At 63.6% G+C, this 54,437-nt stretch carries 64 protein-coding genes and 1 pseudogene (2 of these 65 running past the window's edge); 29 read left to right on the top strand and 36 right to left on the bottom strand.

From position 1 onward, the window contains the following. Nucleotides 1-1,054, top strand: the 3' portion of a protein-coding gene (locus RBH26_RS12555) for a M24 family metallopeptidase (RefSeq protein WP_306758669.1). It extends 50 nt beyond the left edge of the window; 1,054 of the gene's 1,104 nt are visible here — the last part of the coding sequence; its start codon lies beyond the left edge, outside the window; it ends in the stop codon at nt 1,052-1,054. Between the two features lie 169 nt (nt 1,055-1,223). Here RBH26_RS12555 and RBH26_RS12550 read toward each other — a convergent pair whose 3' ends face one another. After that, nucleotides 1,224-1,898 (bottom strand): helix-turn-helix domain-containing protein, encoded by a 675-nt coding sequence (locus tag RBH26_RS12550; protein ID WP_306758668.1) that lies wholly within the window; start codon nt 1,896-1,898, stop codon nt 1,224-1,226. Between the two features lie 136 nt (nt 1,899-2,034). On the opposite strand from RBH26_RS12550, the gene RBH26_RS12545 reads away from it, so the two are divergent. Further along, nucleotides 2,035-2,178: a hypothetical protein gene (locus RBH26_RS12545; RefSeq protein WP_306758666.1), complete on the top strand. Its 144-nt coding sequence runs from the start codon at nt 2,035-2,037 to the stop codon at nt 2,176-2,178. 109 nt (nt 2,179-2,287) lie between these two features. Here RBH26_RS12545 and RBH26_RS12540 read toward each other — a convergent pair whose 3' ends face one another. The 6 genes and pseudogenes from RBH26_RS12540 to RBH26_RS12515 form a co-directional block, all read right to left on the bottom strand. Further along, nucleotides 2,288-2,785, bottom strand: a complete 498-nt coding sequence (locus RBH26_RS12540) for a DUF5799 family protein (protein ID WP_306758664.1) — start codon at nt 2,783-2,785, stop codon at nt 2,288-2,290. A 113-nt stretch (nt 2,786-2,898) separates the two neighbouring features. Beyond that, nucleotides 2,899-3,399 carry a gamma carbonic anhydrase family protein gene (locus tag RBH26_RS12535; RefSeq protein WP_306758729.1) on the bottom strand — a complete coding sequence of 167 codons (501 nt, stop codon included), beginning with the start codon at nt 3,397-3,399 and terminating at the stop codon, nt 2,899-2,901. Nucleotides 3,400-3,679: 280 nt separating this feature from the next. Next, nucleotides 3,680-3,940 (bottom strand): annotated as a pseudogene (locus tag RBH26_RS12530) (DUF3006 family protein); the annotation flags it as partial. Between the two features lie 19 nt (nt 3,941-3,959). Continuing rightward, a complete protein-coding gene (locus tag RBH26_RS12525) occupies nt 3,960-4,355 on the bottom strand; it encodes an OsmC family protein (RefSeq protein ID WP_306758663.1) in 396 nt (131 codons plus the stop codon). Nucleotides 4,356-4,515: 160 nt separating this feature from the next. Further along, a complete protein-coding gene (locus tag RBH26_RS12520; RefSeq protein WP_306758662.1) occupies nt 4,516-4,689 on the bottom strand; it encodes a hypothetical protein in 174 nt (57 codons plus the stop codon). A gap of 333 nt (nt 4,690-5,022) precedes the next feature. Further along, nucleotides 5,023-5,736 (bottom strand): metal-dependent hydrolase, encoded by a 714-nt coding sequence (locus RBH26_RS12515; RefSeq protein ID WP_306758660.1) that lies wholly within the window; start codon nt 5,734-5,736, stop codon nt 5,023-5,025. Between the two features lie 304 nt (nt 5,737-6,040). On the opposite strand from RBH26_RS12515, the gene RBH26_RS12510 reads away from it, so the two are divergent. The 7 genes from RBH26_RS12510 to RBH26_RS12480 all read left to right on the top strand — a co-directional run bounded on the left by RBH26_RS12510 (nt 6,041) and on the right by RBH26_RS12480 (nt 12,781). Beyond that, a complete protein-coding gene (locus tag RBH26_RS12510; protein WP_306758659.1) occupies nt 6,041-6,304 on the top strand; it encodes a hypothetical protein in 264 nt (87 codons plus the stop codon). Nucleotides 6,305-6,372: 68 nt separating this feature from the next. Beyond that, nucleotides 6,373-8,532, top strand: coding sequence for an OB-fold nucleic acid binding domain-containing protein (locus RBH26_RS12505; protein ID WP_306758658.1), 2,160 nt, complete (start codon nt 6,373-6,375; stop codon nt 8,530-8,532). Nucleotides 8,533-8,799: 267 nt separating this feature from the next. Continuing rightward, a complete protein-coding gene (locus RBH26_RS12500; protein ID WP_306758657.1) occupies nt 8,800-9,015 on the top strand; it encodes a hypothetical protein in 216 nt (71 codons plus the stop codon). Between the two features lie 202 nt (nt 9,016-9,217). Continuing rightward, nucleotides 9,218-9,574, top strand: coding sequence for a hypothetical protein (locus RBH26_RS12495; RefSeq protein WP_306758656.1), 357 nt, complete (start codon nt 9,218-9,220; stop codon nt 9,572-9,574). Between the two features lie 122 nt (nt 9,575-9,696). After that, entirely contained in the window at nt 9,697-11,364 is a 1,668-nt protein-coding gene (locus RBH26_RS12490) for a tRNA uridine(34) 5-carboxymethylaminomethyl modification radical SAM/GNAT enzyme Elp3 (RefSeq protein WP_306758655.1), read from the top strand. A 460-nt stretch (nt 11,365-11,824) separates the two neighbouring features. Further along, nucleotides 11,825-12,484 carry a thiaminase II gene (tenA, locus tag RBH26_RS12485; protein ID WP_306758654.1) on the top strand — a complete coding sequence of 220 codons (660 nt, stop codon included), beginning with the start codon at nt 11,825-11,827 and terminating at the stop codon, nt 12,482-12,484. Between the two features lie 159 nt (nt 12,485-12,643). Continuing rightward, nucleotides 12,644-12,781, top strand: a complete 138-nt coding sequence (locus tag RBH26_RS12480) for a hypothetical protein (protein WP_306758653.1) — start codon at nt 12,644-12,646, stop codon at nt 12,779-12,781. Nucleotides 12,782-12,827: 46 nt separating this feature from the next. Here the strand turns inward: RBH26_RS12480 and RBH26_RS12475 are convergent, their stop codons facing one another. Continuing rightward, nucleotides 12,828-13,802: an alpha/beta hydrolase gene (locus RBH26_RS12475; protein WP_306758652.1), complete on the bottom strand. Its 975-nt coding sequence runs from the start codon at nt 13,800-13,802 to the stop codon at nt 12,828-12,830. A gap of 122 nt (nt 13,803-13,924) precedes the next feature. On the opposite strand from RBH26_RS12475, the gene pyrE reads away from it, so the two are divergent. From pyrE to RBH26_RS12455, 4 genes are read left to right on the top strand one after another with little or no spacing between them, the layout of a single operon-like run. Further along, nucleotides 13,925-14,452, top strand: coding sequence for an orotate phosphoribosyltransferase (pyrE, locus tag RBH26_RS12470; protein WP_306758651.1), 528 nt, complete (start codon nt 13,925-13,927; stop codon nt 14,450-14,452). A 50-nt stretch (nt 14,453-14,502) separates the two neighbouring features. Further along, nucleotides 14,503-15,279, top strand: coding sequence for a pyrroline-5-carboxylate reductase (proC, locus tag RBH26_RS12465; RefSeq protein WP_306758649.1), 777 nt, complete (start codon nt 14,503-14,505; stop codon nt 15,277-15,279). Then, a complete protein-coding gene (gene proB / locus RBH26_RS12460) occupies nt 15,272-16,105 on the top strand; it encodes a glutamate 5-kinase (RefSeq protein WP_306758648.1) in 834 nt (277 codons plus the stop codon). Before proC ends, proB begins: the two co-directional genes overlap by 8 nt. Next, nucleotides 16,098-17,429, top strand: a complete 1,332-nt coding sequence (locus RBH26_RS12455) for a glutamate-5-semialdehyde dehydrogenase (protein ID WP_306758646.1) — start codon at nt 16,098-16,100, stop codon at nt 17,427-17,429. The genes proB and RBH26_RS12455 overlap by 8 nt, the downstream gene beginning before the upstream one ends. A 172-nt stretch (nt 17,430-17,601) precedes the next feature. On the opposite strand, the gene RBH26_RS12450 is transcribed toward RBH26_RS12455, so the two are convergent. Further along, the gene (locus tag RBH26_RS12450; RefSeq protein ID WP_306758645.1) at nt 17,602-18,288 is read right to left on the bottom strand and encodes a helix-turn-helix domain-containing protein; all 687 of its coding nucleotides are present in this window, start codon (nt 18,286-18,288) and stop codon (nt 17,602-17,604) included. A gap of 233 nt (nt 18,289-18,521) precedes the next feature. Here RBH26_RS12450 and RBH26_RS12445 point away from each other — a divergent pair, with 233 nt between their 5' ends. After that, the gene (locus RBH26_RS12445; protein ID WP_306758644.1) at nt 18,522-19,343 is read left to right on the top strand and encodes an alpha/beta hydrolase; all 822 of its coding nucleotides are present in this window, start codon (nt 18,522-18,524) and stop codon (nt 19,341-19,343) included. Between the two features lie 273 nt (nt 19,344-19,616). After that, nucleotides 19,617-21,566 carry a threonine--tRNA ligase gene (gene thrS, locus RBH26_RS12440; RefSeq protein WP_306758643.1) on the top strand — a complete coding sequence of 650 codons (1,950 nt, stop codon included), beginning with the start codon at nt 19,617-19,619 and terminating at the stop codon, nt 21,564-21,566. Between the two features lie 3 nt (nt 21,567-21,569). Here the strand turns inward: thrS and RBH26_RS12435 are convergent, their stop codons facing one another. Next, nucleotides 21,570-22,172: a PEMT/PEM2 methyltransferase family protein gene (locus tag RBH26_RS12435; protein WP_306758642.1), complete on the bottom strand. Its 603-nt coding sequence runs from the start codon at nt 22,170-22,172 to the stop codon at nt 21,570-21,572. A 147-nt stretch (nt 22,173-22,319) separates the two neighbouring features. Here RBH26_RS12435 and RBH26_RS12430 point away from each other — a divergent pair, with 147 nt between their 5' ends. The 3 genes from RBH26_RS12430 (at nt 22,320) to glmS (ending at nt 24,562) form a co-directional block, all read left to right on the top strand. Next, nucleotides 22,320-23,012 (top strand): helix-turn-helix domain-containing protein, encoded by a 693-nt coding sequence (locus RBH26_RS12430; protein WP_306758640.1) that lies wholly within the window; start codon nt 22,320-22,322, stop codon nt 23,010-23,012. Nucleotides 23,013-23,121: 109 nt separating this feature from the next. Then, on the top strand, nt 23,122-23,832 hold the full coding sequence (locus RBH26_RS12425) for a phosphoribosyltransferase family protein (protein WP_306758639.1): 711 nt from the start codon (nt 23,122-23,124) through the stop codon (nt 23,830-23,832). A 280-nt stretch (nt 23,833-24,112) separates the two neighbouring features. Continuing rightward, entirely contained in the window at nt 24,113-24,562 is a 450-nt protein-coding gene (gene glmS, locus RBH26_RS12420; protein WP_306758638.1) for a methylaspartate mutase subunit S, read from the top strand. A 118-nt stretch (nt 24,563-24,680) separates the two neighbouring features. On the opposite strand, the gene RBH26_RS12415 is transcribed toward glmS, so the two are convergent. The 4 genes from RBH26_RS12415 to RBH26_RS12400 form a co-directional block, all read right to left on the bottom strand. After that, entirely contained in the window at nt 24,681-25,115 is a 435-nt protein-coding gene (locus tag RBH26_RS12415; protein ID WP_306758637.1) for a universal stress protein, read from the bottom strand. Between the two features lie 174 nt (nt 25,116-25,289). Then, nucleotides 25,290-25,880 (bottom strand): 50S ribosomal protein L15e, encoded by a 591-nt coding sequence (locus RBH26_RS12410; RefSeq protein WP_306758636.1) that lies wholly within the window; start codon nt 25,878-25,880, stop codon nt 25,290-25,292. A gap of 213 nt (nt 25,881-26,093) precedes the next feature. Then, nucleotides 26,094-26,627, bottom strand: a complete 534-nt coding sequence (locus tag RBH26_RS12405) for a hypothetical protein (protein WP_306758635.1) — start codon at nt 26,625-26,627, stop codon at nt 26,094-26,096. Nucleotides 26,628-26,896: 269 nt separating this feature from the next. Continuing rightward, nucleotides 26,897-27,805 carry a serine/threonine-protein kinase RIO2 gene (locus tag RBH26_RS12400; RefSeq protein ID WP_306758633.1) on the bottom strand — a complete coding sequence of 303 codons (909 nt, stop codon included), beginning with the start codon at nt 27,803-27,805 and terminating at the stop codon, nt 26,897-26,899. A gap of 251 nt (nt 27,806-28,056) precedes the next feature. Here RBH26_RS12400 and RBH26_RS12395 point away from each other — a divergent pair, with 251 nt between their 5' ends. After that, the gene (locus tag RBH26_RS12395) at nt 28,057-28,893 is read left to right on the top strand and encodes a biotin/lipoate A/B protein ligase family protein (protein ID WP_306758631.1); all 837 of its coding nucleotides are present in this window, start codon (nt 28,057-28,059) and stop codon (nt 28,891-28,893) included. Between the two features lie 127 nt (nt 28,894-29,020). Here the strand turns inward: RBH26_RS12395 and RBH26_RS12390 are convergent, their stop codons facing one another. From RBH26_RS12390 to RBH26_RS12380, 3 genes are all read right to left on the bottom strand, one after another. After that, complete coding sequence (locus RBH26_RS12390; RefSeq protein WP_306758629.1) at nt 29,021-29,308, bottom strand: hypothetical protein; 288 nt, start codon at nt 29,306-29,308, stop codon at nt 29,021-29,023. Nucleotides 29,309-29,397: 89 nt separating this feature from the next. Then, the gene (locus RBH26_RS12385; RefSeq protein ID WP_306758628.1) at nt 29,398-30,072 is read right to left on the bottom strand and encodes a class I SAM-dependent methyltransferase; all 675 of its coding nucleotides are present in this window, start codon (nt 30,070-30,072) and stop codon (nt 29,398-29,400) included. A gap of 126 nt (nt 30,073-30,198) precedes the next feature. Further along, nucleotides 30,199-30,975 carry an NAD(P)H-hydrate dehydratase gene (locus RBH26_RS12380; RefSeq protein WP_306758627.1) on the bottom strand — a complete coding sequence of 259 codons (777 nt, stop codon included), beginning with the start codon at nt 30,973-30,975 and terminating at the stop codon, nt 30,199-30,201. A gap of 174 nt (nt 30,976-31,149) precedes the next feature. Here RBH26_RS12380 and RBH26_RS12375 point away from each other — a divergent pair, with 174 nt between their 5' ends. Then, on the top strand, nt 31,150-31,278 hold the full coding sequence (locus RBH26_RS12375) for a hypothetical protein (RefSeq protein WP_306758626.1): 129 nt from the start codon (nt 31,150-31,152) through the stop codon (nt 31,276-31,278). A gap of 54 nt (nt 31,279-31,332) precedes the next feature. On the opposite strand, the gene RBH26_RS12370 is transcribed toward RBH26_RS12375, so the two are convergent. The 6 genes from RBH26_RS12370 to RBH26_RS12345 all read right to left on the bottom strand — a co-directional run bounded on the left by RBH26_RS12370 (nt 31,333) and on the right by RBH26_RS12345 (nt 38,449). Beyond that, nucleotides 31,333-32,103, bottom strand: a complete 771-nt coding sequence (locus RBH26_RS12370) for a TraB/GumN family protein (protein ID WP_306758625.1) — start codon at nt 32,101-32,103, stop codon at nt 31,333-31,335. An 81-nt stretch (nt 32,104-32,184) separates the two neighbouring features. Further along, the gene (gdhB, locus tag RBH26_RS12365; RefSeq protein WP_306758624.1) at nt 32,185-33,501 is read right to left on the bottom strand and encodes a glutamate dehydrogenase GdhB; all 1,317 of its coding nucleotides are present in this window, start codon (nt 33,499-33,501) and stop codon (nt 32,185-32,187) included. A 17-nt stretch (nt 33,502-33,518) separates the two neighbouring features. Beyond that, a complete protein-coding gene (locus tag RBH26_RS12360; RefSeq protein ID WP_306758623.1) occupies nt 33,519-33,659 on the bottom strand; it encodes a rubrerythrin-like domain-containing protein in 141 nt (46 codons plus the stop codon). A gap of 91 nt (nt 33,660-33,750) precedes the next feature. Then, nucleotides 33,751-36,717, bottom strand: coding sequence for a bacterio-opsin activator domain-containing protein (locus RBH26_RS12355; RefSeq protein ID WP_306758622.1), 2,967 nt, complete (start codon nt 36,715-36,717; stop codon nt 33,751-33,753). A 218-nt stretch (nt 36,718-36,935) separates the two neighbouring features. Beyond that, nucleotides 36,936-37,343, bottom strand: a complete 408-nt coding sequence (gene msrB / locus RBH26_RS12350) for a peptide-methionine (R)-S-oxide reductase MsrB (protein ID WP_306758620.1) — start codon at nt 37,341-37,343, stop codon at nt 36,936-36,938. Nucleotides 37,344-37,876: 533 nt separating this feature from the next. After that, complete coding sequence (locus RBH26_RS12345; protein ID WP_306758619.1) at nt 37,877-38,449, bottom strand: HTH domain-containing protein; 573 nt, start codon at nt 38,447-38,449, stop codon at nt 37,877-37,879. A 316-nt stretch (nt 38,450-38,765) separates the two neighbouring features. Here RBH26_RS12345 and RBH26_RS12340 point away from each other — a divergent pair, with 316 nt between their 5' ends. The 4 genes from RBH26_RS12340 to RBH26_RS12325 all read left to right on the top strand — a co-directional run bounded on the left by RBH26_RS12340 (nt 38,766) and on the right by RBH26_RS12325 (nt 42,268). Further along, nucleotides 38,766-39,092, top strand: coding sequence for a hypothetical protein (locus tag RBH26_RS12340; RefSeq protein ID WP_306758618.1), 327 nt, complete (start codon nt 38,766-38,768; stop codon nt 39,090-39,092). 196 nt (nt 39,093-39,288) lie between these two features. Then, the gene (locus tag RBH26_RS12335) at nt 39,289-40,941 is read left to right on the top strand and encodes a bacterio-opsin activator domain-containing protein (protein WP_306758617.1); all 1,653 of its coding nucleotides are present in this window, start codon (nt 39,289-39,291) and stop codon (nt 40,939-40,941) included. A gap of 65 nt (nt 40,942-41,006) precedes the next feature. Beyond that, on the top strand, nt 41,007-41,957 hold the full coding sequence (locus RBH26_RS12330) for a phytoene/squalene synthase family protein (protein WP_306758616.1): 951 nt from the start codon (nt 41,007-41,009) through the stop codon (nt 41,955-41,957). Nucleotides 41,958-42,112: 155 nt separating this feature from the next. Then, the gene (locus tag RBH26_RS12325) at nt 42,113-42,268 is read left to right on the top strand and encodes a hypothetical protein (protein ID WP_306758615.1); all 156 of its coding nucleotides are present in this window, start codon (nt 42,113-42,115) and stop codon (nt 42,266-42,268) included. 74 nt (nt 42,269-42,342) lie between these two features. On the opposite strand, the gene cruF is transcribed toward RBH26_RS12325, so the two are convergent. From cruF to crtI, 3 genes are read right to left on the bottom strand one after another with little or no spacing between them, the layout of a single operon-like run. Next, nucleotides 42,343-43,203 carry a bisanhydrobacterioruberin hydratase gene (gene cruF, locus RBH26_RS12320; RefSeq protein ID WP_306758614.1) on the bottom strand — a complete coding sequence of 287 codons (861 nt, stop codon included), beginning with the start codon at nt 43,201-43,203 and terminating at the stop codon, nt 42,343-42,345. 1 nt (nt 43,204) lies between these two features. Continuing rightward, nucleotides 43,205-44,068 carry a prenyltransferase gene (locus RBH26_RS12315; protein WP_306758613.1) on the bottom strand — a complete coding sequence of 288 codons (864 nt, stop codon included), beginning with the start codon at nt 44,066-44,068 and terminating at the stop codon, nt 43,205-43,207. 13 nt (nt 44,069-44,081) lie between these two features. Then, on the bottom strand, nt 44,082-45,578 hold the full coding sequence (crtI, locus tag RBH26_RS12310) for a phytoene desaturase family protein (protein WP_306758612.1): 1,497 nt from the start codon (nt 45,576-45,578) through the stop codon (nt 44,082-44,084). A gap of 113 nt (nt 45,579-45,691) precedes the next feature. On the opposite strand from crtI, the gene RBH26_RS12305 reads away from it, so the two are divergent. Further along, entirely contained in the window at nt 45,692-46,396 is a 705-nt protein-coding gene (locus tag RBH26_RS12305) for an SDR family oxidoreductase (protein ID WP_306758611.1), read from the top strand. 65 nt (nt 46,397-46,461) lie between these two features. On the opposite strand, the gene RBH26_RS12300 is transcribed toward RBH26_RS12305, so the two are convergent. The 6 genes from RBH26_RS12300 to RBH26_RS12275 all read right to left on the bottom strand — a co-directional run bounded on the left by RBH26_RS12300 (nt 46,462) and on the right by RBH26_RS12275 (nt 49,413). Beyond that, on the bottom strand, nt 46,462-46,770 hold the full coding sequence (locus tag RBH26_RS12300) for a translation initiation factor eIF-1A (RefSeq protein WP_306758610.1): 309 nt from the start codon (nt 46,768-46,770) through the stop codon (nt 46,462-46,464). 104 nt (nt 46,771-46,874) lie between these two features. Beyond that, the gene (locus RBH26_RS12295; RefSeq protein ID WP_306758609.1) at nt 46,875-47,387 is read right to left on the bottom strand and encodes a hypothetical protein; all 513 of its coding nucleotides are present in this window, start codon (nt 47,385-47,387) and stop codon (nt 46,875-46,877) included. A gap of 85 nt (nt 47,388-47,472) precedes the next feature. After that, nucleotides 47,473-47,901: a plastocyanin/azurin family copper-binding protein gene (locus tag RBH26_RS12290; RefSeq protein ID WP_306758608.1), complete on the bottom strand. Its 429-nt coding sequence runs from the start codon at nt 47,899-47,901 to the stop codon at nt 47,473-47,475. Nucleotides 47,902-47,907: 6 nt separating this feature from the next. Further along, nucleotides 47,908-48,483 carry a hypothetical protein gene (locus RBH26_RS12285; protein ID WP_306758607.1) on the bottom strand — a complete coding sequence of 192 codons (576 nt, stop codon included), beginning with the start codon at nt 48,481-48,483 and terminating at the stop codon, nt 47,908-47,910. Nucleotides 48,484-48,625: 142 nt separating this feature from the next. Then, nucleotides 48,626-48,997 carry a helix-turn-helix domain-containing protein gene (locus tag RBH26_RS12280; protein WP_306758606.1) on the bottom strand — a complete coding sequence of 124 codons (372 nt, stop codon included), beginning with the start codon at nt 48,995-48,997 and terminating at the stop codon, nt 48,626-48,628. A gap of 137 nt (nt 48,998-49,134) precedes the next feature. Continuing rightward, a complete protein-coding gene (locus RBH26_RS12275) occupies nt 49,135-49,413 on the bottom strand; it encodes a hypothetical protein (RefSeq protein WP_306758605.1) in 279 nt (92 codons plus the stop codon). Between the two features lie 177 nt (nt 49,414-49,590). Here RBH26_RS12275 and RBH26_RS12270 point away from each other — a divergent pair, with 177 nt between their 5' ends. Next, entirely contained in the window at nt 49,591-49,839 is a 249-nt protein-coding gene (locus RBH26_RS12270) for a hypothetical protein (protein ID WP_306758604.1), read from the top strand. A 179-nt stretch (nt 49,840-50,018) separates the two neighbouring features. Here the strand turns inward: RBH26_RS12270 and RBH26_RS12265 are convergent, their stop codons facing one another. From RBH26_RS12265 to RBH26_RS12255, 3 genes are all read right to left on the bottom strand, one after another. After that, on the bottom strand, nt 50,019-50,468 hold the full coding sequence (locus RBH26_RS12265) for a CBS domain-containing protein (RefSeq protein WP_306758603.1): 450 nt from the start codon (nt 50,466-50,468) through the stop codon (nt 50,019-50,021). A gap of 167 nt (nt 50,469-50,635) precedes the next feature. After that, nucleotides 50,636-50,758: a rubrerythrin-like domain-containing protein gene (locus RBH26_RS12260; RefSeq protein ID WP_306758602.1), complete on the bottom strand. Its 123-nt coding sequence runs from the start codon at nt 50,756-50,758 to the stop codon at nt 50,636-50,638. Nucleotides 50,759-50,933: 175 nt separating this feature from the next. After that, nucleotides 50,934-51,428 carry a hypothetical protein gene (locus RBH26_RS12255; RefSeq protein ID WP_306758601.1) on the bottom strand — a complete coding sequence of 165 codons (495 nt, stop codon included), beginning with the start codon at nt 51,426-51,428 and terminating at the stop codon, nt 50,934-50,936. Nucleotides 51,429-51,625: 197 nt separating this feature from the next. On the opposite strand from RBH26_RS12255, the gene RBH26_RS12250 reads away from it, so the two are divergent. The 3 genes from RBH26_RS12250 (at nt 51,626) to RBH26_RS12240 (ending at nt 54,296) form a co-directional block, all read left to right on the top strand. Then, nucleotides 51,626-53,266, top strand: coding sequence for an AMP-binding protein (locus tag RBH26_RS12250; RefSeq protein ID WP_306758600.1), 1,641 nt, complete (start codon nt 51,626-51,628; stop codon nt 53,264-53,266). 83 nt (nt 53,267-53,349) lie between these two features. Then, entirely contained in the window at nt 53,350-53,775 is a 426-nt protein-coding gene (locus RBH26_RS12245; RefSeq protein ID WP_306758599.1) for a universal stress protein, read from the top strand. A gap of 74 nt (nt 53,776-53,849) precedes the next feature. Further along, a complete protein-coding gene (locus RBH26_RS12240) occupies nt 53,850-54,296 on the top strand; it encodes a universal stress protein (RefSeq protein ID WP_306758598.1) in 447 nt (148 codons plus the stop codon). A gap of 75 nt (nt 54,297-54,371) precedes the next feature. Here the strand turns inward: RBH26_RS12240 and RBH26_RS12235 are convergent, their stop codons facing one another. After that, nucleotides 54,372-54,437, bottom strand: the 3' portion of a protein-coding gene (locus RBH26_RS12235; protein ID WP_306758597.1) for a fused MFS/spermidine synthase. Its footprint extends 1,524 nt past the window's final position; the window shows 66 of its 1,590 coding nt (coding positions 1,525-1,590); its start codon lies beyond the right edge, outside the window; the stop codon is at nt 54,372-54,374.

Raw genomic sequence — 54,437 nt, 5'->3', positions numbered from 1 at the left:
TTCGGTCTGGTTCGCTCGACCGAACGCCTTCGCCTGGCTGACCGGTGGCAGCAACGTCGTCGACCGCGAGACCGACGCCGGCGTCGCCGCCATTGGCTACGACGGAACCGAGTTCCGGCTCGTGACGAACAACATCGAGGCCGAGCGGATCGTCGCCGAAGAACTGCCCGACATCGACCGTGACGACGTCACCCTCGAGGAGTTCCCGTGGCACGCGTCGTCACTCGGTGAGGCCATCGCGGCCTGCGTCGAAGACGACGAACGAGCCGCTGCCGACATCGACGTCCCCGGCCTCGAGCGGGTCGATCCGACGCCGCTGCGCCAGCCGTTGACCGACCAAGACCGGAACCAGTACCGGGAGTTGGGTCAAGAAACGGCTGCCGCCGTGGAGTCGGTCTGCCGGGAACTTCGCAGCGAGGACACCGAACACGAGGTCGCTTCGGCCCTGCGGGTCGCCCTCTCGGCACGGGACATCGAGGCGCCGGTCGTCCTCGTCGGCGGCGCCGAACGGGCTCAGCAGTACCGCCACTACACGCCGACTGACGCCGAACTCGGCGACTACGTGCTCGTCTCCGTGACGACTCAGCGGGCCGGCCTCCACGCGAGTTGTACCCGCGCTGTCGCCTTCGATCCGCCGTCGTGGCTCGAGGATCGACACGCCGGCGCGGCCCGTGTCGAGACGACGGCATTGGCTGCAACGCAGGCGGCAGCGACCGACGGCGGAACGGCTGGAGACGTCTTCACGGCGATTCAGGACGCCTACGAGACGCTCGGCTACGGAGGCGAGTGGGAACGGCACCACCAGGGCGGTGCCGCTGGCTTCGCGGGCCGGGAGTGGATCGCCACGCCGGATCACGAAGCATCGATCACGGCACCGATGGCCTACGCCTGGAACCCAACGGTAGAAGGCGCAAAAAGCGAAGACACGGTCCTCGTTACGGACGACGAGATCGACGTGCTGACCGAGACAGGCCGGTGGCCGACGACGACCGCGCGAGCCGTCGAGTACGATCTGGAACTCGAGCGACCGGCGGTGCTCGGTCTCGAAGATTGATTTCGGACCACTTGCGGACGACACCCTCGAGGCGGGAAGCAACGGGGCGACGCGGACGAGACGGGGTCGACGACTGAGACGGACTGCTGTCCCGATCTCCTGCCGGTCGCCAGGACGGGGTCGGCGATCGGCAGGCAGTGACGACAGGAGACCGTCTGACGGCTCCCGACTACCGATCGGCGTCGGATTCCGACTCTGGCTCCGGGTCGTCTTCGTCGACGAGTTCGACGTCGGCTTCCGCCTCGGAATCGGCTTCGTCGTCGGTCCCGGGTGCAGGCGGTTCGGTGTCGTCGACGGTGATCGTCACCGGCTCGGCCCCCGCCTCGAGGTCGGGTTCGGACTCGTCGTGGCGGTCGACGACGCGATCGAGCGTAAAGATCGTGTTCAGCTCCCGCTGGACCTGATCGACGACGCCGCCGACGAGTTCGCTTGGCTGGATCGCCGTGTACTCGTAGGGGTTGTTCCCGGCGCCGTCACTCGCACGCTTTTCGCGCAGGACCCGCTCCTCGTCGTGGAGCTCTGCGAGTGCCTCCCGGACCGTGCTCGGATAGAGCCCCGTCCCCTTGGCGACTTCCTCGGAGGTGCTGCCGGGATTTGCTAGCAGGTAAACGTAGATCTTCGCTCGCGTCTCCGTATCGAGGATCCACGAGAGCAGATCGACGATCCGCTGGTCGACCTCCTCGATCGCCGCCTTGCGGACGCCGTCGTCGTCTTGCGACGTCGTCTCACCTTCTTCGCCGATCGGCTCGAGATCCGTTCCCTCGAACGGGTCGTCGGTTTCCTCTCGGTTCCGCTCGCTGCCCGCGTCGTCGATTCGGTGCTCGTCGGTGTCGTCGGAAGCCATCTGTCCTCTTATCCGGCTCAAGGACAGCCACGGAAGTAAACCTTTGCGGGGACGAAACGTACGCTCTGGCTCGCGTGACCGACACTCGACCGTCGGGCCCGTGGCGTTTTTGCCCGTCGCAGTCGTATGCGTAGGTATGCCATCCGTTGAACTCGAGGAGGAAACCGTCGAACGACTCGATGCACTGCGCGTCGACGACGAATCCTACGACGAACTCATCAACGAACTCATCAACATCTACGAGACGAGCGAGTACACGCTCTTTCACGCCGGCGACTAGAAGTCGGTACCGGCGCAACCACGACCAGAGGAGACGGTTGCCCGGTAAATCGGTATATCAATTCGTACGATCCGTCCTCCGACAGGGCGAAGAGCCGCTGGACGCTGATCTACTCGGCACCGTCGTCTTCGGCGGCCGCCGCTTGCCGGACCGGTTCCCAGCGTCCTTCCGACTCGAGGTGTGACTGGAGTTCGTCGGCGTACTCCTGTGTGAGCTGCTCGGCCGCCTGGAGCTTCTCGGCGTGGTCGTCGTCGCCGTCGCCTCCACCGAGCCCGAGGGCGCCTTTGATCGAATCGAGGACGCCGCCACCGCTCGAGGAGCTGTCACTGCGTCCCTGGCCTTGTCCCTGTCCTGGGCCACCCATCCCGCCCATGCCGCCGGTCGGCATGTTCTCGAGTTCGGGGATGATCTGCTCGACCTGGTCGGTGTCGGCGACGATCCGTGCACGGTCGGGATCCTCGGGGTGTTCGATCTCGAACTCCGTCGCGGTCATGATCAGACTCCACTGCTGGCTGGAAAACTGTGAGGACTCGACGCGGGAGGTAAACTCCTGATCGACGGCCATTCGAGCGCCGACGATCCGGTCCGTCCACGGTCTCTCGCTCATAGGTGTCGGTTCGCACGGTGGCTGTATCAGCGTTTTCATCAGCCACCGGATCGACGCCGCCGAATCGCGCGACCGAGATCGTCTTCATCTCGGTGATCGACGATTCGGCAGTATCAGTCGAGTCGTTCCGACGTCTCGGCGTACTCTCGAGAGAGTGCCACGTATCGGTCGGCGGTCGACTCGAGATGTGGGTCGTCGATCTCGGTCTTGGGTTCGGCGGGGGCGCCGGCGACGAGCGTCGAGGGCGGAATCTCGGTGTCTTCGGTGACGACGCTGCCAGCCGCGACGACCGACCCCTCACCGACGTGAGCGCCATCTAAGACGACCGCGTTCATCCCGACCAGCCCGCGCTCGGCGACGGTCGCGTCGTGGACGATCGCGCTGTGGCCGACCGTCGAGTAGGGCTCGAGCTCGGCGTCCTCGTGGAGGACGGCGTTGTCCTGGACGTTTGCACCCTCTCCGACGACGATCCGGCCGTTATCGCCACGCAGCGTCGTGTTCGGCCAGACGCTCGCCTTCGCTTCGATGACGACATCTCCGATCACGACCGCTGCTTCGTCGACGTACGCCGACTCGGCAACCTGGGGTTCGATCCCGTCGAACGAACGTAACATGCCTGTCTGTGACTCGAGCAGTGCCATGAAGGTGGCCATCGACTGCCACCGTTGCTCGTGACCGAGCCCCATAGACGGACGATCGCGTTCGTCCTTTCGAGAGAGATACCAACATAGTTTGGCATCACAGCTATTTCACCGAGGGAGAAACCGACGTACTGCAGCGGCATCCATCCCACCGATGGCGTTCCGCCGCTGTGTCATCCCACGCATCCCGAACCACCACAGGGCCACCCCCTGACCTTCGTTCCACTCTCTTTCCGATCGACGCTCCGAGCAGTTACTCGTCCGAGAGCCGTTCCGAGAGGCGATCGAACCGCTCCTGTGCCCGCTCGCGTCGCTCCCGTTCGGTCTCGGGTCGATAGGTCACCTCGCCGAGCGTCTCGTCCTCGAGTTCGACGTCGAAGACGGCCCCCTCGTGGCGGCCCGCTTCCGGCAGCGATTCGACCTCGAGGACGCGCTCGTCGACGACCGAGCCGTCGGCCTCGAGCAGGAGGACGGCCGACTCGCCGTCGACGAGCCGACCGAGAACGGCGGTGTACTGGTCGGGCTACCGCGGCCTAGAAGGCGTCGCCCTCGAGGGACATGTCCGCGTGAAGCTCCGGCTTCAGGGCGTCGTGGACCTTACAGAGTTCGTTCGCGCGGTCGATGATCTCCTCGGCCGTGTCGTCGTCGACGTCGGCCTCGACGTGGATGTCGAAGGAGATCGACTCGAGTTTGTCGTCGTCGTTGAGTTCGCCCGTCGACTCGATCTCGATCGTGCCGAGATCGTCGGCCCCGCGTTGCTGTCCGCCGACGCGCAGCGCCGGCACGTAACAGGACGCATACGTCGCGAGCAGCGTCTCGAGCGTGTCCGGCGCCGCGTCGCCTTCCGCGTCGATAGTCGTCTCGAAGTCGCGAACCTCGTTCGTGGCGCTGAACCCCTCCTCGGAGACGGTGGTAACGTTTTTCGTCATCGCACTCGAGTCGTCCACAGCCGTCGCTGTAAACGTTACTGGTGTCTCGGTTCCGGTCGGATTCGGGTCCGTCCCCGATCGACCGCCGATCGACCGTACTGTCGGATAACGCTGTCAGCACCCGCTCGATCGCGTCGCAGTGTCCGTCGTTCCGGCAGTATCAGTAGACGCCGGCTTTCTGCAACAGCCCGGCGATCAGGCTTCCCAGACCGAAGACGGCGACGGCGGCGGCGAAATCCCAGATGATCGCGTACGAATCGTAGAAGTTCATCGCCCAGAGTCCGGCGAGAAGCCCGAACGCCCCGGCACCGATCAGCGAGACGGATCGTTCCATACGACCCGATTTCGGCCCCACGACAAAGAATCTCTCTTTCCAGGCCGACGAGCGTTCACAGTCGTCGGAGTCGTCGCGCTCGTCGCTCGAGAGCGGTTGGAAGAAAGATCGGAACGTCCGATTATACTACCGGACAAAAGTCAGTAAACACCCGATCGCACTCGAGACGCTGTCGCGGAACGCGACAGGCGTCGAGGCGCGATCGGTGTGTGCATCGTTTTGTCCGGAAGTATTAGTGACGGACCGACGCTAGTACCGTTCCACCCGTCGACTGCTGGGTGAAATCGATGGTCGTCGGCTGATTTCACCCAGCAGTGCAGGCGTGGACCGCCACTAGAGTTCGGAGGACTCGTCGCCCTCGAGTGTGACGACCTCGGCGTCGCTGCCCGTGTCGGCGACTGCCCTCTCGAAGTCCGCAGGGTCCTGCTCGATCGGTGGGAAGGTATCGTAGTGCTGGGGCAGGGCGACATCGACGTCGAGCCAGTCGACGGCGATGGCGGCCTGCTGGGGACCCATCGTGAAGTGATCGCCGATAGGAACGACGGCCGCGTCGGGGTTGAGATACTCGCCGATGACGTCACGCATCTCGGACATCAGCGACGTGTCGCCGGCGTTGTACAGCGTCGTCGACGACTCGTCGGTCGGCTCGCCGTCCGAGATGACGAAGCCGGCGGGCATACCGCCGCTCGCGTCGTTCTCGGTCATGATGCCGTTCGTGTGGTCGGCACGAACCATCGTGACGAGCGCATCGCCACACTCGACGGTACCACCCAGATTCATCCCCATCCCGCCGACGGCGTCCTCGTATCCGAACTCGGCCTCACAGTAGGAGACGAGTTCGGGCGTCGCAACCAGCGTCGCCCCGGAGAACTCGCCGGCGTGGGCGATGTGGTCGGCGTGGCCGTGAGTCAGCAACACGTAGTCCGGTTCGTCGACGTCCGACGGCTCGAGGTCCGTTTTCGGGTTGTCGAAGAACGGATCGATCAACAGCTCCGTCTCCCCTACGGTGACGTGCCACGTCGAGTGGCCGTGCCAGGTGACTTGCATTGCACGCGAACACTTGGTGTGAACACAACTTAAAAGTAGTCGAGCGCTCGTACGGAAGCGATGGTCATACCGTCGAACGACGGCCATACTGTCGGACAGCAGTCAGTGAGCAGTCGGTCGCGACGTCGCGGCCGTTATCCTCGAGTCGGCCACAGTCGCGCGACCGCTCGCCGAATCGTGCTGTCCGACAGTATCAGTAACCGCCCGGTCTGTTCCATGGCCCGAGCCGAAGGTGCACTGAAGACGACGTCCCGTCCTCGTGGCGATGCCGTGGCGTTTTCTATGCTGGGTTCGTACGGAGCGTATGCTCGCACTGACGCTCGAGGATTTCATGGTAGAGGTAAACGACGGATCGATCAAGAACGTCGGCCCGACGAACAAGTCCGCGGAGGTCAAGATGTTCGACGTCGAGACCGCCGAGGCACGGGAGTTCGGCGACAAGCGCGTCAAACTCGTCTTCGAGGACGAGGACGGCAGCGAGATCCAGGTTTCGCTGTTCCCGGACGACGTCCGGAAGCTCGTCGACGACATCGAGACCATGGAGGAGGAATCGCCCGTCTTCGAGTGAGACGGACGGAGCCGAGTCCGGCCGCATTTCGACAACCGTTTTAGGGCGAAACTGCTTGGTCCGAATAGATGGGTAACTGTATCATCTGTGGCACAGCTGTCGACGGTGCAATCTGCGAGAGTCACGAGGAGGACGTCGTCTTCGAGTTTCGTGGCAGCGCACCCTCGCAGCTCACCCCCGGTCGGTACTACCGCGGGGTCGTCGACGGCTACGCCGACTTCGGTGTCTTCGTTGACATCGGAGACCACGTAACCGGTCTGTTGCACAGAAGCGAACTCGACCAACGACTCGAGAGCCTCGACTGGGAGCCAGGCGACGAGGTCTTCGTCCAGGTACTCGACGTCCGAGACAACGGAAACGTCGATCTCGGCTGGTCGATCCGCCAGCGCGAACGCGAGTTCCGTGGCAAGCTGATCGACACGGGCGACACCGAGGTCCGTCCCGAGGACTTCGAGGCAGAAGCCGACGAGGACACCACCGAGAGCGAGGCCGAACCTGAAGGCGAAGACGAGCCCGAAGAGGAACCCGCAGCCGGCGAACTCCAGACGGCTGCCGACGAGGCCGGCCCGACCGACGACACCGCTGCGCCGAACGCAGCCGAGACGGTCACCTCCGGCAGCGGCTCCGTCGCGACCGAGACGCCCGCCGCGTCGCACGCGACCGACGACGCCGACGACGCCGAACCCGAAGACGAACCGGCGCTCAAGCGTACGACGGTCGAGTCTATCGACACCCAGGTCGGGACTGTCGTCCGTCTCGAGGGCGAGATCACCGGTGTCCGTCAGACCAGCGGTCCGACGGTGTTCGAACTGAGCGACGAGACCGGCAGCGTCGAGTGTGCTGCGTTCAAGGAAGCCGGCGTGCGGGCCTACCCCACTGTCGACGTCGGTGACGTCGTCGCCCTCGAGGGCGAAGTCGAGCGCCACAACGGCGACCTCCAGATCGAGACCGAGACGCTCGACGTACTCGAGGGTGAGGACCGTGAGACCGTTCGCAACCGCCTCGAGGACGCGATCGAACGCGAAGCCCGGCCAGCCGAGATCGACCTTCTGGCCGAACACGACCCCGTCACGGCCGTCGAGAGCGGAATCGCCGACGCCGCGACCGCGATCCGCCGGGCCGTCATGGAGGCCCGTCCGATCGTCGTCCGCCACGGTGCGACCGCCGACGGCTACGTCGCCGGTGCCGCTATCGAGCGGGCCGTCCTCCCACTGATCCGCGAGAAACACACCCAGGAGGATGCGGAGTATCACTACTTCGAACGACGTCCGCTCGACGGCCGCGTCTACGACATGGACGCCGCGACCAACGACGTCACCTCGATGCTCGAGGCCCGCGACCGCCACGGCGAGCAACTGCCGCTGGTCGTCGTCGTCGACGCCGGTTCGACGGTCGAATCCGTCGACGGCTACGACCTGCTCTCGCTGTACGACGCGAAGACGGTCGTCATCGACGACAGCCGAGCCGACGACGAGATCACCGACGCCGTCTCGGTCGCCGTCGCCCCGTCGCTCGCCGGCGCCGACGTCTCCAATCTGACGTCGACGGCACTGGCTTCGAACGTTGCCGCTCACGTCAACGACGACGTCCGTGCTGATCTCGAGCATCTCCCTGCAATCAGCTACTGGGAGCAGACGCCCGAGGCGTACCTCGAGCTCGCGACCGACGCCGGCTACGACGAGACCGCGATCTCGGAACGGCGGGAGGCCGTCGCCCTCGAGTCGTTCTACCAGTCCTACAAGGACAAACGCGAACTCGTCATCGACCTGCTATTCGGTAGCGAGGACGGGACGTCCCGCGACGGCGATCTCGCGGCCCACGTCTCCGAACAGTTCCGCGCGAAACTCGAGACCGAACTCGAGACGGCCCGGGAGAACCTCCAGATCGAACAGGTCGACGGGCTGACCGCTGCGGTCCTCGATACGGCGGCGTTTACCCACCGGTACAACTTCCCGACGACGACGCTGTTGCTCGACGCGCTCCACCGTCGCCAGCGTGACGACGCCGACGAACCGTTCGTCACGCTCGGTGTCGGTGACGACGAACTGCACGTCCGTGCGACCGAGCAGGTCGACGTCCGACAACTCGGCGACGAGATCGCTGCCGTCGCACCCGACGCCGGCGTTCGCGTCGTCGGCGGACAGGACGGCCACGTCGAGTTCCTGCCCGGCGAACGCGATGCCGTCCGCGAGGCCGCACTCGAGGCACTCGGCGACACGCTCGCGTAACGCGACAGTCTCTCCTCCGACCGTCGATACACCCCATAGCGACGCGTCCGTCGAATCTACGTCGATGGGGACCGAATCCACGGCTCCGGTCGATGCCGGCGATCCGCAGGCGAGTCACGGTGTGCCGGGATGTGTCTCCCCGACCCTCGAGAGGGGCGCTATAACGGCGATGTGGTTATATTCGGTCGTGACGTCCACTTCCCGTGGAGTCTGTAACACGCGGTTCTTGTGACCGTGAGCTACGCGTCGACTCCGCGCACCCACTGAATGCCACCAAATGACACGCCACCAGAAGCCGAAGCGACTACCGAATTCGAGCGCCAGTTGACCGATCTGATCGCGACCGCCTTCGCCCACGGGACGCCGATCGAACGGACGTGGGAGGTTACCGTCCCCGCGACCGGTGCGCCCAACTGGACGGTTCACGTCTCCAGAATGGAACCGGACGAAACGGCCTACCAACCCACGCTGCTCGAGGAGTGATATGCCACCGGACGGCGGCCACCATCTCTAGAGCGAGCGCGTCCGATCGCAAGCGCTTTTCCTCGAGACTGTCCGCGCACCCGATTAATTTCATGGGAAAGTTTATGAGTAGATGGCACATCCACTCGCCTGTACTCTGCCGAAGTCGCGATGAGATGCGGACGTTGCCAGGTGTCGCGTAGGCCGAGACGGACCCGTCGCTATGAAATCCGATGCACTAGACCCCGACGCAGGGACCGCCACTGAAGACGTATCGCCGACGACGATCTTCGGCGCCCTGTCGAACAAACGTCGACAACACGCGTTGCAGTATCTCGTCACCAAGCCGGGCGCCGTCGCACTCGGTGACGTCGCCGAGTACGTCACGATCGAGGAAGGCGACCCGACGCGTGACGCCTACGAGCGCGTTCTCACGGGTCTCTGTCACGCGCATCTACCCTACCTGACGGACGTCGGAATCGTGACCTACGACGTCGACCGCGAGACGGTGTCGCTGCGGGTTACACCCGAATCGCTCCACCCGTATCTGGAGTTGATCCGGCCGACGACCGACGAGTAGCCGTCCGTGATCGGTCGTCGTCTTTGTTCTCGATCGGTACACTCGAGTTTGCTCCCGACGGCCGTAGCTGTAGGGTCGCGACTCCGACACGCTTATTCGCGGTGACCGTCCAAATTCGTATAGTGAGTACCGAGACGCCCGACTCCGATCCGACCGAGACTGATGCGTTCGAGCAGGTCTGTGAGACGCTCATCGACCGGATCCTCGCGGGCGAGATCGAACGCGACGACGTCGAGAAGGCCAAACTCGAGGCCTGTTCGGAGTACTCGGCACCGAAAGTGCCGAAAAACTCCGAGCTGCTCGATTACGCGCCCCAGGAGCGCCGCGAGGAACTCGAGGAAGTTCTCCAGCGCAAACCCGTCCGGACGGCCTCGGGAGTCTCGCCGGTCGCGATCATGACCTCGCCCGAGCGATGTCCCCACGGGAAGTGTCTCTACTGTCCCGGCGGACCCGACTCGGAGTTTTCCTCCTCCCAGAGCTACACGGGCGAGGAACCCGCCGCCGCCCGCGGAGTCCAGAACGACTACGATCCCTACGGACAGGTGACCCTTCGTCTCGAGCAACTGCGCGAGATCGGTCACCCCGTCGACAAGGTCGAACTCATCCTAATGGGCGGGACGATGACCGCCCGCAGCCACGACTACCAGGAGTGGTTCGTCAAACGCGCTCTGGAGGCGATGAACGACTACGACGTCGACAAAGAACCCGAGCCGGCCGAGGACGAGAGTTTCGCACAGGACCCAGAGGAGTACGAGTGGAAGTACCTAGAGGACGTTATCGCCGAAAACGAGACTGCAGACGTCCGCAACATCGGGACGACCTTCGAGACCAAACCCGACTGGTGTGATCCCGAACAGATCGATCGAATGCTCGATCTGGGCGGAACGAAAGTCGAGGTCGGCGTCCAGACGACCTACGAGCGCATCAACCGCGAGATGCACCGCGGCCACGGCGTCCAGGAGTCGATGGAGGCAAACCAGCGCCTGCGAGATTCGGCGTTCAAGGTCGGCTTCCACATGATGCCGGGCCAGCCTGGGATGTCGAAGGAGATGTGTCTCGAGGACTTCCGGCGACTCTTCGAGGACGACGCCTGGAAGCCCGACTACCTGAAGATCTATCCGACGCTGATCGTCCGCGGGACGGCGACCTACGACTGGTGGCACAAAGGTGAGTTCGAACCGCTTGGCAACGAGGAAGCCGCCGAACTGATCGCCGAGATCAAGGACATGATTCCCCGCTACACGCGCCTCCAGCGCGTCCAGCGGGACATCCCGGCGGACTTCATCGACGCCGGCGTCTGGAAGTCGAACCTCCGACAGCTCGCCCGACAGCGGATGGACGACCACGATTGGTCGTGTGAGTGTATCCGCTGTCGCGAGGTCGGGATGAACGACGCCGAACCCGATGACGTCGAACTCGACGTCATGACCTACGACGCCTGTGGCGGCACCGAACACTTCATCTCCTTCGAGGACTTCGAACAGGACCTCCTGATCGGCTTCTGTCGGCTTCGGTTCCCGTCGGACCCGGTGCGACCGGAACTCGAGAACGCCGCACTCGTTCGCGAACTCCACGTCTACGGCTCGGAGGTCACGATGGGCGACGAAGGCGAGACCGACCAACACCAACACAAAGGCTACGGCCGTCGGCTGATGGAACGCGCCGAGGCTCTCGCCGCCGACGCCGGCTACGACAAACTCAGTGTCATCTCGGGCATCGGCGCCCGGGAGTACTACCGGCAGAAACTCGGCTACCACCAGGACGGACCCTACGTCAGCAAGCGCCTGTAGTACTCCAACCGACTCCCGATCACACCGGTCGACGTCGACCCTCGTTTTTTACAGCGTTCGTTTCCTCGAGTCTCGACGCTCGACTGCAAGATCCGTTTTCCCTCGAATGCGATCTTCGTGCCAGTCCTGGCTCCGGTAAAATAAGTAATTAGGTAAAAAATTTATAAGTCATCAGTATAAAGTATTACTTGCCGACGATCGTCGGCACCGTTGTCATCACTCCCCAGACCGACAGCGGCACACCGAGTTACCACTCACCCGGCACGCCGGCGCCGTGCCCGAACCGTTCGTCCCCCACCGAGCGGCTCACGCCGGCGTGTTTTCCGCCCGTGCCTTCTTCGCGATGCCAGAACCGTCCGTATCCGACCAGTCGTCCCGATCGCGGACTCACGTCCCTATGCTATCAATGAATTATATAGCATGATTATAATACCATCGGGTCCCTCAGACTCGAGTCGAGATGGCGTTCAGCGATCAGCTACTCGAGGACGGCGCACACATCTGGGAGGCACAGAAGGACCACCCGTTCGTTCGTGAACTCGCGGCGGGGACGGTAGACGAGGCCGCGTTCGAACACTGGGTGAAACAGGATTACCGGTATCTCCTCGATTACGCACGGCTGTTCTCGATCGCCGGCACGAAGGCCCGTGACGAGGAGACGATGACCCACCTGCTCGGCGTCGCCCACGAGGTCTTGGATCACGAGATGGACCTCCACCGGGAGTTCGCCGCCGACTACGGTATCTCACCCGAGGAACTCGAGTCCGTCGAGAAGGCACCGACCTGTGTCGCCTACACGAACTTCCTCGTACGGACGGCCCACGAGGGTTCGCTCGCGGAGATCGCCGGCGCGTTGTATCCCTGTATGCAGGGGTACCTCGACGTCGCCGAGCACATGGCCGATCTCGCCGAGGACGAGCATCGGTACACACCGTTTATCGAGCTGTACACCGGCGAGGAGTTCCGCGAGGCCACGGCGTGGTGTCGCGAGTTCGTCGATCAGTGTGGAACGCGCTATCCCGGCGAACACGAGGCCATGCGTGAGGCGTTTCTGACGAGTGCCAAACTCGAGTATCGGTTCTGGGAGATGGCGTATACGCTCGAGGGCTGGGACCTGTAACTCGAGACGAGGACGGGACTTTTGTCATACTGTCGAACAGCACGATTCACCGTCGGTCGCATGGCTGCGGCCGTCCCCGCGGGTGACGGCCGCGAATCCGCGACCGACGGGTCACTGACTGCTGTCCGACAGTATCCCCGCCGACGGACGTCTCACGTGATGTCCGACCGCGACACCGTCACCGAGATCATCGTCGAGGCGACGCCACGTATCGACGTCCCCCTCGAGCGGGATTGCGTACTCGGGATCGATCGATTCGAAGCCGTCGACGGGCCATACCGCGTCGAACGGTGGTGAGACGGACGGGACCGAACTGCATCGACCGATCGTCATCGTGATCCGCTCACTCGAGGGTCTTCCGGAGGTCGCGGACGGCATCTTCGATGGCCTCGTGGGCTCGCTCGAGGGTCACTGGTTCCGAGAGCATACCGACGAAGCCGTGGACGACGTCGTCGTAGTTGCGATAGACCACCGGGACGCCGTCGGCCTCGAGCGCCTCGGCGTAGGCGGCACCGTCGTCCCTGAGCGGATCGAAGCCGGCGGTGATGACTGTCGCCGGCGGGAGCCCTGAGTGGTCGGCAACGCGGCGGGGCAACGCGTAAACGTTCCCCTCGTCGATTCCGCGTTCGAAGTACTGCTCGCGGAACCACTCGATGTCGTCGGCTGTCAGCACGTATCCCTCGCCGTTTTCCTCGTAGGCTTCGGTCTCGGTGACGTCACCGGTGTTCGGGTAGATCAACAGCTGGTAGGCGATCTCGGGGCCATCACGGTCGCGTGCCAGCAGTGCCGTCGCCGCCGCCAGGTTACCGCCGGCGCTGTCGCCCGCGACGACGAGCCGATCCGGATCGGCCTCGAGTGTCGGCGCCGTCTCGGCGGCCCACTCGAGGGCGGCATAACAGTCCTCGAGGCCCGCGGGAAACGGGTGCTCCGGCGCGAGTCGGTAGTCGACGCTGACGACGGGGTAGCCCGACTCGGCGGCGAGCGTTCGACAGGTGTCGTCGTGGGTGTCGATACTGCCGATGACCCAGCCGCCGCCGTGGAAGTAGAGGACGAGCGGTCGGTCACCGGCGTCGTCGCCGTCGCCGACGGGTCCGGGCTCGTAGATTCTGATCGGGACGGTGCCGTTCGGTCCGTCGATCGTTCGGTCCTCGACGGAGGCGAGTTCGACCGCCGGTTCGCCGCCGACCTGTAGCTGCTCGAACGTCTGACGGGCCTCCACGGCCGAGCATTCGTGGAACGACGGGATCTCGAGCGAATCGTATCGCTCGAGGAAGTTCTTGACGTCCGGGTGGGGATCCGGTGCACGGGACGGTGTCATCGAACGGAACTCTCGTCGGTACCGACAAAAAGGTACGCGGGCGGATGTCGACCCGATGCGAGGATGAGATCCACCGATCGGTTCCACACCGCTTATTTCGGTCCGGTGCGGGTGTTCGAGCAATGACGAACCAGGAACTCATCACGGCCCTGCGCGAGGCCGAGGCCGTCAAGTTCGGCGAGTTCGAACTCTCCCACGGAGGCACAAGCGAGTACTACGTCGACAAGTACCTCTTCGAGACCGATCCAGACTGTCTCGCGGCGATCGCCGATGCGTTCGCCGACCGCGTCGACGCCGACGACAAACTCGGCGGCGTCGCACTCGGTGGCGTTCCACTGGCGGCTGCGACCAGTGTCGCCGCCGGCGTCCCCTACGTCATCGCGCGCAAACAGCGCAAGGAGTACGGCACGGGGAACCTGATCGAGGGCGATCTCGAGGACGGCGAAGAGGTCGTCGTCGTCGAGGACATCGTGACGACGGGGACGAGCCTCGTCGAGGCCATCGAAGCGCTCCGTAACGCGGGCGCGACCGTCGAACGGGCGCTCGTGGTCGTCGACCGAGAGGAAGGCGGCCGTGAGAACGTCGAAGACGCCGGCGTCGAGATGGATGCGTTGGTGACCGCAAGCGAGTTGCTGGCCGACCGCGAGTAACAGTCGAATCCAAAGGTGTATGTCCACTTCGCCACCCAGAATTGAGTAGGATGACAGATGTGAGCGTTATCGGCTGTGGCAACATGGGGAGTGCCCTGTTACAGGGTCTCTCGGCGTCCGACCAGTATGCGGTGACGGCGTGTGACCTGGATCCGGACGCGCTCGAGGCTGTCGCCGAGTACAGTTCACGGACGACCACCGATCCCGCGGTCGCAACGGAGTCGGAGATCGTCGTCGTCGCCGTGAAACCGGACATCGTCGAGGCCGTGCTCGAGGAGATCGAACTGTCGCCTGATCAGACGCTGGTCTCGATCGCGGCGGGTGTCCCGACGGACGTCATCGAGCAGTACACCGACGCGACGGTCGTTCGCGTGATGCCGAACCTCGCCGCCGAGACGAGGACGATGGCTGCGGCAGTGACCGAACACAGCGTCACCGACGACGTCCGAGAACTGCTCGACGCCGTCGGCGAGTTCGTCGAGATCGACGAGTCGAAAATGGACATCGCGACCGCCGTCAACGGCAGCGGTCCCGCCTTCGTCTACTACCTCCTTGGTGCGATGGCCGAGGCCGGCGTCGACGACGGCTTGACGCCCGAACAGGCGCGGCTGCTCGCAGCACAGACGTTCAAGGGCGCCGCCGAAACGGTGTTGCAGTCCGACCGTCCCATCGACGAGATGATCGACAGCGTCTGTTCGCCGAACGGAACGACTATCGAAGGGATGGAAGTCCTGTGGGACAGCGACGCCGATGCGGCGGTCGCCGACGCGGTGACAGCCGCTGCAGAGCGATCCGCGGAACTCGCCAGCAACGGAGACAATGAGTGAGATGATGACCCCCGAAGCGATCGACCGCGTACGACAACGGGCCGCCGAGGCCGACCGTGCAGTCGTCAAGGCCGGCACCAACTCCCTGACCGACGAGTCGTCGAACTTGGACGACGAGAAACTCGACAAACTCGTCGACGACATCGCCGACCTTCGGGAACGAGGGACAGACGTCATCCTCGTCTCCTCGGGTGCGGTCGGCGCCGGCGTCGGCCGCGTCGGCTACACCGGTGAGACCGTCGAGGAGTCCCAGGCGCTGTCGACCGTCGGACAGAGTCACCTGATGCGCCGGTACACCGAGAGCTTCGAACGGTACGACACCAAGGTCGCACAGATCCTGTTGACCGAACACGACCTCGAGAACACCGACCGGTTTACCAACTTCCGGAACACGATCGAAACGCTGCTCTCGTGGGACGTCGTGCCAATCATCAACGAGAACGACGCCGTCGCGACCCAGGAGATCCGCATCGGCGACAACGACATGCTCTCCTCGTCGGTCGCGATCGGCGTCGGTGTCGACCTGCTCGTCACGCTGACCGACGTCGGCGGCGTCTACACCGGCAACCCGAAACGGGACCCCGACGCCGAACGCATCGAGGCCGTCGGCGACAACTATGACGAGGTCCAGGCCATCATCGACGAGAGCTCGAGTTCGACCTTCGGCGGCATCCAGACCAAGGTCCAGGGCGCTCGCGAGGTCAGCGAACACGGTATCCCGGCGGTCATCGCCAAATCGACCGAACCGGACGTGCTTGATCAAATCGCTACTGGCAAGGAGGTCGGGACGCTATTTGTCCCCATAAACGGTGTCACCGATGAGTGAGAAGACGATCGAAACCAAGGTAGCGGAGGCAGAGAGCGCGGCCCTAGAGCTTGCGACGCTGCCCGACGAGCGACGGCGGGCCGGACTCGAGGCGATCGCCGACGCGATCGACCAGCGCCACGACGAGATCCTCGAGGCAAACGAGAAAGACGTCAGCGAGGCCGAAAAACTCCTCGAGGAGGGCGAGTACAGCCAGGCGCTGGTCGATCGGCTGAAGCTCTCGCCGTCGAAACTCGAGGACATCTCGGAGATGGTCCGCAGCGTCGCCGACCAGGAGGACCCACTCGAGAAGACCCTGGAAGCACGACGGCTCGACGAGGACCTCGAACTGTACAAGGTCGCCGTCCCCATCGGCGTCGTCGGGACGGTCTTCGAGTCCCGACCCGACGCCCTGGTCCAGATCGCCGCACTCGGGCTCAAATCCGGCAACGCGGTCATCCTCAAGGGTGGCAGCGAGGCGGCCCACTCGAACCGGGTGCTGTTCGAGATCATCGAAGAGGCCACCGCCGATCTGCCCGACGGCTGGGCCCAGCAGATCGAGGCCCGCGAGGACGTCAACGCGATGCTCGAGATGGACGACTCCATCGACCTGCTGATGCCCCGTGGCAGCTCGGCGTTCGTCTCCTACATCCAGGACAACACGAGCATCCCCGTACTCGGCCACACCGAGGGAATCTGTCACGTCTTCGTCGACACCGAGGCCGACCTCGAGATGGCCGAAGAGATCGCCTTCGACGCGAAGGTGCAGTATCCCGCCGTCTGTAACGCCGTCGAGACGCTGCTGGTCCACGAGGACGTCGCCGCCGACTTCCTCCCTGGAATCGTCGAACGCTACGAGGAGGCCGGTGTCGAACTGCGTGGCGACGAACTGACCCGCGAAGTCGTCGACGTCGACGCGGCGACCGAGGAAGACTGGGACACCGAGTACGGCGACCTCGAGCTCTCGATCAAGGTCGTCGACTCGCTGTCAGCCGCCATGGGCCACATCACGGCCCACGGCTCGAAACACACCGAGTCGATCGTCACCGAAGACGACGACCGCGCCGCACGGTTCATGCGCGGGCTCGACTCTGCGAGCGTCTATCACAACGCCTCGACGCGCTTTGCCGACGGCTACCGGTACGGCCTCGGCGCGGAGGTCGGCATCTCCACCGGCAAGATCCACGCCCGCGGTCCCGTCGGTCTCGAGGGGCTGACGACCTACAAGTACCACCTCGAGGGCGACGGCCAACTCGTCGCGACCTATGCCGGCGAAGACGCCAAGCCGTACCTCCACGAGGAGTTCGACGCAGAGTGGACGCCCGGGCGTCTCTCCGAGGAGTGATCTCCACTCGTTCGTCGCGAGGGAGTCTCCGCTGAGCATCGATACGGACTGCTGTATCGAGTTCCCGCCAACCGCCGACCCCGTGTGGCGATCGGCGGGCAGTGACGACAGGAGACCGTATGACTGTCTCTCTCGAATTCGCGAGACCTGCTCGATACGAAACGCTGTAGTGTTAGTCGGGGAGGGACGGCCACCTTGTTGCGACCGTTTCTTCAATGAGTTGCGTTTGAGCACGACGAATTCGCTCCGATACCGAAGATGCCGAAATATCTAACTCTGCAGCAATCTTTTCCAGAGATGTCTGCCGGGGAACGTCGAAATAACCCATTTCGTAGGCCGTTCTGAGCGCTTCGCGTTGACGGTCGGAGAGTCCATCACCAGGTGGTTCAGGGTCACCATCGTAAGCGAGACGGTGTAATCGAAACCCCGCATTACGTTGCCAGAAAGACGAGAACTCGGTGAAAGCCTCTCTATTAGCAAACCACCCAGACTGTCGCCATCCATCTGTGTTGACTTCGATTCGTTCGATAGTAGCATCAGCGGTGGCGAGGGCTTTGAGTCCGTCGAGGTCGTCGATGTGGTCGCCAAGCTGTTCCTCGAAACTGAGCGCCGGCAACGCCTGATACCGTCGCGTGTCGCCGGACTCTCCGATCAACATCCACTCGTCGATGTCGTCGGCATCAGTCAAGGCACTCTCAACTGTGCTCTGTGAATCGCTCGTCACGGTGGCGATAAAGAGCGGCCGATTACCGTGGTTGAACTGAAGCCGGAGAAGGATCGTCGCCTCGGGCACTGCCCGTGCGACCCCGACAAGCGGGAGTGACTCACAGCGGATATCAAACGCTGCAACGAGTCCCATACCGCATCGTTTCGATCGGTGCTAATGGACGTGTCGAAAGTTCGACGGACTGAGGGTTTTGTACACCGGTATCACAGTAACCGTGCGATCGAATCACTGACGTTCAGTGACTACTACAGCTTCCAACCAGCTATTCCTTCCACCGGCCTGACGTGGTATGTTTCGGTCCTCATTTAAACACCCTCATCACTGAGAGAATCAGTTAGCCCCGCCCGTTCCGAATGCATAGATGGATGCAAACGATACAGTCCGAAGCTGATATCGAAGTAACGTACGAACGCCACGGCGATGGCCCAGACCTGATTCTTCTCCATGGGGGAATGGCGCCCCGTGAATACTGGAATCCGATCTTTCCACACCTAGATGGTTACACTGTAATTGTCCCACAACGGCCGGGATTCGGAACGTGTCTCGACGGTCCGACCGAGACCAGCGCCGACGAAGTGCTGGATCGCGAGATCGAATACGTGCGAAAGCTCGTTGACGCTGTCGACGGAGATCCAATTCTGTTCGGTCACTCCTACGGCGCACTCACTGCGATCGAAGCTGCGACGGACGTACCGGTAGCGTCAGTTGTTGCGTACGAACCGGCGATCCTTCCTGATGACTACCGAACTGAAGCCGACCTTGCAGACCGAATGCAGACACTCATCGAGGCAGGTAACCGGCGTAAGGCGGTGAAACGCTATATCGAGCAGGTCCTTCATCCGGACGGAATCGATGACCTCGATGCATGGCTGACAGAATGGCCGGCCTGGCCGGAGTGTGTAGACCTCGCTGAGGAGGTCGTTCGGATGAACCGCGCTGTTGAGCAGTACCAGCTACCAAACAGTTTCGACGTTGCCGCGCCCGTACTCATGTTGGCCGGGACCGACGGTCCCGATTTTCTTCGAGAGAGCGCTCGCACCACCCACGAACTGCTCCCAAACAGCCGCCTCGTCGAGTTCGACAGCGTTGGCCACGGCGGCCCCGCCGAAGCCCCGGAACTAATATCGGCGGAAGTCGACTCTTTCCTTCGTGGAAATTCAATAGCGATCTCGGAGATGATCCGATAATCACGCCAAACCGCCGTTATCTCGTCGATTTCGGCGGTGTACGGCTCGCTCGTTTACTGTGAAGATACGTGTGACCAGCGCGCCATCACAACGCTTTTATCCTGCTCGAGACTACGCGTATTCACGATGGTAGGTGTCCGCTTTACAGGGGCGTTCGCCCGTTTCTAACTCACACCTACCGCTTGCTGTGACCGGACCACTCCACAGGGAGCGGAACGCGGACTACCGACCGAACTTCTCATCGAAGTTCACCGACCAGCCACAGCGATAGCCATGTCAGAATCAGATTCACAGGAACGGATCGCGGTAGTACTGCCCGACGGCTCCGAACTCGAGGTCGACGCCGGCGCGACGGTCGAAGACTGCGCCTACGAAATCGGCCCCGGGCTCGGCAGCGACACGGCCGCCGGCAAGCTCGACGGCGAACTCGTCGCCAAGGAAGAACCAGTCTACGACGGCGCCGAACTCGAGATCGTCACCGACGGCTCCGACGAGTACCTCGAGGTCATGCGCCACTCCGCGGCCCACTGTCTCGCCCAGGCGGTCGAGCGACTGTACGACGCCGAGGAGGTCAAACTCGCGATCGGGCCGCCGACCGACGAGGGCTTTTATTACGACTTCGATAACCTCGACGTCGACGAGGAAGACCTCGAAGAGATCGAAGCCGAGATGGAGGCGATCATCGAGGCCGACTACGAGATCGAACGCGAGGACGTCTCGATCGAGGAGGCCGAGAAGCGCCTCGAAGGCGAGCCCTACAAGCTCGAACTCTTAGCGGAGTTCGCCGACGAGAACGACGAGGTCTCCTTCTACGAACAGGGCGAGTGGGAGGATCTCTGTGCCGGCCCCCACGTCGATTCGACGGGCGATATCGGCGCGGTCGAACTCCTCGAGATCGCCGGCGCCTACTGGCGCGGCGACGAGGACAACGAGATGCAGACCCGCATCTACGGGACGGCCTTCGAGGACGAAAGCGACTTAGAGGACTTCTTAGATCGCAAACGCGAGGCCGAGAAGCGTGACCACCGGCGGATCGGCAACGAGATGAACCTCTTCTCGATTCAGGACGTCACCGGCCCCGGACTGCCACTGTATCATCCACCGGGCAAGACCGTCCTCAAGGAACTCGAGGACTTCGTCGAGGACCTAAACGAGGAGGCGGGCTACGACTACGTCGAGACGCCCCACGTCTTCAAGACCGACCTCTGGCACCGCTCGGGCCACTACGAGAACTACGCCGACGACATGTTTATCTTCGACGTCGGCGACGACGAGTTCGGCCTGAAGCCGATGAACTGTCCCGGCCACGCCGCGATCTTCCAGGACCAGTCCTGGAGCTACCGCGATCTCCCCATCCGCTATGCGGAAAACGGGAAGGTCTACCGCAAAGAGCAACGCGGCGAGCTGTCGGGGCTCTCCCGGGTCTGGGCGTTTACCATCGACGACGGCCACCTGTTCATCCGACCGGATCAGATCAAAAGCGAGGTCGAGGAGATCATGGACATGATCACGGACGTTCTGGAGACGTTCGACCTCGACTACGAGATGGCCCTGGCCACCCGACCCGAGAAGTCGGTCGGGAGCGACGAGATCTGGGAGAAGGCCGAATCGTCGCTCGAGAGTGTCCTCGAGGAGCGCGACCACGACTACGAGATCGAGGAGGGTGATGGCGCCTTCTACGGACCGAAGATCGACTTCGCGTTCGAGGACGCCATCGGCCGCTCGTGGGATGGCCCGACCGTCCAACTCGACTTCAACATGCCCGAGCGGTTCGACCTCTCCTACGTGGGCGAAGACAACGAAGAGCACCGCCCCGTGATGATCCACCGCGCGCTGTATGGCAGCTACGAGCGGTTCTTCATGATGCTCATCGAGCACTACGAGGGTCGGTTCCCGCTGTGGCTCGCGCCCGAACAGGTCCGCGTCCTGCCGATCTCCGACAACAACCTCGAGTACGCCCACGAGATCGCCGCGGAGTTCGACGACTTCCGCGTCGAGGTCGACGACCGTGACTCCACCTTAGAACGGAAGATCCGCGCGGCCCACGACGACCGGGTCCCCTACCAGATCATCGTCGGCGACAACGAGGAGGAGGCCGACAACATCTCCGTGCGCGACCGCTTTGAGGACCAGGAGTACGACGTCGAGATCGACGCGTTCAAACGCCACCTCGAGGCCGAAATCGACGAGCAGCGGACGGAGCCGGACTTCCTGCAGGACTGATCGTTACGCTCGAGTTCCGGTCTCGTTTTTGATCGCACGAAGCGTTCGAACGCCGACGAACCGCGGCACACGTTCGGCGTAGCGGTCGTACGCATCGCCGTACTGGTCGCGCAACCATGGCTCCTCAGCGAAGGGCAGCGTTAGCCACCAGCCGACGTACATGATACAGAGCGTGGTCGCTAGCGTGGCGTTTGCGAGCGACGCGAAGCCGACGGTCGCGACGATGTAGCCGACGTACTGTGGGTTCCGGGAGTATCGATACCAGCCGTCGGTTCGCAACTCGCCGGCCAGCCCCGACGTCTCCTCGAGGCCGAGGTCGCGTCCGGCCGCGATGGCGACGGCGAACCCGACGACGAACAGCGGGACACCGACGACGAGCGTCGCCACTCGCGGGAGTCCAAGACTGTTCCAGTCGAGGACGGCGACCACGAGCAACGAGACGCTGAACACCTGTGAGAGTGTCCACTGGACGTAGAACGCCCAATTGCGCTCGCCCGGCGGCCAGTAGTCGGCGATCCCGGCGGCACTGGCGGCGACGCCAACGAACGGAACGAGTAAACTGCCGACGCCGACGGCGAACGCGATCGTCGTCAGCGACTCGAACACGACGCCACCTCCCTCGGCCGAACTGTTCGATCGCCAGAGTCCGATTTGCCTGTCATAGTCGATCGAACGATCGCGTTCCCGCTGAACGTTCTCACGGACGTACTAGCTGATTTATAAGTATCCGCCGGTCCGATAGCCGACAGGCGAATGAAATATCTCGACGTTCGGCTCTCCCAGCCCGACTCGATGCTCCACCCGATGCAGCGGTTCATCCGCGAGGGAGACGCCGTTCGATACGAGGAGCTTCGGGCCTGGAATCTCGACCCTCGCGACGACGGCCTCGAGTACGAACTGTTCTACGTCGAGGCCGACCGCGATCGGTACGTGGACGCCCTCGAGTCCGTCGAGTCGGTCCGCTGGTACGATCTAACCCCGATCGACGACGAGTCCTTTTACTGTTATGTCCGCCAGGAGACCCGCGAGGAAGACGTCCGCTGGCGCGCGGCCTTCGCGGAGCTGAATCTCGTCGCCGTTCCGCCGATCGTCTACGATTCTACGGCCGCGTTCTACGTGACCGTCGTTGGCGACGGCGACGACCTACAGGCGATGCTCGACGGCCTACCCGCAGCGATCGACGTCACCGTAGAGACGATCGGGGAGTACGACCGTCGCCACGCGCCGATCAGCGGCGGACTGACGGATCGCCAGCTCGAGGCCGTCGAGTGTGCGGTCGACGTCGGCTACTTCGAGGTTCCCCGGGCAGCCGGCGTCGACGCCGTCGCCGACGAGTTAGACTGTGCCTCGAGTACGGCGGCGACGCTCCTCCAGAAGGCACAGGCGCGGGTTATGCGACGGCTGGTACAACGCTACGGCCGCGAGAAGCCAATCGACAGGTATTGAGGACGGGGACTCGTAGCTCCGATACTGCGACCTCTCTACCACGTTTGTGGTTATCTGTGTTGGAGTTACGACCGAAATACCCATAGTTGCGGAATCGTGCATAACACGTATGAACAGAGCCGAGAAGGCAGCGCTCCAGTTGCGGGCCGTCGACGTGTTGCGGATGTTAAAAGAGACCCGGACGTACGACGAACTCGCCGAGACGACCGGTCTCCCGGCGGGTGACCTCAACCGGTACGTCAACGGCCACGTCCTGCCGGGCACCGATCGCGCACGTGAGGTCGTCGAGGACCTCGGCAGGGAGGCGCTGGCCGCGGAACTCGAGGCCAGAATCGGCGTCGACGAGGAGGGATACGTCGACAACTCCGCGGCCGTCTTCGACCAGCCGTTTCTCGACCTCGTCGCGCCCGTCGTCGCAAACGGGTTCGACTTCGACCGTCCCGACGTGGTCCTGACGGCCGCAACGGACGGCATTACGCTCGCCGCGTCGCTCGCAAGTTACTACGGGACGCGGTGTGCATACGCGAAAAAGCGCAAGGAAACCGCCGTCGAGGAGTTCATCGAGGCCCGCGAACGTCTCCAGTCTGGAATCGAACTCACCTACTATCTCCCCGAGTCGGCCGTCGACGCCGGCGAGTCAGTTCTCGTGGTCGACGATCTTATCCGATCCGGCGAGACCCAGGAACTGCTCCTCGACATCGTCGAGACTGCCAACGCCGACGTCGCCGGCGTCTTCGCGCTCATCGCCGCCGGCGAGGACGGAATCGAGCGCGCACGGAGCCGAACCGACGCGCCGGTCGACGCTCTCACGACCGTCTGAGTGGCGTTCCACGCCTGCGCTGCTGGGTCGAACCGACACGCACGATAGGGTTCGACACAGCAGTCGGCGGGTGGAACGGTACTGAACGCGATACCAGCCGTTCGAACGGTCGAGCGTATCGTCCTCCGAATGCAGGTTGCTAGCACTTTTCATTCATTGCTGTGGGCGCGTGAATTTCCCTCGAGAGATCCTGCTAGAGGAAATCTTCATCCTCTGGCGAGTACTTACATGATGAATCATTAGGTTTATGTAGATCCCCGCAGTTTGTGGTGGTACGAACATGACGAAGACAGTCATCCTCGGCGTGATCGGCTCCGACGCCCACGTCGTCGGGATCACCATCCTGGAACAGGCGTTCGATGCCGCGGGATTCGACGTCGTCAACCTCGGTGTGCAGACCTCCCAAGAGGAGTTCATCGACGCCGCGACCGAACACGACGCCGAGGCTGTACTCGTTTCCTCGCTCTACGGTCACGCCAAACAGGACTGTCAGGGCTTCCACCAGCGGATCGTCGACGCTGGTCTCGAGGACGTCACCACCTACATCGGCGGCAACCTCGCCGTCGGACAGGACGACTTCGAGGAAACCCGAACGTTCTTCCGCGAGATGGGCTTCGATCGGGTCTTTGACTCCGAAACCGACCCCGAAGACGCGATCGAGGCGCTCCGGGCTGACCTGGACATGCGCTCCTCGGAGTCCGAACAGGAGAGCCAGACCGTCTCCGCGTAGATCGATATCGCGTCTCGTAATTTCACGTCAGTCCGACAGCGACGGCAACCACGCGATTCAGAGTCGGACCTCGAGTACGGACGGCGGGTGCGAACGGGCAGAAATAGTGTCGGCCGTACTACCGAACGATCGTCACCGGAACCGGTGATCGACGGGCGACCTTCTCGGCGACGCTACCAAGCAGGATGCGGCTCGCGCCCGTCCGGCCGTGGCTTCCGATCACGACGTGGTCGGCGTCGTGTTCGTCGGCGTAGTCGACGATCGACCGCGAAATCCCGCCGACGACGTGGTCGGTCTCGATCTCGACGTCGTGATCGGCGGCCATCTCGCGTGCCTGGTTCAGCAGCTCTTCGGCCCGGTTCTCGTGGTGTTGTTGAATCGCGTCGTAGTTCGCCATCGTCCCGCCTTCGACTCCTGTCGCCGCATAGAGATCGCCCGGGTCGAGGACGTGCAAGGCCGTGATTCGGGCGTCGGGATACTCTTCACATGCGAACTCGAGGGCCTGTGTCGAACGCTCCGATTCGTCGATCGGGACGAGAACGTGATCTGGCATAGATCACCCTACACGGGCATCCGAAATAAGTCCCCGCCCGACGGCGGACGGACATCGCCCCGTAGACGGCGCGATCGCTCGAGAGTCCAACTCGAAGACGGCGTGTACTGACCGCTCGAGGATCGGATCGAGGCTCGTCTCGAAGAAAAATCGGTGTCGCTGCGGCGATCGGCGTTACTTCGCGCGACCCTGGCCGCCGGTGTTGGACGGGCGGACCTTCTCGGCACCCTTGCCGCGGTTGTTCAGACCGCGGTTGTCCTTGCCGGCGTTGGTGAGCCCGCGGAAGGCGCGGTTCTGGTGGGAGTCGTCACAGATCCAGTTGAGGTCGTCGTCGTTCTCGATCGCAGGGTGGTTCGGATCGACGAGGATCACTTCGAACCACTTCTGGCTGCCGTCTTCTCCGACCCAGTAGCTGTTGAGCACCCGCAGGTTGGGGTACTTCCGGGAGACGCGCTCCTCGCCGATGCGCTGGATGTTCTTGCGCCGCCCGATGCGGTTGACACCCTGGCGCTTGGTACGGCGTCCGGCCGTGAATCGTTCCTTTCGCGCGGTCCCTTTGCGGACCGACACGCGGGTCATGATGATGCCCTGCTTGGCCTTGTAGCCGAGCTCACGCGCCTTGTCCAGGCGGGTCGGGCGTTCGATACGCTCGATTGCGCCCTGGTCTCGCCATTCCTGTTTTCGCTGCCACTGCAGTTCCCCGAGCTTACCGTCGTCGGGGTCTTTCCATGCGTCCTTGATGTGGGAGTAGAAGCTTTTTGCCATCGTAATCACCTGCGGGCGTTTCCTGGTTCAATCCCGACCGGGGCCAAGCCCCGCGGATCACATCCCGACCTGTGGTGGCGTCGATGCCGAACAGGTGCCCGCTGATGCCCGCGACTCAGCGAGTCTACGACAGCGTAGCCAACTCTCGAGTATAAGGGCTTCGAACTTCGCACGCAAGCGACCGGTTCGGAGTGGAGTCGTCGGCCCCGAACCTCACCGCTCGAGAGGGACGTACTCGCCGACGCCGCTTGGCGTGATCCCGTTGACCGTCGCGAAGACGGCGCCCAACACTAGTCCGTAGACGAGATGGCCGAGTCCGAACAGCAACGCGCTGAACAGTTCGCCGGCGACGCCGGGCACCGGCAGGAACGGCAGTGGCAGCGCCGCTACCCCGGCTCGTTCCATCGCCAACGGGAACAAGAATCCACCAGCGAAGAGGCCGAGGACCGCCGCGAAGATCAGCCCGACGATCACGTAGTCGGTAAACGAGGTCGCCAGTTCCCCGACGAGTCGACTCGAGGCGATGGCGGCGAACACCAGCCCGAACAGGACGCTCAAGATCAGGTGGATCGTCCACCCGGCGCCGACCGCTGTCCCTGGAACCGGTGCGAGTCCGCCGAGTAGTTCGATCAGGTCCGCACCGAGGTGAAGAACCAGCCCCATGGCGATGCCACCGACCAGGCCGCCGGTAAAGCCGCCACCCCAGACGCCGACGCCGTCGAATGATTGGTTGACATTCTCACCCATGCTCAGATGTACGTGAAGGAGCGAAATAGTTCATTCATCCATCGTTCGGGACGACTGTCCAGCTCCTTGAAAAGGCGTCATCGAGATGGGGACATCGACGTTCCATATAGCGATAACTGGTTTGTTTGATAAGCAGGTCGAGCGGCTGTTATCCGTCGCTTCTCGAGTAACGCCCGTAGTGTAAAACAGCGATTCCCGATTCTCGGTCGCGATCGTACTGGCCAGGTCGCTACGGCGATCGCTCGAGAAGCGGGCTGAACCGGCGGGTCCTAAACGTCCGCCTCGACGCTTTCGAACGTTCCGGCTTCGATCGCGTCGGCGACATCGTCACTGTCGATCCCCTCGGGGACGTGTTGGGGATACTTGCGACGGAAGTAGCCGACGATGTTTGTCAGATCGCGCCGGAGGAACTCGCTGGCGTTCTCGTGGTCGGTCGTCACCGCCTGGGGCCAGTCGAAGATCTTCACGCCCGCTTCGTTGACGAAGACGTTGTACTCGCTCATGTCGGCATGGACGTAGCCGCTTGCGTACGCGTTAGCAATCTCCTCGACGAGCAGATCGAGGACGCCGAGTACCTGGTCGGCCTCGAGTCTCGTCCGGGAGAGTTCGACGCCGTCCATCTTCTCCATGACGATGGCGTGGCGGTTCTGATCGATCGGTTGGGGTACCGAGACGTCGGGATAAAGGGTCTCTAAGATGTCGTGTTCCCGTTCGGCGGCCTTCCGGGCGGTGTACATCCAGGAGACGTGTTCGTTTTCCGATGCGTAGTCGCGTTCCTTGTGTACCTCCCGGAAGTTCGTATACCCCTCGCGGTGGTATTTCAGCGCCAGCGGTTTGTAAGAGCGAACCTCGTAGACGTCACTTTCCTTGCCGACGCCAAGCGGCGAGCCGAACTCGCTGATCGTCTCCCGCTGGACCAGCGTCCGCAGGGCCAGGGCGTCGTAACCCTCGAACTGGAGGGTATATCCCTCGTACTGAATCGTTTTCTTCTCGATCAATCCGCGTTTCAGACAGCGCTCGAGGCGGTAGTCGACCTCTTCTTCGGTCAGGTCCGAGAACTTCGGGAGTTTCTCGCGTTGGACCCACTCGGAGAAGCGCATTCCCTGTTCGACCCCCGAGAGGAGATAGAAGTCTTCGTCCTCGAGTTCCGGCAGTAATCCGGCGACGTTCCGCACCATAACCCGTAGTAACCGTCGGGCACGTAAAAACGTCGTGACGAGACGATCAGAGCGGCGGATGGTTCGATTTCTCTCGTGCCCATGGCTGATACAGGGAACCCGTCATCGATCGGTACCGTTGTCCTCGTGGCTCGAACGTCGGCCACCACCAGTGATAAATTCTATACTGCGATATCGAACTCGATATTCGTTCGATCCGCCCGACGGAGATCGTCGCAACCACTAACTCGCGGGTCGGCCTCTACAGAGGTATGAGCGAACTCGCCGATCGGGAGTGGCGGCTGATCCGAGACGAGCCCCGCGAGGGGGCCGTCCAGATGGCCCTCGAGGAAGTCGCGGCCAAGACGGCCCTCGAGGACGACCTGCGGACGGTCCGGGTCTACTCGTGGGAGCCGAGCACGCTGTCGCTTGGCTACCGGCAGGACGCCGATACCGTCGACTGGGCGTACTGCGACCGGGAGGGGATCGACGTCACCCGACGACAGACCGGCGGTGGCGGGATCTACCACGACCGGACCGCCGATATCTCGTATACGATCGTCGCGCCGGCCGCGGAAGTGCCAAGCGATCTGATGGACTGTTACGAACTGTTCTGTGAGCCGATCCTCGAGGGACTCGAGCGGATGGGCGTCGACGCGGCCTTCGCGAGCGTCGAACAGGCGTCGATCTACCAGCCCTCCTGCTATCTGCGGGACATCAACCCGGCACACGACGTCGTTGCGCCAGCGGCTGCGAGCGGCGACACCCGGAAGATCAGCGGCAACGCCCAGTACCGCCAGCGCGACGTCGTCATCCAGCACGGCTCGATCAGTTACGACCGCAAGCCCGACCACCACGTCGGCGTCTTCGATGCGGACCTCGAGCCCGAGATCGTTACCGACCGGGTAACGAGCGTTCGCGAGGAGGCCGGGATCGACCGCGAGGACGCCGTCGACACGCTCGCGACGGCACTGGGCGAGTGGTGTACTGCCGAGGCAGGGTCGTGGCGCGAGGACGAACTCGCGGCTGCGGACGACCTCGCCGACCGGAAGTTCGGCGCGGACGCGTGGATCCGAGACCGGGAGATCCTCGAGGCGGGCGAGCAGTAACACTGCTGTCCGGCAGTATGAGTGTCGGTGAAAACGAGATCGGTTCGCCGGCTCGCCCACGACATGGTGTGGTCGGTCGGTGGTCGCCGTTCGAACGTCGGTTCGTCGGTCGGCGCCTGCGGACGCGTTATCGGTTACTCTGAGCGATCGCCGTCCAGCTCCAGCCGGCAAGGATTATCAGAACGATCGCGAGGCCGAAGAGGATGCCCCACTGCTGGGTCTCGGTCTCGGCGATCGGCGCGAAGACGTCCATGACGCCGGTGACCTGCATCGCCGCGACCACGATTAACAGCAGCGCCAGGATCGAGACGACGGCGATCCCGATCCAGTTGCGGGCCATCCACTGGCCTTCCGCTTCGGCCTCCGCCTTCGAGGTCGTGGGTTTCTCCGTTGGCTCTCGATCCGGGTCGGACATATCTTCCACTTGAAGAGACGCGTGGGAAACGGTTCCACCTGCAGGCTCCGGGTCCCCCGTCACGACGAGGAACGCGTTCGAACCGGCCGTTATCCGACCAGTCCGCCACGACGGCGACACAGCGTCCCACGGACGAACGGCGTCGCCGGAAAGATCCCGAACTCGAGTCGTTCGATCTCCGCGACGGAAAAGGCCTCGTGGCCGACGAACCGCGGGACCGTCTCCCGGGTGAGCTGACAGCCACCCGCGACGCGTTTCCAGACGGGATTCAGTAGTTCCTGACCGGTTCCCTGCCAGCCGTCGGCGTGGACGTGCTCGAGGAAGCGAAACTCACCGCCGGGTTTCAACACACGGGCGACTTCCGCGAGGGCGGCGTCGGGATCGTGGATCGTACAGAAGACCATCCCGCTGAGAACGACGTCGAAGCTGTCGTCGGGGTAGGGAAGCGCTTCGGCGCGGTCCCCTCTGAGATCGACCGGGAGACCGACCTCGCGGGCCCGTTCGGCCGCCCGCGTTCGCATGTGCGGATCGGGTTCGACGGCGTGGTACTCGAGGTCATCGCCCGCGGCGTCGGCAACGAACGGGAACATGTCACCGGTTCCACAGCCGAGGTCGAGGACGCGCCCCGAGAGGTCGTCGGCGAGATACTCTCGGTGGGGAGCGAGTAAGAACCCCTGCGGAGAGAGCTCGTACAGCGTGGCGAAAAGCGGATGGGAGATCTCGCCACCGTTCCGTGTCGTCGACCGGACACTCGAGTCGGACATGTGCGGGAACCTGACGGGAGAGAGACTGATACTGATTTCCCTCTAGTGGCGGTCCACGCCTGCACTGCTGGGTGAACTCGATGGTCGTCGGCTGCGTTCACCCAGCAGTCGACGGGTGGAACGGGACTAGCGGATCGTGTCCGGAATCCGGTCGATGACGTCCGTCGTGAGAACGCCCGGGCCGTACTCGGCCGTCGCCAACTCGCCGGTCTTCCCGAGGATCCACGCGCCCAGTTCCGCCGCGTCGCGGCGGTTCATCCCCTGACCAAGCAGGGAAGCGGTGATACCGGCTAACGTGTCACCCGTTCCGGCGACCGTCAACGCCGAGGTCCCTGTCTCGTTACGGAGCCGCTCGCCGTCGGCCACGATCTCGTCGGTGTCACCGGTCAGTACGACAACCGCGCCCGTCTCCTTCGAGAACGCCTCGAGTGTGCCGTAGGCCTCTTTGATCGCATCGTCTTCCGATCCGCTTGGAGTGAGCACGGCGTTCGAGAGGTCGGCCTCGAGAGCGGGTTCGATCGCGAGCGCGTCGACGACGGTCGGGATGTCGACGCAGTCGATCGTCTCGCGAACGGCATCGGCGTCGGCGTCGACGAGTCCGGGACCGATCACGAGCGCGTCGGCCCACTCGCTCAGTTCGCGGGTGCGTTCGACCGCGCTCTCCTCGAACTGTTCGCCCGCGTAGCGGTCGACCAGTAAATTGGGGTCGTGACTCGCGACGACCTCGTAGATCGGGTCGGCGACGAACGCCCGGACGTGATCCGAGCCGGTTCGCAGCGCCGCGCGGCCGGCGAGCGCGGGCTGGTTGGGGTACTCGATTGCGCCAGCGACGATGCCGACGCGGCCGTTGTCGGTTTCGCTGTCTTCGGAGATGTTCGAGAGCGTCCGCTGCAGACGAGCCATACAGGTTCTCTCGAGTCCCGCCGGGTAGGGATTCGGCAGGCGTGTTCCGGTCGCCTTCGGGAGACGTCGAGTGGCACACTATACTGTCGGACAGCACGATTCATCGACGGGTCACTGCCTGCTGGTCGACAGTACAACACATAGTAACTGGTCATCGTAGCCCAGATCGGAACCATGTTCGACGACAGAACCGACGCCGGCGAACGACTCGCCGACGAACTCGAGGACGTTCCGGGCGGGCAGTTCTATCGCGAGTTCGGCCAGGTGACCGACGAGGAGGCCATCGAATATCTGGACGGATAACACGTGTCGGATGGTTCGATCGCCACATCGAACTCGTACGGACAGCGGTCCGTCTCAGTCGATCGGAATCCGAGTGACGTCTCGAGACGGCGAACGGATCGGTACGCTCACCGTCTCGTCGTGTGTTGCTTCGGAGTCGCCGCTCTCGGTCGACTCGAGGTCTGCCAGCCGTTCTTCGATCCCGAGATGGTGGCCGGCTCCGATGACGACGACGACGTCGTGGCCCTCCCGGCGTAACGCGTGGAGCCGACGGGCCATCGCGCGATCGCGCCGGTCGATCAGGACGTCCGTCACTTCGGGACACAACAGTCGCAGTTGCTCGATCGCCGGTTGGACGTCTTCGCCGGAGGTGACGTCCTGTAACGGGAGCGTGAGCAGTTCGATCTGTCGGGCCTGCTGGCTCGGATCCAGCCGCTGGGCGCGGACGAACAGTTTCGGGACGAGCTCCGGACCGACGCGGGACGTAAGCGCATCGATGATCTCCCCGATCGGCTCGTCGATGAGCGCGACGGCAGTCTCGAGTTCGGCGGCGGTCTCGATGGCTGCCTCCATGTCGGTCTCGCCGGGATCGAGTCCGTAGAACCGGACGATCGTCCGCTGAATCGTCCGGAGGACGTTGTAGGCGGCCGCCGTCGCCGGCGGAAGCGCGTCCGACAGCACGTCGCCCGGTCGGCGTGTCCCCTCGATGCGATCGTACCGTCGGTCGTCGAGTTCGACGGCGACGAGATCCGGATCGACGTCGCGGATCGTCTCTCGGACACGACGGCGATGTGTCGGCGAGAAGTGGACGCTCGGGACGAACGTGAGCGAACCGTGCATGGACATCCTCGATACGTTCGTTCCCGACGGTCTTGAAACCGTAGCCCGGCGAGACCTACGAGCGGAGAGAAATCGATATCGGCGGTATCAGGGCCAGAGGCCGCGTGCCTCGTGTGCGTCGGAGACGCGTGATAGCGCAACGACGTAGCTGGCGTCGCGCCAGCTGACGTTACGTTCTTCGACCTCGTCCCGAATCTCCGACCACGCACGTACCATCTCGCTCTCGAGTTCGTCGTGAACGCGCTCTACGCTCCACTTCCGGCGGTTGATGTCCTGAAGCCACTCGAAGTAGCTGACGGTCACCCCGCCCGCGTTGGCGAGGATGTCGGGAATGACGTGCACCCCGCGTTCTTCGAGGATGGCGTCGGCGGCGAAGGTGGTCGGACCGTTGGCACCCTCGACGACGATGTCGGCCGCGATGGCGTCGGCATTGTCGGCAGTGATGACGTTTCCGATGGCGGCCGGAACCAGGACGTCGACGTCTAACTCGAGGAGATCCGCGTTCGAGATCCGAGTGACGTCGTCGGCCGCTTCCGCGGCGTATGCGGTGACTGCCTCCGGCTCTTCGTCGTGAGAGGGGATCGCGGTTACGTCGATCCCGTCGGGATCGTAGATCGCCCCGTTGACGTCGCTGACGGCGACGACGGTCGCGCCCCACTCGTGGAGCAGGCGGGCAGCGTTAGCCCCGACGCTACCGAAGCCCTGGACGGCGACGGTGGTGTCGGAGAGCGGGTAGTCGTAGTACTCACAGGTCTCGCGAGTGACGATGGCGACGCTGCGACCGGGTGCCTCCTCGCGACCGTAGGAGCCGCCGACGACCGGCGGTTTCCCGGTGACGACACCTGGGATGGTCTCGCCTTCCTGCATGCTGTAGGCGTCCATGATCCAGGCCATCGTGTCCGGATCGGTCCCCATGTCCGGCGCGGGGATGTCCTTCGTCGGGCCGATAACGTCACGGATCTCCTGTGTGAAACGGCGGGTGAGTCGCTCCTTCTCGTCGTCGCTCAGTGATTTGGGGTCGACGACGACGCCGCCTTTGGCGCCGCCGAAGGGAAGGTCCATCACTGCACACTTCCAGGTCATCCACATCGAGAGCCCGACACACTCGTCGCGCGTGACTTCCGGATGGTAGCGAAGTCCCCCTTTGTACGGTCCGCGGACGCTGTCGTGTTGGGCACGATACCCTGTGAAGACGTCGACCGACCCATCGTCGCGCTCGAGTGGGACGGTCACTTCGTGGACCTTCGCCGGGTGTTTGAGACGTTCGATCGCGGCTCCGTCGACGTCGACGTGTGTCGCCGCCTGCTCGAGTTGGCGCCGGGCGGTCTCGAGTGCCGTCTCCGGTTCGGTCGTTTCGTTCGATCGCTGCTCCTCATCGGATGCCGACTGCTGTTTCGATGCCATAGAATTCGACGACCTCGTTATTCGATCGGGGTTCGACGGTTACGCATTCCGGCGCCACACTCGGGACAGCGTGTCTGTGTCGTCGAACGGACGACGGTTCCACAATTGAAACACTCGTAACTCGATTCCTCGGCGGGATTGAACTGAACGTCTTTCATGGGGAGATCGGGTACTGCATTTAGGTATAATAAGGATATTAGGATAGGAGTATTCGTCAGATAACTAGCGTCGGTCTCGATTGCTGGTTCACTATTCAACCCCACGGGCAGTACTTGCCGGGACACCGAGTTCGTCGAAGAGGATCGTAAAGAGCTTGCGCTGGACAGTCCGGACGTGGCGATAGAACGCGGCCGGCGAGATGCCCAGCGCGTCGGCGACGTCCTCGCCCGATCGCTCCCGCGGCGAGGCGAAATAGCCGCCGTAGTATGCCAGCTGGACGACCTCGAGCTGTCGGTCAGTGAGTCGCTCGAGCAGTTCGGTCCGGAGATCGCGGGCAGTCGTCCGATCGACGGCCCGTTTGGCCTGTAAGTCGACGTCGGAGAAGGCGTTCGCGACGACGTCGACGCTACCGCGTGCGTCGACGCTGGGCGGCACGTCGACGACGATCCGCGTCGTCGTCGGCGTCGCCTCGACGCTTCGCAAGACGACGCCGTGATCGGCCAGTTGCAGGGCCAAAAACGGCGGCGAGAGCTCGAGGAGGACCGTTCCGGTTGTCCCGTCGCCGTCACCGGCGCTTTCGCCGTCGCCGATCTCGCGGACAGCTTCGACCGCGATGAGATCCGCGGCTGCGTCCACGATGTCGCTCGGCGACGTCCCTTCGACGGTCGTAAACACCGCGGCCCCGTCCTCGTGTAATCGAACGCCGCCGTCGAAAGAGAGGGTACAGTCGGCACGGGCGGCGAGTCGCGAGAAGACGAAGCTCTCGTCGTCGACGTCGAACTCGAGGCGAGTTCGCGAGTCGGTCAGCAGTGCCTGTTTGCGCTCGACGGCGGCGATAGCGGAGGCGATCGTCTCGCCGAGTTCGGCGAGGACGGTCCGGGTCACCTCGTCGAACGCGTCGGGCTCGTCGGCGTAGACGGTCACCACGCCGTAGGTGAACTCGTCGTAGGCCAGCGGGACGCCGACGACGGACTGATACTCCCGTGAGAGCGCTTCGGACCGCCACGATTCGTCGCGCAGCCCGTCGACGACGTTCGAGATGACCGTCACCTCGCGGTCGGTCGCCGTCCTGACGGCGGGCTCGCTTGCGTCCGTAAGGGACAACGAGACGCTGTCGAGGTAGTCCTGCCCCCGTCCCTCTCCGTCGAGCGTACTCGGCTCGAGACGGTCGCCGCCGGCGTCGGTCGTGCCGATCCAGGCGAAGGCAAACCGGTCAGCCGAGGTGAGTCGTTCACAGACGGCAGCCTCGATCTCTTCCCGGGTCTCGGCTTCGACCAGCGCCGCGTCGATCTCGCGGATGATCTCGTTGATTCGGTTGATCCTGGTGAGCTGGCGGTTCCGGCGCTTGAGCTCGCGGTCCCGTTCGCGGAGGGTACGCTCTCGTTCGACCCGGTCGAGTGCCGCCTCGGCGGTCGCCGCCAGCAGGTCCGTCAGTTCGCGGTCGACTTCGTCGAAGGCATCGACGTCGGCGGATCCGACGACGAGGACGCCGTGATCGCCGAGCGGGACGAACCCCGCACCCCGGATATCGGTCGTTGGACTCGCCGGCACGTCCGCATCGGTAATATCCTCGAAAAAGCGGGACTCTCCGTCGACGAAGACCGCACCGGAGATACTGTCGTCGGTGGCTCGGTGCCGTGAGAGCGGCCCGTGGAGTCGTGCCATCCCCGACGAGACGGCGGCCGGCTCGAGGACGTTCTCGTCGGTGTCGAACAGGTACGTGGCGCTGGCCTCGAGATCGAGGATCTCGGTTGCATCCTCGACGACGACGTCGGCGATCTCGCGTTCGCTTTCCGCGTAGAGTAGTTCACGCGTTGTCCGGTGAAGCGCCGTCAACGCCTCCTCACGGCGCTTTCGTGTCGTGATATCCCGACAGCTATAGAGGACCGTTCCGTCCTGAATCGAGACCTTACGGACGTTGACGAGCAGCGTGTGCTCGTTGCCCATCCGATCGGTCGCCGTACACTCGATGTTGGTCAAGACCCCCTCCTCCTCGAGTTTCGCTCGATCGAAGAGCTCGGGACCGAGCAGTTCGTCGATCGTTCCCATCTCCCGGATCTCGTCGTCGGTGTAGCCGAAGATGAAGTGGACGTTTGGACAGACGTAGGTGAACTCGCCGTCGTCGTCCGTGATGAGGATGGTGTCGGTCATGTTGCGCAGCGTCACCCGGTGGAGTTCCTCGGACTCGCGGAGCTCTCGCTCGAGTCGCGCCCGCTCGGTGACGTCACTCGCCTGTACGAGTAATGAGACGACGGAACCCGATTCGTCACGGACCGGCCGGACCGTTAGTTCGAACGTTCGCGGTTCGTCACGCTCGTCGCTCCGGTGGAGGGTCACCTCCCGGTGAACGATCGTCCCGTTTGCCGCGCGCTCGATCGCGTCCCGGATCGACGATCGGCCGGTCGCGGTCCGTTGCCACAACGACAGCTCCGGGAGCGGCCGACCGCGAACGTCGGCCGCTGTCGCGTCGATCGTCTCGAGAACGGGGTCGTTAGCTCGTCGAACCCGTCCGTCGGGCTCGAGCACCCAGACGTAGGTCCCTGAGTCGTCGAACACCGCCCCGAACTGGCGGGCCCGCTCCCGACACCGGCGGCGGTCGCGGCCGCGTTCGATCGCTCGCTCGAGCGTCGCGGCGAGTTCTTCGGGCGGCCGGTCGGCGGGAACGTACTCCGTGACGCCGACGGTGATCGCGTCGCTGGCGAGGGACTCGTCGCCCTCCCGTGGGGCGAGTACGATCGGGAGGTCAGGATCGCGATCGCGGATCCGTTCGACGAGTTCGAGGCCGCCGCCGTCGGCCAAGTTCTGGGCCGTCAGCACACAGTCGACGGGGCGTCGCTCGAGGGTCTCGAGGGCCGTTGTCACGTCCGTTATTCGGTCGACGGCGGCGAACCCGGACGCGCTCGCGGTGTCGTCGACGGTCGGTTCGACGGCCGCAGTCCGCTGGTCGAGCGAACGGACGCGCTCGTCGGCGCCGTCGGATAGCTCGACGTCGAAGCGGTGGTCGTCGTTCTCGACGACGAGCAAGCGTACGTCGTCGTCGGTCCGTGCGAAACGCATTCGACGTTGATTAGGGCTCGCACCGATAGAAGCCATCGCTTCGTTTCGTGAGCTGGAACCGAGGAACACGACCGGTCCGAACGGACGTATCGATCCGGGACGACCCGACATCGGTTCCCCTCTCGAGGCCGTAGAGAAGGTATGCGCGTCGTCGTTACCGTCGACGATCGGGTGCGCACTGACTTTCAGTGGCTACTATAGTGCCTGCAGACTCGACGCTACGCCTCGTCAAACTCGAGGGCGACCGAGTTGATACAGTACCGTTTGCCAGTCGGTTCGGGGCCGTCCTCGAAGACGTGACCGAGATGCCCGCCACACTCGGCACACAGAACTTCGGTGCGGCGCATTCCGTGGCTGGTGTCCAGACGGGTTTCGATGCGGTCGTCGTCAGTGTCGTAGAAACTGGGCCAGCCACAGCCCGATTCGAACTTCGTCTCGGAGTCGAACAGTTCGGCACCACAGCCGGCACAGGCGTACGTCCCATCGTCCTTGTGGTCGACGTACTCGCCGCTGAAGGGGGATTCGGTGCCGGCTTCCCGGAGGATGCGGTACTCCTCGTCGCTTAACCGCTCGCGCCACTCGGCGTCGCTTGAGGGAAGGTCGGTCTCGTTCGTTTCGGGTTCCATGCGTGGAGATAGACGCGACACACCCAAGAGTCTGTCTGCGCCCTGAACTGACCCTATCTACTCGTTATCACGTCTGTGCTATTACACTTCGGACACTGCGTCATCCGCCCCAGTTTCGGGACCTGGATTCGTCTCCAGGCCTCGTCGCCGCCCGGGGCCTCGAATCCGCAGTTTCGACACCGCGACTGACCGACTGTTACTGATTCACTTGCCATGTAATGGCGTACACCAGCCAGTAGCATAGGGATTGTTCGTCTCAACAGTGACTGTTCGTCTGACGGATACCTCGAGGAAGACACCGACGGGGGCACTATCGTCGCTACTGACCGTCACTGCACACCCGATCGCCAGCGGGCGTTGCGATCGGTGTGTACATCGGTTCAGTAGCGACGATACCTGATACGGTCTCCTGGCGTCGCGTCCTGCCGATCGCCAGGGCGGGGTCGGCGCTCGGCGGAAGACTGGGACAGCAGTTCGTATGAAACGCTGAGTATCGAAATCAGGAACGAACGAGATCGACGGAGCGCCGTCTCTCACCTGTAGCGTGACGAGGACGGTCCGACGTGGGCCAGTCGATACCGCGTTACGCTATCCGGAGGTCGGTCGACGACCTCCTCGTCTGCCGATCGGTCGTTGCCGGTTTTCGTCTGTGCCGTGCCCTCGAGCAGCGACTCGAGGCGATCGAAGACGTCGATCGTCCGATCGCCGTCACGACACGGCGCGACGTGGAGGAGGTTATCATCCTCGTCGAACTCGGCGAGCGCGATCGTCGGGAGCCGCCAGACGTCGTGGCGCTCGCCGTCGATCATCGATCCGATATGGCTGTCACGGAAGAACGGCTCGAGCCGGCGGCCGGTCCGAGCGGCCCACGACTCGAACGCTTCGAGTCGCGTTTCGATCCGCCGAAGTTGTGGAATCCGGGTCGTTCGGTCCGTCCGCTCGATCACGGTTCCCCAGATGCCGATCTCGACCGACTCGATCGATGGCTGTGACTCGAGTTCGTCGAGGTAATCGAGGGCGCGTTCCTGGGTCGGACCGACGCTGGTGGGGGCAAACGACCGGATCCATAGCTCGACTGTCGTTGGTTGTGTGGTAGTGTTCGACACGCCTGATCTCGTACTGGTTGTCGACGGACGCGTACAAAAGTATTGGCGCAGCCATCATTTCCCCTGACCTATCGTCTCGAGGCGGCTGTGGCAAATCGACGGGCGTTGCGGTCGCTGCCGTCGGAGCCGACAGCGCCTATAAGTGTTGGTGGCTACCGGTGACGAGGATCGACCGCCCATCACGAAGTCGTCTGCGTCGACATCAACTCCGCAACCATCACCCAACTGCTGGATCGGAGACGCACACGTGACCGGGAGAGGGGGGAGGGGGTACCGACATCGGAAGTTCCGACGCTCGCCGACGAATCCTCGAGGAATGGCCGAAGGGATGATTCCACTCGAGAGCGCAGTCGACGCGCTCGAGCGAGAGCGCTTTGACGCTGCTGCGTCGGAGTTCTCGGCGGCAGAGGATCGGTTCGACGCCGCGTACTACACGTTCAGCGAGGCCGAAGCCGACGCACCTGCGGAGTTCCGGAGCGATCTGATCGACATCTCTTGTGAGATGGACGCCCTCGGCGACGCGATGGAGTACTACGCGCTCGGTTCGCAGGCGTACGCAGACGGTGACTTCGAGACGGGCGAGGAGTACTTCGTCGAAGGTGAAGCCGTCGCGGAGCGGTGTGACCACGGCGAAATCATCTAGCTGTGCGCTGGTAGTCACTGAAAGTCGATCGACACCCGATACTATGCGATCGAGATATACACCGTCGTAACTGCACTACAACACGACGTCTTCTTCGTGCCGGCTCGAGCTCGACACACCGATCCGGAGGCCGTAGTCGTCGACGACGTCGGCTCGCCCGAGCCCATTATGATGTTCAAGCTCGAATTATCGACCGATGAGTTCCGGGAACTCGCTCGCCGACGCGACCCTCGATACGCTCCCGATCACCGTCGCGGTTATCGACGAAACCGGCGAGATCCTGCTGACGAATCGGTCCTGGCGCGAGTTCGGTCCAGACGACGCGACCGAACACGTCGGCGTCGACTACATCGCGACCGCCAGAATGGACGACGACGAACACGCCCGTCGGGCCGTCGAGGGCCTCGAGGCCGTCATCGACGGCAAGCAAGAGACGTTCTCGATGGAGTATCCCTGTCACACGCCGGAACGAAAGCGGTGGTTTCTGATGCGAGCGAGCCGGTTTACCGTCGACGACGAGGTTCGCGTCTCGATCGTCCACCTCGAGATCACCGAGCGTAAACTGGCCGAGATGGCTGCCGAGGAGACCACCGCGGAGCTTCGCGAGGAGCACCAGGCACTCGAGCACGTCCTCGAGCGCGTCGACGGCCTACTTCGAGACGTTACCGACGCCGCCGTTGGCGCCCGGACGCGTGACGAGATCGAACGGAACGTCTGTACGCGACTCGTCGAGACCGAACCCTACGTTCTGGCCTGGATCGGCCGCGTCGACGTGACCAACCAGCGACTATCACCACGCGAGTGGGCAAGCAGCGGCGACATCCCCCTCGAAGACGGTGATCTTGTCCTCGCCTCGGACGAGAGCCATCCCGCCGTGCGAGCGCTCACGGACGACGAGCCGGCGGTGATCGGGGACCTCGAGACGTTCGACGACGCGAATCGGTGGTGGCCAACCGGTGCCGGCGACCGATTCCGATCGGTCGCTGCGTTGCCGTTGACCTACGGCGACGTTACTTACGGCGTTCTCGTGTTGTTTTCGGCCGACGAGGGCGCCTTCTCGGACCGGGAGCTGCTCGTGTTGGACTCGCTTTCGGATACGATCGCGACCGGAATGAACGCGATCGAATCCCGACGGATGCTGACGACCGACAGCGTCGTCGAACTCGAGGTCGAGATCGAGGATTCGTCGCTGTTCGTCGCCGCGCTTGCAAACGCACTCGAGGCGACGGTCACCTACCGCGGACAGACCGAAGACGAGGCAGGAACGCCGATCGTGTTCGTCCACGCCGACCGCGCCGTCGATACTGTGCCGCCGGTGAGCGAGATCGACGGCGTCAGCGACGTCACGGTCCTGTCGACCTACGACGGGGAGTCGCTCCTCGAGGTGACCGTCGACGACGATATCGTGACGGCGCTGTCGGACCACGGGGCCACGGTTCGCCGATTCGATACCGGTGCCACGAGCGCGTCTGCGAGCGGCCGCTCCGGTGGCGAAACCGTCGACCTCACCATCGCGCTTCCGAACGGCCAATCCGCGCGCTCGATCTACGACCTGCTCGAGAGCCGATACGACGTCGTCGAACTGATCAGCTACCACGAGACCGATCGGCCGACGCGGACGCCGATGGACGTGATGGCTCGACTCGAGTCGTCGTTGACCGATCGCCAGCTGACGGCGTTGCAAACGGCGTACTACGCCGAGTACTTCGAGTGGCCACGCAACGTTTCCGGCGAAGATTTAGCCGAGTCGATGGGTATCTCTCGGTCGACGTTCCACCAGCATCTCCGGAGCGCACAGCGGAAGCTACTCGACGAACTGTTCGCCGATCCCCCCACTAGTGAGGGATAGGTATTTTATAACGACCTGTTGTACGGCATACATCCCACGGCTGTCAGCTGTGTACGAGGTCGAGAATGCAACAGGAACATATCGACGCGGGGAAGGAGATTCAACAGCAAACTGGGAAGACGTTCTATCTCGCAACCAAGTTTCTCCCGAAGCGAGTTCGCCACGCCACACACGTCCTCTATGGCTTCTTCCGTATCGCCGACGAGGTCGTCGACGACGCCGACGGTGTCGCCCCCGAGACCCAGTACGCCGAACTCGAGTCTCTCCGCGAGCAAGCGCTCGGTGAGACCGGCCCCGACGGACCCGTCCTCGAGGCGTTCGAACAGCTCCGGCGGGAGTACGGGATCGACGACGCCGAGATCGACGCCTTCATCGACGCAATGCAGACCGACATCGACACCGACCGGTACGAGACCTACGCCGACCTCGAGTCGTACATGCGCGGCTCGGCGGCCGCCGTCGGCGTGATGATGACCGCGGTTATGGACCCCGACGATCGCGAGACGGCACTCCCTCACGCCATCAGACTCGGCGAGGCGTTCCAGATGACGAACTTCCTGCGGGACGTCCGAGAAGACATCCTCGAACGCGGCCGGATCTACCTTCCACAGGAGACGCTTCGCACACACGACGTCGACCCCGCCCAGATCGAACGCCTCGAGCACTCGGAGTCGTTCGCAACGGCGATGGCAGCGGAGCTCAAGCGAACGGAAGCGCTCTACCGAGAGGGCGTCGCCGGGATCCGTTATCTGCCCGAGGACTGCCAGCTGCCGGTCCTCCTCGCGGCCGTCCTCTATGCCGAACACCACACGCTCATCCGCGCCCAGGAGTACGACGTCCTCTCACAGGAACCGTCGCTCTCGACGAGCCGCAAGCTGTGGTGTCTCGCGAAGACTCGCTGGCACTGGCACTGGAACCGCGACCCCGAGGCGGTCTTCAATCGCGTCTCTGCGGTCCCCACGCCCGAGACCGATCACAGCGAGCCCGGCCACGGGAGTCGCGTGCCGACACAGTAACGCGGCGATCGATTCCAGTAGTCGATACGATTCCCGGATACTCCCTCGAGCGACACTGTACGTTCGACACGCCGAACAGGTCACCTGCCGCTCCGTCGACCACGCCCAACACACGTTGGGAGAACCGTCATCCTCGCGGCAGTCGTTGGTGCCGTATGGCAACACAGAACACGTCGGAGAGAGCCATCGTAAACTGTCTCGAGTGCGGTGCCATCGTCGCAGCCGAGGCGGCCAACGACGGCTCGTTCGTTCCGATCGGGACGGAAGACGAGTGTACCTGCGGTTCTAGTGCGTTCCGTAAGTTCCGATAACGTCTGCCGAACGGACCGGTGATTACCGATAACGGCACCCGCGTTCTGTCGCTGTCGGTCGACGCCGTGACCCGTCAGCCGGGCAGTGAGCGACGGATCATCTCCCGATCGTACCGGTCGGTCCGAAACAGACCGAGACAGAACAACCCAGCCACGCCGGCCGCCACCCAGTTGCCATAGAGGACGTTGATCGTCCCCCAGAGCAACACGAAACTCACCAGATCGTCGAGGAGGAACTCACAGTCACGGACCCGCTCGAGCAACGCTGCACGGTCGAAGGCGAGATCGACGAGGACGACCGCGACGGTTCCCGAGATGACCCAGCCGACGTAGTTCGAGACCGGCACGCCGTAGTAGACGCCGGCGGGCTCGAACGCCCAGAAGCCGACGGCGACGGCGGCCGGATCGAGTACGAGATCGATCGCGACGACGGCTACGATGGCGACGGGAATCCGGACGAACGGGGTTTCGGTCCACGCTCCGAAGACCAGCAGCGTCAGGAGGTACGCGTTCAGTACCAGCGGAATGAAAAACAGCGGCAGCGCTATCGGGACCGCCCCGAGGAGCATCGGGCCGAGCTGGATCGTATACTCGAAGGCGCCGTAGGGCCAGTCCGTCCGGACGCCGATCAGTTCGATAGCGTAGGTATACGCCGTCAGGGCGCCCAGACAGCCAAGCGCCCACCAGCCGATCTTCGGTAACAGTCCGACGAGCAGCGGCGAGCGCATCACCAGCGTCCCGAAGAGGATCAACAACGGGTTGTACGCCAGCGGCTCGGGGAGCAGCCCCTCCGCGCTGCCGACCAGCGTCACCGCGCCGACGAACGGGAAGACGACCGCGATGGTAAAGCGGTTCTCACGGATGATCGCCTCGAGATGCCGCTGGACGGTCGCACGCGTTCCGTCGGTTCGAAGTCGTGAGTTCGTCGTATCCATCTCAGATCAGCCTCCAGAGTCCGCCCATCGTCAGCGCCGCGCCAACGACCGTGTTGATCGCTGGGAACCACCAGTAGGCGCGGTCGACGGCCACGCTCGAGGCGACGATCGCCGCGACGAGGCCGGGGTAGACGAGCATGAGCGCACCCAAGCGAACGTCGACTGCGGCGAAAGCGACGGCGCTTGCGAGCCAGCAGCCAGCACAGTAGGCGTAGGTCCGACGCTCGCCGAGCACCGTCGCGGTCGTTCGGATCCCCGTCTCCCGGTCGGGTTCGATGTCGGGGATCGCCGAAAAGGTGTGCATCCCCATCGCCCACAGCCAGCCCCCGAGGACGGCGAGGATGGGTGGCTGGGTCCCCGCGACAGCGGCGTAGGCCGCCGCGCCCGGCGCGATATACAGTCCGTTGGAGATCGAATCAAACAGCGGCGTGGTTTTGAATCGGACCGGCGGCGCGCTGTAGGCTGCCCCGAGGACGAGAAAGACCGCGATCCAGGGCCAGGCCGCGGCCGGGAGCAACGGAACCAGCGCCAGTCCGAGCAGGGCACAGGCGACGACGGCGACGGGGACGATCCGCTGGCCGCGATAGCGTGCCTCCCGCCGTTCTTTCTTCGGGTTCGCGGCGTCGATCTCGCGGTCGTACACGTCGTTGACACCGTAGAGAAAGACGTTCGCCGGAACGAGGAAGTAGACGAACAGCGCGATCGCGGCGGGGGCAAGCAGGTCGCCGACGGCGTCGGCCGCATAGGCGACGCCGACGAGGACCGGCCCGGCCAGATAGAGCCAGAACCGTGGCCGCGAGAGCGTTAGCAGGTACGACAGCTGCGTGCCGAGTCCGTTGTTCGAGGACGTCGATGAAGCCGTCATCTGTTGGGATCGCTCACTGTCCCGTCGGCCGTCCGTAATCCTCGAGGACCGCCTCGGCGGTCAACTCGCCGCTGATCAGACACATCGGCACACCGATCCCGGGCGTGGTGTCGCCGCCGACGAAGTACAGCCCCTCGAGTCCTTTCGAGCGGTGCGGTGGCCGGAACAGCGACGTCTGGCGCAGCGTGTGGGCCAGTCCGAGGGCAGTCCCGTCGTAGCTGTTGTATCGGGACGCGAAGTCCTCGACGCAGAACCGTTCCTCGAAGACGATCCGATCGCGCAGGTCGGTACCGGTGTTGTCGGCGACGTCCGCGAGGATCCGGTCGCGGTACTCCTGGCGGATCTCGGGGGTGTCCTCGAGGCCAGGCGCGATCGGAACGAGGACGAACAGCGCGCTGTGGCCGTCTGGGGCGACCGTATCGTCGGTCTCGGACGGAACGCACAGGTAGTAGGCCGGGTCGTCGGGCCAGGCAGGCTCCTCGAAGATCCGGTCGAAGTGGTCCTGCCAGTCGGTCGGCAAGACGAGCGTGTGGTGGGCCAACTCGTCGACGTCTCCCTCGACGCCGAGATAGAGCAGAAACGCCGACGGCGCATACGTCCGAGACTCCCAGTAGTCGGCGTCGTAGCCGCGTCGCTCTGGCGGGAGCAGTTCCTGCTCGGTGTGGGCATAGTCCGCGTTGCTGACTACCAGATCGGGGCGCAGCGGTCCCTGTGGCGTCTCGACGAGGAAAGCGCCTTCGCGGCCCTTGATCGCCGTCGCCGGCCGGTCGGTGTCGTAGGTGACGCCGAGTTCCCGGCCGAGCTCGACGATGGCGTCGACGACGGCGCCGATACCGCCGTCGGGGTACCAGACGCCGAGGTTGAAATCGACGTGGCTCATCAGATTATAGAGCGCCGGCGTGTTCGTCGGTGAGCCACCCAGAAACACCAGCGTGTACTGCATGATCTGCTGGAGCTTCGGGTGATCGAAGTAGCCCTCGACGTGGCCCTGCATCGACCCCAGCAGGGAGAGGCCACGGGCCTGCTTTGCGACGTCGATGTCGATATAATCACGCAGCCGCGTTCGGTCCTTATAGACGAAGTGTTTCATCCCGACCTCGTAGTTCTCACGGGATTTCTCGAGGTAGCGTTCTAGGGCATCGCCCGCGCCGTCCTCGTACTCCTCGAAGACGCGTTTAGTGCGCTCTCTGTCCGGCGTGACATCGACACGGTCGCCGTCTTTGAAGAAGATCCGGTAGTGGGGGTCGAGCTGTGTGAGTGTGTAGTAGTCCGACGGCGTCCGATCGAAGTCGGCGAAGAACCGCTCGAAGACGTCGGGCATCAGGTACCACGACGGACCCATATCGAAGCGAAAGCCGTCCCGCTCGAGGCGACTGGCTCGGCCGCCGAGTTGCTCGTTTTTCTCGATCACGTGGACGTCGGCACCGGCGTCGGCGAGATAACAGGCCGTCGACAGCCCGCCGACACCGGCACCGATCACGACGACGGACTCACCGGCCAGCGATTGCATAGTGTATCCTGAGTGTTGTGTCACTGATAAATGTAAGGCATACCAACGTAGGGCTCCGCATTTTACGCTTGCTTTGCCGGCAGTATAGTGTAGCTGGCCCCCGAACGGACGGTATGAACGATCGAACAGTTATCATCACTGGCGGCACCCGCGGAATCGGGCGCGCCGTCGCCGACGCGTTCGTCGACGAGGGTGCAACGGTCGCCATCGGCGCTCGAGACGGCGAGGCGGTCACGGCGACGGTCGACGACCTCGAGGAGCGGTCGTCGTCGGCTGGTGCCGTCGCGGGCGTTCGAACCGACGTCCGTGACGAGTTCGACGTCGAACGACTCGTCGAGACCGCCTCGCGAACCGGTCGATCCGGGATCGACGTCGTGGTTCCTGCGGCCGGCGTCTACCACGGCGAGCCGGGTGCGACGCCGACCGACCGTGAGCCTTACTCGGCGGTCGACGACCACTGGCGCACTAACGGCCGGGGCGTCTTCGCGACGATTCGCGAATCGCTCCCCCATTTGAACGACGATGCCCGCGTGCTCGTTCCGACAGGAGCGGTCGCTCGCGATGGCGAACCGGGGTATGGCTCGTACGCAATCTCGAAGGCGACCGCGGAGGCCGTGGCTCGAGGCTTCGCCGCCGACACCGACTACACCGTCGGGTGTCTGGATCCGGGCCGGGTCGCGACCGACCTGTCGGGCGGGCACGGGCGAGATCCAGAGACCGTCGCGGGAATGTTCGTCTGGGCGGCGACCGACGCCGACGGTGACGAGATCGATGGCGAAATCGTCGGCCTGGTGGAGTGGAAGAAAGCAACACGGTAGAACGCCGTCGCTGGCGAGTCGAAACGACACACTGCAGAAATGCGGTCAGTACGTGTAGCCGAGGTTCAATCGATGTGGCCTTCGCGACGCAGTTGATCTGCGTCCTGGCTGGTGTAGCGCCACTCGATCGTGGCCTTCTCGTCCTGCCAGTCCCAGGGTTCGGCGACGACGATGTCGTCTTGCTCGATCCAGGTTCGGTATTTCATCCGGCCGGGAATGCGGCCGAGACGTTCCTCGCCGTCCTCACAACGGAGCTGGACGTGGTTGCCACCGAGGTGTTCGGTTACGACGGCGAATACTTCGTCGCTGTTGGGCATACGGAGGTTCCGTCGCCCGGAGTCTTCTGTCACAAGCTTACTACGGGGGGAGGACATTTAAAGGATTGGAGATCCGTGGTACCAAACACCGCTATTTTGAACGGGCGACGACGGCGATACGTGATCCGTTCGACGGCCGTCATCGTCGTTCGGTGATGGGATCACAGCTCTCGATCCGAGTCCGGATTCTCGAGTTCCCACAGCAGTTCGGGGAGAAAGGCCTCGAGATTGTCGATGACCCTCCGTTCGCTGACGTGTAGTCCGTCGCAGTGGTCGTGGGCTGACTCGCGGATGTCGACGTGGAGATCACCGTCCTCGAGCCAGACACCAAGCGGGAAGACCGAACAGCGGGTGGGCTTCCAATCTTCCTCGAGGTGGAGCGAACAGAGGCCGTCCTCTCGCAGGAACGCACAGGCACAGCCGTCGTCGGCGACGTGGTCGTCCCGGGCTTTCTCCTCGCGGGTGACGAACTTCTCGCCGCGGAAGTCGGTCGTCGTCTCGGCGAGGTTCGCCCGTTGTGCGAGCTCGAGGAGATCCCTGTCGTAGAGGAGTACACCGTGGTGACAACACCAGGTACAGTCCTCGACGCACTCGAAGGTAAGTTCGGGGTCGAACTCGACGACGACCTCGCGGTCGGGGTAGACTTCGACACGTCGCGTGGCGTCGGCGCTCACAGCCGGTCGGAAGGGGTGGTCGCGGAAGTGCCTTTCTACACGCTGCGGGATCGATAGCGTCGGGCGGGGACGGCATCGCCGTCGGTCACTCGATCTCGACGACACCGTACATGAACCCGGCGTGAGGCGAGCAGTAGTAGGGCTGCGTACCGGGGTCGTCGGCGTCCCATTCGAAGGTGGCACCCGCACTCGCAAGCGTCGCATCGAACACGTCGCCACCGCCGCTGCGGTCGTCGACCTCGTCGGTCGACGTAACGGTGTGGAAGACGCCGTCCGTATTGACCCACTCGATCGTGGTACCCGCGTCGACACGGACGAACGCCGGATCGAAGACGAAGTTCGGTTCGTCCGCGTCCGCGTTGCCCTCGCGCGTCTCGATCTCGACGACGGTTTCATCGTCGCCCGCGCCGTCGCCGTCCTCCCCGAGACAGCCCGCGAACGCAGTCAGTGAGGCGACGCTGCCGGTAGCGACGCCGGCGAGTATTTGCCTTCGGTTCGGTCCTCGATTCCTCATCGGGGATTACTCCTCGGGCGGCGTCGGCATGAACTCGCGGTCGATACCGACCTCGACCGCGCCCCAGTCCATCTCGTGGTCTCGAGTGGCGTGGTGGACGAGCCAGTGACCGTACTGGTCGGGGTCCTGGCCGCCGTGGCCGGCCTCCCAGCTCTCCGCTTCGTGTTTGTGGAAGTGGGTGAACTCCTCATCTTGTCCCGCAGGGATATCGTCTGCCGTGAACTGTCCGCTGACGCCGATCCCGAAGTAGATCAGGTTCTCGGCTTCCTCGACGTTCGGCGCGTCGAAGTGCAAGAACAGCAGCGTGTCCTCGGTGACCCACTTCCAGACGTGTCGCGGCGTATACGACCGTTCGTCGCCGTCGACTTCGTGTTGCTCTTCGCTCATCGGCTGATCGTCGAAGCGTTCGACGAGCGTTTCGATATCGTCCGCCGAGAGCGCCTCGCCCTCAGGAGTGGGCTCGAGACTCGCGAGTTCGTTCGTCTCGTCGTCACCGTTTCCGTTCTCGGCCGCGTCGTCCTCGTCGCCGCCGAGACAGCCGGCAAGGACGATCGCACCGCCAGCGCCCAGCGTCTGTATCATGTGACGTCGATTGATCGGTCGGGATCGTTCGGTTGGCATACGCGTGAACAGATGGCGGGATCGACGATGTCGCTGTGGCGGTTGTGTATCGGTAACGCACGTCCTGCGACAGTTTATATAAAGAAACGGACCGCTATCCGTCTCACGGACTGAACTCGTTGATGCGTCCGTGGACCGTCTCGGCCCACTCGTCGACGGCTTCGTGCATCAGTTCCTGTGCCTCCGGCAACGGAACCGCGAAATACTGATAGACGTATCCCCCGCCCTCGAGAAGCCGTCGTTCGCGGTAGACTAGCTCGGTGTCACAGAGCGTCGACAGCGACCGGTTTACGTTGCTCCGGTCGCGCTCGAGATCGGCGGCGAGTTCGGCGACCGTACTCCCTGGAACTTCGAGTAACTGGAAGTACGTTCGCGCCTCGTGAGGTTGAATCCCGAAAACGCACTCCATGACCCGTTCGAACTCGGGATCGTCCGAAAGCATGAGCGCTTCCATGTTCCGGTCAGTGTCGGTCATTCTCGTCTCGTGTCTCCGACGAGTACCGGGATAACAGTTGGCCGGCTCTGGGTCGATCCGTACACGGTCTTCTGTCTCGTCTGGCCACCCCCAGCCGTGTTCGGGGGCGTGCCGCCATCGGCCGACGGCGATCCGTACTACTCCGCGGCGGAGGCCGAAATATCGGTTTCGGCGTCGGCCTCCGACTTCGCGAGTCGGTACCGCTCGAGACACTCCCGCATCTCCGTTTCGGTCTCGAAGGTGAGCAGTTTCATCGGTGTATCGCAGTAGTACGTCTCGTCCCGCCTGCGAAGCGCCATCTGTAACGTCCTGCCGAGGATCTCGAGTTCGATGATTACCCGGTTGCCGGCGTTGAGTTCGGCTACGATCTCCTTCGCAGTGAGATCGTTTCGATTGATACGGATCGTTTGGGACATGTTCACACTAGACGGACGGCGCGAACAAGAAACTACCTAGACCCCCCCAGCGTCTCCCGGAGCGCGCCCGAACGAATCGGTTCGGACTCGAGAGTTGCCCCGGAGACGACACCGGTCCGGCGGGGATAGGCACATGGAGGGCCGACGTATACCCTGCCGCCCGGCCAACGGGTAGCTATGTGCGCCAACCTCACCATCGACGACGAAGGGAAGCGGGTCGTCAACACGAACGGGAAGGAGATCGGCGTCATCGACGAAGTCGGCACGGGGGTCGCGTACGTCGAACCCGGCGCGGAGATGAGTGAGTCGATCACGTCGCGGCTCCACCGCGACCGCGACGTCGCCGACGGGATGGAGCGGTACCACCTCGACGAGGATCACATCGACGAGATCACCGACGACGAAGTCCGACTGCAGCGATTCTAGTACCGTCCCCAGCGTCGAGTGATGCGTACACACAGCCGACCGCTATCGGTTGTACCCATCACTGCAGGCTGGGGACGCCACTAGTGGCGGTCCACGCCTGAACTGATGGGTCGAATCCTGCGGTGTCGTCCGATTCGACCCAGCAGTCGACGGGTGGAACGGTACTGTGTCCGATGCCACTAGTCGCCAGTGGAGACGACACCCCCGTCGTCGGCGTCGATTCGCATCGGGTCGTCCTGCCAGTCGATCTCGAGTCGTCGCCGCGAGAGGTAGGGGGCGAGCGCCTCGGCCGAGACGAGTCCGCGATAGGTCTCTCCGTCCACGACCGGTAGCTGTTTCACCCCCTCGTCTCCCATTCGCCTGGCCGCCGTCGCGATCGATTCATCCGGACCGATCGTAGCCACTGGCGACGACATGATCGTGGCGACCGGGTGGGGCGCTACGGTTTCGGCCACGTACGCGACGACGTCCGATTCGGTGACGATGCCGACGACGGACTTGTCCTCGAGGACGACCAGTGCCGACACCTCGGGATCGCGAAGCTGCTGTGCGGCCTCGCTGATCGGTGTCTCCGGCCGGAGCGTTCGGGAGGCAGACGTCAGGACGTGTTCGATCGGTATTTCGAGCATCGATTGGAGTGTGGTAACTCGCCACACTACATAATCGCTGTGGACATACGTCCTCTAGATCCTAGTACAGTAGGAACCTGGTCATAATAGTGGCCGAATGGTCTCTGAATGCCCAACAAAAACCGGAGATAGAAACGATTGTAGTGTCGGTCCCGAAAGCGCCGCCATCAATATCGGTTCGTCGTGGACCGTAGCGATCCGCCACAGTCCGGACAGTTCGAACGGTAGGAGACAGGATGCACTTTCGTTGCACAACTTTGACATTCGAAGCGTTTGTCGTATCGTTTCATGTGCTATCTACCCATGGTTCAGGTTATCATGCCACATAATAAGGTTTTCCGTAGACGCAGGTTCTGTTGTCACGTTGGTCCGTCGCAGCCACTTGACGACTCGAGACGGCTGCATTCGCGTTGTCGGTCGGCGAACAGTGCTGTAGCGGGGTCCACCGTCGCCGACGGGGAGCCGTCAGCGTTTCGTCGCCGAACCGATCTCGAAGATCTCCTCGTAGAGGCTGTCGGCGAGCGCGTCGAGGTGCGTTTCCGCTTCGCTTGCGTCCATCGTATCACCGACGCCCTGCCATTCGACGGTCAGTCGAGCGATCGGGACCAACGCGAGACCGCCGATAGTAATCTCGCCGTCCGGCGTGTGGACGATCCACTCCGTCCGCATTCCGTCGGACGACCGGGTAACCTCCTCGACGTGACCCCCGGCCTCGACCCACCGCTCGACGAGGCCGTCCGTGATCCGACGCAGTTTCCGTTCGCCGAGCAGGTGAGCGACGATACCGCCACCAACGAGTGCAACGAACGCCGCGATCGCCATCACCATGCCACCGTACGGGACGTTCAACGATGCTGCCAGTCCGCCCGTTACCACGACCACTCCGACGACCCGCAGATCGACGGCGCTTGGAACGGTTCCGGACCAACTAGTCTCCGGACTCGCTTGCTCGAGTTGCATGTTACTCGAGCGTGGCGGCGGTCGTCGGATAGCCCTTCACCTGTTTCAATCGTGGCTTTATGGCTGTCGATGATGTTCGAAAAGGGGAACGTCGTTGTCTACGGCCGTTTCGCGTCGTTTCTCGAGTGTTTCTTGCCGTTGATCGAATCGATAGTGGTGTCGAAAAACGCTATATGTTAGCACCAGTACACGCGCGTATGTCATGGACGGTGATGCCGACGTTCGAAACGCACGAACGAGCCCACGAGGAGTTCTCGTGGGAGCTTCCCGACGAATTCAACCCCGCGGTCGACTTCCTGCGAAAACACGACGATACGAGTCGAACGGCGCTGCGATACGAGGATCCCGATAGCGGTCTCGAGACCTACTCCTTCGACGACCTCGACGAGCGCTCCGATCGACTCGCGGCCGCACTGGCCGACCGCGGCGTCGAGGCGGGTGACCGCGTCGGCGTCGTCGTGCCACAGAAACCCCAGAACCCGATCACCCACCTGGCGAACTGGAAACTCGGCGCCGTCTCCGTTCCCCTGACCGTTCTCTTCGGCCGCGACGCCCTCCAGTACCGACTTGAGGACAGCGATGCAACGGCGGTCGTCGTCGACCCCAGCGTCCGGGAGGCGATCGAGGAGATCCGCGACGACTGTCCGTCCCTCGAGATCGTCATCGAACTCGGCGACGCCGACACCGTGACGGGTGACGCCGACGCCTTCGACGAACTGCTCGCCGCCGCCGAGCCGGGGATCGACGTCTACGACGCAACACCCGAGACGCCGACGGCGATCATGTACACGAGCGGCTCGACGGGACCACCGAAGGGTGTCCGCCACAGCCACGCGCTGTGGCTCGGCCGGGCCGCTGCGGCGTACAACTACTTCGATCACGGACTCGAGCCGGGGGCGGCGACGCTGTGGACGCCGGCCGACTGGGCCTGGGGCGCCGCCCTCGGCGGAACGCTGTTCGCCGCGTGGCACCACGGCTGTACGGTCGTCGGCTGGCCACGCGACGGGTTCGACCCCGAGGACGCGTATGCCCTCATGGAACGCCACGACGTGACGACGGCGTTCATGCCCCCGACCGCGCTCCGGCTGCTGATGGCTGTCGACGACCCCGAGCAAGCGTACGACCTTTCCCTCGAGACGCTTGCCTCGGCGGGCGAGCCGCTGACCTCGGAGGTCGTCGACTGGGTCGAAGAGACCTTCGCGGACGTCGCGATCAACGAGTTCTACGGCCAGACGGAGCTGAATCTCGTCGTCGGCAACTCCGCGAACTGGTTCGAGACGCAGCCGGGGAGTATGGGGAAACCGTTTCCTGGATACGAGGTCCGGGTGCTCGACCCCGAGACGCGGACGGAACTCCCGACCGGCGAGGTCGGTGAACTCGCCGTCAAGCCCGGTGACCGGCGGGTCTTCTTCGACGAGTACTGGAAACGACCCGAGAAAACGGCCGAGAAGCGGACGGACGACGGCTGGTTCCTCACCGACGACCTCGTTTATCGCGACGACGACGGCTACCTGTGGTTCGTCTCTCGAGCCGACGACGTGATCCTCACGAGCGGCTACCGCGTCGGTCCGATGGAGGTCGAGGAGGCGATCCTCCACCATCCCGAGGCCGAACAGGCCGGCGTCGTCGGCGTCCCCGACGAGACCCGTGGCGAGGCGATCAAAGCGTACGTCCAGCCCGCGACCGACGACTACGATTCCGACCGACTGCGGACGGAGATCCGCGAGCTCGTCCGTGATCGGCTGGCCGAGTACGAGTACCCGAAACACATCGCGTTCGTCGACGAACTCCCGACGACGTCGACCGGGAAGATCCAGCGCCGCTCGCTTCGCGAGTGACGAGGCCGTCGGTCCACCCGACTCGAACCGTCGACATGACAATTGGAGTCGGTTTTATCACTGAGGTGTGTTATATTGTTACTATGTATCGTGTACTGGTACCCGTCGATACGAACGAGGAGCGAGCAGTCACACAGGCCAGGTACGTCTCGTCGCTGCCGAACGCGGCCGACTCCGTCGAAGCGTATCTCCTCTTTATTTTCACCGAGGACGACGAGGAGTTGCCAAAGGACTTCGAACAGTTCAAATCGGCATCGCGGATCGGCTCCGTTCGCCGGGCGATGGACCACCTCGAGGACAACGGCGTCGACGTCACCGTCCTCGAGGGAAGCGGCGACGCCGAGGAAAGCGACATCGTACAGGAGGCCGAGGAGTACGACGTCGACTCGATCGTTCTCGGCGGACGGAAACGCTCCCCGGTCGGGAAAGCAGTGTTCGGCAGCGTCACCCAGTCGGTGATCCTGAACACCGATCGGCCGGTCGTCGTCACGGGCGGCGGGACGGACTGAGAACGCGATTCGGCAGTCCAACCGTTGGAATTGCCGAAACCTACATTCGTCGGCGCGTCGATGTACGCGACGAAATGTACGACCGTATTCTCGTGCCGACTGACGGGAGCGAGCCGGCAGCGGCCGCGATCGAGGAAGGGATCGAACTCGCACGGCAGCAAGACGCCGAGTTACACGCGCTGTACGTCGTCGAACCGATCCCTCTCGGCAGGTTCTCGGCCGGCCCGAAACCGGCGTCCGCGGAGTGGGAGGACGTCGTCGACGAACAGCGATCGGAAGGCGAGGAAGCGACCGCCGACGTCGCCGAACGGGCCGCGGAGTACGACCTCGAGGTCGTCGAGGCGATCGAACACGGGAGCCCACACGCACAGATCCTCAGTTACGTCGACGAGGCGGATATCGACGCGGTCGTGATGGGAACCCACGGTCGGTCGGGTGCGGATCGTCTCGTCCTCGGGAGCGTCACCGAGAAAGTGGTCCGCAAGAGCGAGGTTCCTGTACTCACGGTCAGAGAGACGTGACAGGCAGCCGCCGATCGGTAGTCGGTGACCGCTCGATCGTATCTCACCGCCCGTCACCGGTGACGTCGTCGGCGCTTACGTCACCGGTCTCACGGCCGCAGCGGTCGGCTCGCTCGAGGTCGAGTCCCCGTCGGTCTCCTC

This window comes from Natronolimnohabitans sp. A-GB9 (genome assembly GCF_030848565.1).
Lineage (GTDB): Archaea > Halobacteriota > Halobacteria > Halobacteriales > Natrialbaceae > Natronolimnohabitans.
This window is presented reverse-complemented; position numbering and strand designations above follow the sequence as displayed.

Coding starts and splice junctions, on each gene's coding strand:
- RBH26_RS12445 (WP_306758644.1), top strand. CDS start 18,522: ATGCAAACGATACAGTCCGAAGCTGATATCGAAGTAACGTACGAACGC.
- RBH26_RS12540 (WP_306758664.1), bottom strand. CDS start 2,785: ATGAGCGAGAGACCGTGGACGGACCGGATCGTCGGCGCTCGAATGGCC.
- RBH26_RS12300 (WP_306758610.1), bottom strand. CDS start 46,770: ATGTCCTCCCCCCGTAGTAAGCTTGTGACAGAAGACTCCGGGCGACGG.
- crtI (WP_306758612.1), bottom strand. CDS start 45,578: ATGCAATCGCTGGCCGGTGAGTCCGTCGTCGTGATCGGTGCCGGTGTC.
- RBH26_RS12385 (WP_306758628.1), bottom strand. CDS start 30,072: ATGTCCGACTCGAGTGTCCGGTCGACGACACGGAACGGTGGCGAGATC.
- RBH26_RS12475 (WP_306758652.1), bottom strand. CDS start 13,802: ATGACACCGTCCCGTGCACCGGATCCCCACCCGGACGTCAAGAACTTC.
- RBH26_RS12290 (WP_306758608.1), bottom strand. CDS start 47,901: ATGAGGAATCGAGGACCGAACCGAAGGCAAATACTCGCCGGCGTCGCT.
- RBH26_RS12430 (WP_306758640.1), top strand. CDS start 22,320: ATGAAATATCTCGACGTTCGGCTCTCCCAGCCCGACTCGATGCTCCAC.
- RBH26_RS12495 (WP_306758656.1), top strand. CDS start 9,218: ATGAAATCCGATGCACTAGACCCCGACGCAGGGACCGCCACTGAAGAC.
- RBH26_RS12335 (WP_306758617.1), top strand. CDS start 39,289: ATGAGTTCCGGGAACTCGCTCGCCGACGCGACCCTCGATACGCTCCCG.
- RBH26_RS12325 (WP_306758615.1), top strand. CDS start 42,113: ATGGCAACACAGAACACGTCGGAGAGAGCCATCGTAAACTGTCTCGAG.
- RBH26_RS12260 (WP_306758602.1), bottom strand. CDS start 50,758: ATGAAACGATACGACAAACGCTTCGAATGTCAAAGTTGTGCAACGAAA.
- RBH26_RS12285 (WP_306758607.1), bottom strand. CDS start 48,483: ATGATACAGACGCTGGGCGCTGGCGGTGCGATCGTCCTTGCCGGCTGT.
- tenA (WP_306758654.1), top strand. CDS start 11,825: ATGGCGTTCAGCGATCAGCTACTCGAGGACGGCGCACACATCTGGGAG.
- msrB (WP_306758620.1), bottom strand. CDS start 37,343: ATGGAACCCGAAACGAACGAGACCGACCTTCCCTCAAGCGACGCCGAG.
- RBH26_RS12250 (WP_306758600.1), top strand. CDS start 51,626: ATGTCATGGACGGTGATGCCGACGTTCGAAACGCACGAACGAGCCCAC.
- RBH26_RS12355 (WP_306758622.1), bottom strand. CDS start 36,717: ATGCGTTTCGCACGGACCGACGACGACGTACGCTTGCTCGTCGTCGAG.
- RBH26_RS12275 (WP_306758605.1), bottom strand. CDS start 49,413: ATGTCCCAAACGATCCGTATCAATCGAAACGATCTCACTGCGAAGGAG.
- proC (WP_306758649.1), top strand. CDS start 14,503: ATGACAGATGTGAGCGTTATCGGCTGTGGCAACATGGGGAGTGCCCTG.
- RBH26_RS12245 (WP_306758599.1), top strand. CDS start 53,350: ATGTATCGTGTACTGGTACCCGTCGATACGAACGAGGAGCGAGCAGTC.
- RBH26_RS12510 (WP_306758659.1), top strand. CDS start 6,041: ATGCTCGCACTGACGCTCGAGGATTTCATGGTAGAGGTAAACGACGGA.
- RBH26_RS12505 (WP_306758658.1), top strand. CDS start 6,373: ATGGGTAACTGTATCATCTGTGGCACAGCTGTCGACGGTGCAATCTGC.
- RBH26_RS12545 (WP_306758666.1), top strand. CDS start 2,035: ATGCCATCCGTTGAACTCGAGGAGGAAACCGTCGAACGACTCGATGCA.
- cruF (WP_306758614.1), bottom strand. CDS start 43,203: ATGGATACGACGAACTCACGACTTCGAACCGACGGAACGCGTGCGACC.
- RBH26_RS12370 (WP_306758625.1), bottom strand. CDS start 32,103: ATGTCCATGCACGGTTCGCTCACGTTCGTCCCGAGCGTCCACTTCTCG.
- RBH26_RS12550 (WP_306758668.1), bottom strand. CDS start 1,898: ATGGCTTCCGACGACACCGACGAGCACCGAATCGACGACGCGGGCAGC.
- RBH26_RS12525 (WP_306758663.1), bottom strand. CDS start 4,355: ATGACGAAAAACGTTACCACCGTCTCCGAGGAGGGGTTCAGCGCCACG.
- RBH26_RS12535 (WP_306758729.1), bottom strand. CDS start 3,399: ATGTTACGTTCGTTCGACGGGATCGAACCCCAGGTTGCCGAGTCGGCG.
- proB (WP_306758648.1), top strand. CDS start 15,272: ATGAGTGAGATGATGACCCCCGAAGCGATCGACCGCGTACGACAACGG.
- RBH26_RS12515 (WP_306758660.1), bottom strand. CDS start 5,736: ATGCAAGTCACCTGGCACGGCCACTCGACGTGGCACGTCACCGTAGGG.
- RBH26_RS12520 (WP_306758662.1), bottom strand. CDS start 4,689: ATGGAACGATCCGTCTCGCTGATCGGTGCCGGGGCGTTCGGGCTTCTC.
- RBH26_RS12480 (WP_306758653.1), top strand. CDS start 12,644: ATGTCCGACCGCGACACCGTCACCGAGATCATCGTCGAGGCGACGCCA.
- RBH26_RS12280 (WP_306758606.1), bottom strand. CDS start 48,997: ATGACCGACACTGACCGGAACATGGAAGCGCTCATGCTTTCGGACGAT.
- RBH26_RS12400 (WP_306758633.1), bottom strand. CDS start 27,805: ATGGTGCGGAACGTCGCCGGATTACTGCCGGAACTCGAGGACGAAGAC.
- RBH26_RS12380 (WP_306758627.1), bottom strand. CDS start 30,975: ATGGCTCGTCTGCAGCGGACGCTCTCGAACATCTCCGAAGACAGCGAA.
- RBH26_RS12500 (WP_306758657.1), top strand. CDS start 8,800: ATGCCACCAAATGACACGCCACCAGAAGCCGAAGCGACTACCGAATTC.
- RBH26_RS12315 (WP_306758613.1), bottom strand. CDS start 44,068: ATGACGGCTTCATCGACGTCCTCGAACAACGGACTCGGCACGCAGCTG.
- RBH26_RS12415 (WP_306758637.1), bottom strand. CDS start 25,115: ATGCCAGATCACGTTCTCGTCCCGATCGACGAATCGGAGCGTTCGACA.
- RBH26_RS12425 (WP_306758639.1), top strand. CDS start 23,122: ATGAACAGAGCCGAGAAGGCAGCGCTCCAGTTGCGGGCCGTCGACGTG.
- RBH26_RS12340 (WP_306758618.1), top strand. CDS start 38,766: ATGGCCGAAGGGATGATTCCACTCGAGAGCGCAGTCGACGCGCTCGAG.
- RBH26_RS12455 (WP_306758646.1), top strand. CDS start 16,098: ATGAGTGAGAAGACGATCGAAACCAAGGTAGCGGAGGCAGAGAGCGCG.
- RBH26_RS12270 (WP_306758604.1), top strand. CDS start 49,591: ATGTGCGCCAACCTCACCATCGACGACGAAGGGAAGCGGGTCGTCAAC.
- RBH26_RS12330 (WP_306758616.1), top strand. CDS start 41,007: ATGCAACAGGAACATATCGACGCGGGGAAGGAGATTCAACAGCAAACT.
- RBH26_RS12450 (WP_306758645.1), bottom strand. CDS start 18,288: ATGGGACTCGTTGCAGCGTTTGATATCCGCTGTGAGTCACTCCCGCTT.
- thrS (WP_306758643.1), top strand. CDS start 19,617: ATGTCAGAATCAGATTCACAGGAACGGATCGCGGTAGTACTGCCCGAC.
- pyrE (WP_306758651.1), top strand. CDS start 13,925: ATGACGAACCAGGAACTCATCACGGCCCTGCGCGAGGCCGAGGCCGTC.
- RBH26_RS12375 (WP_306758626.1), top strand. CDS start 31,150: ATGTTCGACGACAGAACCGACGCCGGCGAACGACTCGCCGACGAACTC.
- RBH26_RS12265 (WP_306758603.1), bottom strand. CDS start 50,468: ATGCTCGAAATACCGATCGAACACGTCCTGACGTCTGCCTCCCGAACG.
- glmS (WP_306758638.1), top strand. CDS start 24,113: ATGACGAAGACAGTCATCCTCGGCGTGATCGGCTCCGACGCCCACGTC.
- RBH26_RS12240 (WP_306758598.1), top strand. CDS start 53,850: ATGTACGACCGTATTCTCGTGCCGACTGACGGGAGCGAGCCGGCAGCG.
- RBH26_RS12405 (WP_306758635.1), bottom strand. CDS start 26,627: ATGGGTGAGAATGTCAACCAATCATTCGACGGCGTCGGCGTCTGGGGT.
- RBH26_RS12410 (WP_306758636.1), bottom strand. CDS start 25,880: ATGGCAAAAAGCTTCTACTCCCACATCAAGGACGCATGGAAAGACCCC.
- RBH26_RS12360 (WP_306758623.1), bottom strand. CDS start 33,659: ATGAAAGACGTTCAGTTCAATCCCGCCGAGGAATCGAGTTACGAGTGT.
- RBH26_RS12390 (WP_306758629.1), bottom strand. CDS start 29,308: ATGTCCGACCCGGATCGAGAGCCAACGGAGAAACCCACGACCTCGAAG.
- RBH26_RS12255 (WP_306758601.1), bottom strand. CDS start 51,428: ATGCAACTCGAGCAAGCGAGTCCGGAGACTAGTTGGTCCGGAACCGTT.
- RBH26_RS12395 (WP_306758631.1), top strand. CDS start 28,057: ATGAGCGAACTCGCCGATCGGGAGTGGCGGCTGATCCGAGACGAGCCC.
- RBH26_RS12305 (WP_306758611.1), top strand. CDS start 45,692: ATGAACGATCGAACAGTTATCATCACTGGCGGCACCCGCGGAATCGGG.
- gdhB (WP_306758624.1), bottom strand. CDS start 33,501: ATGGCATCGAAACAGCAGTCGGCATCCGATGAGGAGCAGCGATCGAAC.